71 protein-coding genes (1 of these 71 only partly in view) are annotated in these 54696 nt (G+C 46.4%); 47 read left to right on the plus strand and 24 right to left on the minus strand.

Going from position 1 to position 54696, the window contains the following annotated elements:
- Window positions 1–155: 155 nt before the first annotated feature.
- The 3 genes from QZ918_RS33110 to QZ918_RS14110 form a co-directional block, all read right to left on the minus strand.
- Window positions 156–350 carry a type II toxin-antitoxin system RelE family toxin gene (locus tag QZ918_RS33110; protein WP_367275346.1) on the minus strand — a complete coding sequence of 65 codons (195 nt, stop codon included), beginning with the start codon at window positions 348–350 and terminating at the stop codon, window positions 156–158.
- Window positions 351–445: 95 nt separating this feature from the next.
- Window positions 446–604, minus strand: coding sequence for a hypothetical protein (locus tag QZ918_RS14105; RefSeq protein ID WP_293336034.1), 159 nt, complete (start codon window positions 602–604; stop codon window positions 446–448).
- Window positions 605–1000: 396 nt separating this feature from the next.
- Complete coding sequence (locus QZ918_RS14110) at window positions 1001–1441, minus strand: pentapeptide repeat-containing protein (RefSeq protein ID WP_293336036.1); 441 nt, start codon at window positions 1439–1441, stop codon at window positions 1001–1003.
- Window positions 1442–2019: 578 nt separating this feature from the next.
- Here QZ918_RS14110 and QZ918_RS14115 point away from each other — a divergent pair.
- Window positions 2020–5346, plus strand: coding sequence for an EAL domain-containing protein (locus tag QZ918_RS14115; protein ID WP_293336038.1), 3327 nt, complete (start codon window positions 2020–2022; stop codon window positions 5344–5346).
- A 121-nt stretch (window positions 5347–5467) separates the two neighbouring features.
- Here the strand turns inward: QZ918_RS14115 and sipA are convergent, their stop codons facing one another.
- The 3 genes from sipA to QZ918_RS14130 form a co-directional block, all read right to left on the minus strand.
- Window positions 5468–5689 carry a regulatory protein SipA gene (sipA, locus tag QZ918_RS14120; RefSeq protein WP_293150690.1) on the minus strand — a complete coding sequence of 74 codons (222 nt, stop codon included), beginning with the start codon at window positions 5687–5689 and terminating at the stop codon, window positions 5468–5470.
- Window positions 5690–5761: 72 nt separating this feature from the next.
- On the minus strand, window positions 5762–5983 hold the full coding sequence (locus QZ918_RS14125; RefSeq protein WP_293336040.1) for a hypothetical protein: 222 nt from the start codon (window positions 5981–5983) through the stop codon (window positions 5762–5764).
- Between the two features lie 153 nt (window positions 5984–6136).
- On the minus strand, window positions 6137–6268 hold the full coding sequence (locus tag QZ918_RS14130; protein ID WP_293336042.1) for a hypothetical protein: 132 nt from the start codon (window positions 6266–6268) through the stop codon (window positions 6137–6139).
- A gap of 215 nt (window positions 6269–6483) precedes the next feature.
- Between QZ918_RS14130 and rbfA the strand changes: the two genes are divergently transcribed.
- From rbfA to QZ918_RS14145, 3 genes are all read left to right on the plus strand, one after another.
- Entirely contained in the window at window positions 6484–6942 is a 459-nt protein-coding gene (gene rbfA, locus QZ918_RS14135) for a 30S ribosome-binding factor RbfA (protein WP_293150699.1), read from the plus strand.
- 120 nt (window positions 6943–7062) lie between these two features.
- Window positions 7063–8709, plus strand: a complete 1647-nt coding sequence (locus tag QZ918_RS14140; protein WP_293336160.1) for a glycoside hydrolase family 3 protein — start codon at window positions 7063–7065, stop codon at window positions 8707–8709.
- 356 nt (window positions 8710–9065) lie between these two features.
- Complete coding sequence (locus tag QZ918_RS14145) at window positions 9066–9296, plus strand: DUF4327 family protein (protein ID WP_293150704.1); 231 nt, start codon at window positions 9066–9068, stop codon at window positions 9294–9296.
- Between the two features lie 65 nt (window positions 9297–9361).
- On the opposite strand, the gene QZ918_RS14150 is transcribed toward QZ918_RS14145, so the two are convergent.
- The 3 genes from QZ918_RS14150 to QZ918_RS14160 all read right to left on the minus strand — a co-directional run bounded on the left by QZ918_RS14150 (window position 9362) and on the right by QZ918_RS14160 (window position 12059).
- A complete protein-coding gene (locus tag QZ918_RS14150; RefSeq protein ID WP_293336059.1) occupies window positions 9362–9772 on the minus strand; it encodes a hypothetical protein in 411 nt (136 codons plus the stop codon).
- 443 nt (window positions 9773–10215) lie between these two features.
- The gene (locus QZ918_RS14155) at window positions 10216–11349 is read right to left on the minus strand and encodes an ABC transporter ATP-binding protein (protein ID WP_293336061.1); all 1134 of its coding nucleotides are present in this window, start codon (window positions 11347–11349) and stop codon (window positions 10216–10218) included.
- A 134-nt stretch (window positions 11350–11483) separates the two neighbouring features.
- Window positions 11484–12059: an HD domain-containing protein gene (locus QZ918_RS14160; RefSeq protein WP_293336063.1), complete on the minus strand. Its 576-nt coding sequence runs from the start codon at window positions 12057–12059 to the stop codon at window positions 11484–11486.
- 77 nt (window positions 12060–12136) lie between these two features.
- On the opposite strand from QZ918_RS14160, the gene QZ918_RS14165 reads away from it, so the two are divergent.
- From QZ918_RS14165 to QZ918_RS14180, 4 genes are all read left to right on the plus strand, one after another.
- Window positions 12137–12760, plus strand: coding sequence for a Uma2 family endonuclease (locus tag QZ918_RS14165; RefSeq protein ID WP_293336065.1), 624 nt, complete (start codon window positions 12137–12139; stop codon window positions 12758–12760).
- 192 nt (window positions 12761–12952) lie between these two features.
- Window positions 12953–14473 (plus strand): thymidylate synthase, encoded by a 1521-nt coding sequence (locus QZ918_RS14170; RefSeq protein ID WP_293336067.1) that lies wholly within the window; start codon window positions 12953–12955, stop codon window positions 14471–14473.
- A 38-nt stretch (window positions 14474–14511) separates the two neighbouring features.
- Window positions 14512–15381, plus strand: coding sequence for a dCTP deaminase/dUTPase family protein (locus QZ918_RS14175; protein ID WP_293336069.1), 870 nt, complete (start codon window positions 14512–14514; stop codon window positions 15379–15381).
- 457 nt (window positions 15382–15838) lie between these two features.
- Window positions 15839–16387: a deoxycytidylate deaminase gene (locus tag QZ918_RS14180; RefSeq protein ID WP_293336162.1), complete on the plus strand. Its 549-nt coding sequence runs from the start codon at window positions 15839–15841 to the stop codon at window positions 16385–16387.
- 193 nt (window positions 16388–16580) lie between these two features.
- Here the strand turns inward: QZ918_RS14180 and QZ918_RS14185 are convergent, their stop codons facing one another.
- The 3 genes from QZ918_RS14185 to QZ918_RS14195 all read right to left on the minus strand — a co-directional run bounded on the left by QZ918_RS14185 (window position 16581) and on the right by QZ918_RS14195 (window position 18365).
- A complete protein-coding gene (locus tag QZ918_RS14185; protein WP_293336071.1) occupies window positions 16581–17084 on the minus strand; it encodes a salt stress protein, Slr1339 family in 504 nt (167 codons plus the stop codon).
- A gap of 76 nt (window positions 17085–17160) precedes the next feature.
- Window positions 17161–17766: a vWA domain-containing protein gene (locus tag QZ918_RS14190; protein ID WP_293133918.1), complete on the minus strand. Its 606-nt coding sequence runs from the start codon at window positions 17764–17766 to the stop codon at window positions 17161–17163.
- A gap of 122 nt (window positions 17767–17888) precedes the next feature.
- Window positions 17889–18365: an NAD(P)H-quinone oxidoreductase subunit N gene (locus QZ918_RS14195; protein WP_293133916.1), complete on the minus strand. Its 477-nt coding sequence runs from the start codon at window positions 18363–18365 to the stop codon at window positions 17889–17891.
- A 432-nt stretch (window positions 18366–18797) separates the two neighbouring features.
- Here QZ918_RS14195 and rplC point away from each other — a divergent pair, with 432 nt between their 5' ends.
- From rplC to prfA, 31 genes are all read left to right on the plus strand, one after another.
- Window positions 18798–19433: a 50S ribosomal protein L3 gene (gene rplC / locus QZ918_RS14200; RefSeq protein ID WP_293133914.1), complete on the plus strand. Its 636-nt coding sequence runs from the start codon at window positions 18798–18800 to the stop codon at window positions 19431–19433.
- 137 nt (window positions 19434–19570) lie between these two features.
- Window positions 19571–20203 carry a 50S ribosomal protein L4 gene (gene rplD / locus QZ918_RS14205; protein WP_293133912.1) on the plus strand — a complete coding sequence of 211 codons (633 nt, stop codon included), beginning with the start codon at window positions 19571–19573 and terminating at the stop codon, window positions 20201–20203.
- Window positions 20196–20504 carry a 50S ribosomal protein L23 gene (locus QZ918_RS14210; RefSeq protein ID WP_293133910.1) on the plus strand — a complete coding sequence of 103 codons (309 nt, stop codon included), beginning with the start codon at window positions 20196–20198 and terminating at the stop codon, window positions 20502–20504. The genes rplD and QZ918_RS14210 overlap by 8 nt, the downstream gene beginning before the upstream one ends.
- A 155-nt stretch (window positions 20505–20659) precedes the next feature.
- A complete protein-coding gene (rplB, locus tag QZ918_RS14215) occupies window positions 20660–21523 on the plus strand; it encodes a 50S ribosomal protein L2 (RefSeq protein WP_293336073.1) in 864 nt (287 codons plus the stop codon).
- Window positions 21524–21664: 141 nt separating this feature from the next.
- Window positions 21665–21946, plus strand: a complete 282-nt coding sequence (gene rpsS / locus QZ918_RS14220) for a 30S ribosomal protein S19 (protein ID WP_041623488.1) — start codon at window positions 21665–21667, stop codon at window positions 21944–21946.
- Window positions 21947–22043: 97 nt separating this feature from the next.
- Entirely contained in the window at window positions 22044–22403 is a 360-nt protein-coding gene (gene rplV / locus QZ918_RS14225) for a 50S ribosomal protein L22 (protein WP_193973606.1), read from the plus strand.
- Between the two features lie 115 nt (window positions 22404–22518).
- A complete protein-coding gene (rpsC, locus tag QZ918_RS14230; RefSeq protein ID WP_293133893.1) occupies window positions 22519–23247 on the plus strand; it encodes a 30S ribosomal protein S3 in 729 nt (242 codons plus the stop codon).
- Window positions 23248–23412: 165 nt separating this feature from the next.
- The gene (gene rplP / locus QZ918_RS14235; protein WP_293336164.1) at window positions 23413–23832 is read left to right on the plus strand and encodes a 50S ribosomal protein L16; all 420 of its coding nucleotides are present in this window, start codon (window positions 23413–23415) and stop codon (window positions 23830–23832) included.
- A gap of 147 nt (window positions 23833–23979) precedes the next feature.
- Window positions 23980–24222, plus strand: a complete 243-nt coding sequence (gene rpmC, locus QZ918_RS14240) for a 50S ribosomal protein L29 (protein WP_293133890.1) — start codon at window positions 23980–23982, stop codon at window positions 24220–24222.
- Window positions 24223–24293: 71 nt separating this feature from the next.
- Entirely contained in the window at window positions 24294–24542 is a 249-nt protein-coding gene (rpsQ, locus tag QZ918_RS14245; RefSeq protein WP_293336075.1) for a 30S ribosomal protein S17, read from the plus strand.
- Window positions 24543–24648: 106 nt separating this feature from the next.
- Window positions 24649–25017 (plus strand): 50S ribosomal protein L14, encoded by a 369-nt coding sequence (gene rplN / locus QZ918_RS14250; RefSeq protein WP_193973611.1) that lies wholly within the window; start codon window positions 24649–24651, stop codon window positions 25015–25017.
- Between the two features lies 1 nt (window position 25018).
- On the plus strand, window positions 25019–25381 hold the full coding sequence (gene rplX, locus QZ918_RS14255; protein ID WP_293150722.1) for a 50S ribosomal protein L24: 363 nt from the start codon (window positions 25019–25021) through the stop codon (window positions 25379–25381).
- A 119-nt stretch (window positions 25382–25500) separates the two neighbouring features.
- Complete coding sequence (gene rplE / locus QZ918_RS14260; RefSeq protein WP_293150725.1) at window positions 25501–26046, plus strand: 50S ribosomal protein L5; 546 nt, start codon at window positions 25501–25503, stop codon at window positions 26044–26046.
- A gap of 23 nt (window positions 26047–26069) precedes the next feature.
- Complete coding sequence (gene rpsH / locus QZ918_RS14265; protein WP_194010353.1) at window positions 26070–26474, plus strand: 30S ribosomal protein S8; 405 nt, start codon at window positions 26070–26072, stop codon at window positions 26472–26474.
- A 249-nt stretch (window positions 26475–26723) separates the two neighbouring features.
- Window positions 26724–27272: a 50S ribosomal protein L6 gene (gene rplF, locus QZ918_RS14270; protein WP_293133866.1), complete on the plus strand. Its 549-nt coding sequence runs from the start codon at window positions 26724–26726 to the stop codon at window positions 27270–27272.
- A gap of 317 nt (window positions 27273–27589) precedes the next feature.
- A complete protein-coding gene (gene rplR / locus QZ918_RS14275; protein ID WP_293133863.1) occupies window positions 27590–27952 on the plus strand; it encodes a 50S ribosomal protein L18 in 363 nt (120 codons plus the stop codon).
- A gap of 144 nt (window positions 27953–28096) precedes the next feature.
- A complete protein-coding gene (gene rpsE, locus QZ918_RS14280) occupies window positions 28097–28642 on the plus strand; it encodes a 30S ribosomal protein S5 (RefSeq protein WP_293133860.1) in 546 nt (181 codons plus the stop codon).
- Between the two features lie 136 nt (window positions 28643–28778).
- The gene (rplO, locus tag QZ918_RS14285; protein ID WP_293336078.1) at window positions 28779–29225 is read left to right on the plus strand and encodes a 50S ribosomal protein L15; all 447 of its coding nucleotides are present in this window, start codon (window positions 28779–28781) and stop codon (window positions 29223–29225) included.
- 102 nt (window positions 29226–29327) lie between these two features.
- Window positions 29328–30632, plus strand: a complete 1305-nt coding sequence (gene secY / locus QZ918_RS14290) for a preprotein translocase subunit SecY (protein WP_293133854.1) — start codon at window positions 29328–29330, stop codon at window positions 30630–30632.
- 5 nt (window positions 30633–30637) lie between these two features.
- On the plus strand, window positions 30638–31216 hold the full coding sequence (locus QZ918_RS14295; protein ID WP_293133851.1) for an adenylate kinase: 579 nt from the start codon (window positions 30638–30640) through the stop codon (window positions 31214–31216).
- 416 nt (window positions 31217–31632) lie between these two features.
- Complete coding sequence (gene infA, locus QZ918_RS14300; RefSeq protein ID WP_006276978.1) at window positions 31633–31857, plus strand: translation initiation factor IF-1; 225 nt, start codon at window positions 31633–31635, stop codon at window positions 31855–31857.
- A 362-nt stretch (window positions 31858–32219) separates the two neighbouring features.
- The gene (gene rpmJ / locus QZ918_RS14305) at window positions 32220–32333 is read left to right on the plus strand and encodes a 50S ribosomal protein L36 (protein WP_015178722.1); all 114 of its coding nucleotides are present in this window, start codon (window positions 32220–32222) and stop codon (window positions 32331–32333) included.
- 88 nt (window positions 32334–32421) lie between these two features.
- Window positions 32422–32805 carry a 30S ribosomal protein S13 gene (gene rpsM / locus QZ918_RS14310; protein ID WP_293133838.1) on the plus strand — a complete coding sequence of 128 codons (384 nt, stop codon included), beginning with the start codon at window positions 32422–32424 and terminating at the stop codon, window positions 32803–32805.
- 87 nt (window positions 32806–32892) lie between these two features.
- Window positions 32893–33294, plus strand: a complete 402-nt coding sequence (rpsK, locus tag QZ918_RS14315; protein WP_265233150.1) for a 30S ribosomal protein S11 — start codon at window positions 32893–32895, stop codon at window positions 33292–33294.
- A 174-nt stretch (window positions 33295–33468) separates the two neighbouring features.
- Window positions 33469–34413, plus strand: a complete 945-nt coding sequence (locus tag QZ918_RS14320; protein WP_293133983.1) for a DNA-directed RNA polymerase subunit alpha — start codon at window positions 33469–33471, stop codon at window positions 34411–34413.
- A gap of 131 nt (window positions 34414–34544) precedes the next feature.
- The gene (gene rplQ, locus QZ918_RS14325; protein WP_293336080.1) at window positions 34545–34895 is read left to right on the plus strand and encodes a 50S ribosomal protein L17; all 351 of its coding nucleotides are present in this window, start codon (window positions 34545–34547) and stop codon (window positions 34893–34895) included.
- 29 nt (window positions 34896–34924) lie between these two features.
- The gene (gene truA, locus QZ918_RS14330; RefSeq protein WP_293175974.1) at window positions 34925–35767 is read left to right on the plus strand and encodes a tRNA pseudouridine(38-40) synthase TruA; all 843 of its coding nucleotides are present in this window, start codon (window positions 34925–34927) and stop codon (window positions 35765–35767) included.
- A gap of 117 nt (window positions 35768–35884) precedes the next feature.
- Complete coding sequence (gene rplM, locus QZ918_RS14335) at window positions 35885–36340, plus strand: 50S ribosomal protein L13 (protein ID WP_293150728.1); 456 nt, start codon at window positions 35885–35887, stop codon at window positions 36338–36340.
- Window positions 36340–36750 (plus strand): 30S ribosomal protein S9, encoded by a 411-nt coding sequence (gene rpsI, locus QZ918_RS14340; protein ID WP_236504525.1) that lies wholly within the window; start codon window positions 36340–36342, stop codon window positions 36748–36750. Before rplM ends, rpsI begins: the two co-directional genes overlap by 1 nt.
- 331 nt (window positions 36751–37081) lie before the next feature.
- On the plus strand, window positions 37082–37390 hold the full coding sequence (gene rpmE, locus QZ918_RS14345) for a 50S ribosomal protein L31 (RefSeq protein ID WP_293175969.1): 309 nt from the start codon (window positions 37082–37084) through the stop codon (window positions 37388–37390).
- Between the two features lie 320 nt (window positions 37391–37710).
- Entirely contained in the window at window positions 37711–38805 is a 1095-nt protein-coding gene (gene prfA / locus QZ918_RS14350) for a peptide chain release factor 1 (RefSeq protein ID WP_293336082.1), read from the plus strand.
- 16 nt (window positions 38806–38821) lie between these two features.
- Here prfA and QZ918_RS14355 read toward each other — a convergent pair whose 3' ends face one another.
- The gene (locus tag QZ918_RS14355; RefSeq protein ID WP_293336084.1) at window positions 38822–39238 is read right to left on the minus strand and encodes a hypothetical protein; all 417 of its coding nucleotides are present in this window, start codon (window positions 39236–39238) and stop codon (window positions 38822–38824) included.
- Window positions 39239–39374: 136 nt separating this feature from the next.
- On the opposite strand from QZ918_RS14355, the gene QZ918_RS14360 reads away from it, so the two are divergent.
- The 3 genes from QZ918_RS14360 to QZ918_RS14370 all read left to right on the plus strand — a co-directional run bounded on the left by QZ918_RS14360 (window position 39375) and on the right by QZ918_RS14370 (window position 42078).
- The gene (locus QZ918_RS14360) at window positions 39375–39731 is read left to right on the plus strand and encodes a helix-turn-helix domain-containing protein (protein WP_293336086.1); all 357 of its coding nucleotides are present in this window, start codon (window positions 39375–39377) and stop codon (window positions 39729–39731) included.
- A 228-nt stretch (window positions 39732–39959) separates the two neighbouring features.
- Window positions 39960–41246, plus strand: a complete 1287-nt coding sequence (locus QZ918_RS14365; RefSeq protein ID WP_293336088.1) for a hypothetical protein — start codon at window positions 39960–39962, stop codon at window positions 41244–41246.
- 157 nt (window positions 41247–41403) lie between these two features.
- On the plus strand, window positions 41404–42078 hold the full coding sequence (locus QZ918_RS14370) for a helix-turn-helix domain-containing protein (protein ID WP_293336090.1): 675 nt from the start codon (window positions 41404–41406) through the stop codon (window positions 42076–42078).
- Window positions 42079–42227: 149 nt separating this feature from the next.
- On the opposite strand, the gene QZ918_RS14375 is transcribed toward QZ918_RS14370, so the two are convergent.
- Window positions 42228–42512, minus strand: coding sequence for a hypothetical protein (locus tag QZ918_RS14375; RefSeq protein ID WP_293336092.1), 285 nt, complete (start codon window positions 42510–42512; stop codon window positions 42228–42230).
- A 107-nt stretch (window positions 42513–42619) separates the two neighbouring features.
- Between QZ918_RS14375 and QZ918_RS14380 the strand changes: the two genes are divergently transcribed.
- Entirely contained in the window at window positions 42620–44320 is a 1701-nt protein-coding gene (locus tag QZ918_RS14380; RefSeq protein ID WP_293336094.1) for an ABC-F family ATP-binding cassette domain-containing protein, read from the plus strand.
- A gap of 358 nt (window positions 44321–44678) precedes the next feature.
- Here the strand turns inward: QZ918_RS14380 and QZ918_RS14385 are convergent, their stop codons facing one another.
- The 5 genes from QZ918_RS14385 to QZ918_RS14405 form a co-directional block, all read right to left on the minus strand.
- Entirely contained in the window at window positions 44679–45107 is a 429-nt protein-coding gene (locus QZ918_RS14385; protein ID WP_293336096.1) for a hypothetical protein, read from the minus strand.
- 156 nt (window positions 45108–45263) lie between these two features.
- Complete coding sequence (locus QZ918_RS14390) at window positions 45264–46214, minus strand: fructosamine kinase family protein (RefSeq protein ID WP_293336098.1); 951 nt, start codon at window positions 46212–46214, stop codon at window positions 45264–45266.
- Between the two features lie 240 nt (window positions 46215–46454).
- Window positions 46455–48782, minus strand: a complete 2328-nt coding sequence (locus QZ918_RS14395; RefSeq protein ID WP_293336100.1) for a S8 family serine peptidase — start codon at window positions 48780–48782, stop codon at window positions 46455–46457.
- Window positions 48783–48931: 149 nt separating this feature from the next.
- A complete protein-coding gene (locus QZ918_RS14400; RefSeq protein WP_293336102.1) occupies window positions 48932–49330 on the minus strand; it encodes a helix-turn-helix domain-containing protein in 399 nt (132 codons plus the stop codon).
- Between the two features lie 158 nt (window positions 49331–49488).
- Window positions 49489–49809: a type II toxin-antitoxin system HigB family toxin gene (locus QZ918_RS14405; protein WP_293336104.1), complete on the minus strand. Its 321-nt coding sequence runs from the start codon at window positions 49807–49809 to the stop codon at window positions 49489–49491.
- Window positions 49810–50022: 213 nt separating this feature from the next.
- On the opposite strand from QZ918_RS14405, the gene QZ918_RS14410 reads away from it, so the two are divergent.
- The 3 genes from QZ918_RS14410 (at window position 50023) to grxD (ending at window position 51621) form a co-directional block, all read left to right on the plus strand.
- Entirely contained in the window at window positions 50023–50646 is a 624-nt protein-coding gene (locus tag QZ918_RS14410) for a hypothetical protein (RefSeq protein WP_293336106.1), read from the plus strand.
- A 42-nt stretch (window positions 50647–50688) separates the two neighbouring features.
- Window positions 50689–50949 (plus strand): BolA family protein, encoded by a 261-nt coding sequence (locus QZ918_RS14415; RefSeq protein WP_293150780.1) that lies wholly within the window; start codon window positions 50689–50691, stop codon window positions 50947–50949.
- A gap of 351 nt (window positions 50950–51300) precedes the next feature.
- Window positions 51301–51621 carry a Grx4 family monothiol glutaredoxin gene (gene grxD / locus QZ918_RS14420; protein WP_293175924.1) on the plus strand — a complete coding sequence of 107 codons (321 nt, stop codon included), beginning with the start codon at window positions 51301–51303 and terminating at the stop codon, window positions 51619–51621.
- A gap of 326 nt (window positions 51622–51947) precedes the next feature.
- Here grxD and QZ918_RS14425 read toward each other — a convergent pair whose 3' ends face one another.
- Both QZ918_RS14425 and QZ918_RS14430 read right to left on the minus strand, forming a co-directional pair.
- A complete protein-coding gene (locus QZ918_RS14425) occupies window positions 51948–52202 on the minus strand; it encodes a DUF6761 family protein (protein WP_293250926.1) in 255 nt (84 codons plus the stop codon).
- A 145-nt stretch (window positions 52203–52347) separates the two neighbouring features.
- Entirely contained in the window at window positions 52348–52572 is a 225-nt protein-coding gene (locus QZ918_RS14430; protein ID WP_293336108.1) for a hypothetical protein, read from the minus strand.
- A 227-nt stretch (window positions 52573–52799) separates the two neighbouring features.
- Here QZ918_RS14430 and QZ918_RS14435 point away from each other — a divergent pair, with 227 nt between their 5' ends.
- A complete protein-coding gene (locus QZ918_RS14435; RefSeq protein WP_293336110.1) occupies window positions 52800–53549 on the plus strand; it encodes a response regulator transcription factor in 750 nt (249 codons plus the stop codon).
- Window positions 53550–53557: 8 nt separating this feature from the next.
- On the opposite strand, the gene QZ918_RS14440 is transcribed toward QZ918_RS14435, so the two are convergent.
- The 3 genes from QZ918_RS14440 to QZ918_RS14450 form a co-directional block, all read right to left on the minus strand.
- Window positions 53558–53908, minus strand: coding sequence for a 4a-hydroxytetrahydrobiopterin dehydratase (locus tag QZ918_RS14440; RefSeq protein WP_293336112.1), 351 nt, complete (start codon window positions 53906–53908; stop codon window positions 53558–53560).
- 59 nt (window positions 53909–53967) lie between these two features.
- Window positions 53968–54360, minus strand: a complete 393-nt coding sequence (locus QZ918_RS14445) for a hypothetical protein (protein ID WP_293336114.1) — start codon at window positions 54358–54360, stop codon at window positions 53968–53970.
- 179 nt (window positions 54361–54539) lie between these two features.
- On the minus strand, window positions 54540–54696 hold the final stretch of the coding sequence (locus tag QZ918_RS14450) for a Uma2 family endonuclease (protein ID WP_293336116.1). 731 nt of this gene lie beyond the right edge of the window; the window shows 157 of its 888 coding nt (coding positions 732–888); the start codon falls outside the window, past its right edge; the stop codon is at window positions 54540–54542.

The raw sequence follows: 54696 nt of genomic DNA on the forward strand, positions 1-54696 counted from the left end.
ATGAACGAAAGTGCTGCTGTGCATGGCTTTTGACTAATTTTACCTCATAGTCTTACACTTGATGGGCACCGAACACAAGTCAAAGCCTTTTCAGGCAAGGGTTCTAGGCTTATTCAGCAAGCCCTAGGTAGAGGTCGCTTTCAAACTGTCAACTGTCAACTGTCAACTGTCAACTGTTGAAGTCTCCCAAGTCCTACAACAACAACCATAACTCGCTCTTGCTCGACTTTGTAAACAATGCGATAGCGCTGTCCAACGGCTCGGATACTGCGAAATCCAGATAAGTTATCAACAAGAGCTTTGCCTTGCTTCTCTGGTTCTATTTTGAGTCGATCGATGCGATCGCGCAGTTTCTCCTATTCTCGTCTATCTTTGACTTCCGCCAACATTTCTAGTGCCAACGGCGTAAGTTGGATCTCGTATTCGATTGAATTTGCTTCGCCTTTCATAGTCCCAGTTTGGCTTTAGCATTTTCCCAGGAAACAGTTTTGCCTTCGCTTGCTTGGGCGATGCTTTGGCGAAGTTTGGTAACGAATTCAATATCGGTGAGAATATCCAAGGCTTCGAGGAGTTCAGTCAAATGGTTGTAGCTGATTACCGCCATAACGGGAACACCATCTTGAGTGATCGCGATCGGCCCATCGGTGAGTTCTTGAATGAGATTGGGAAGCTGCTGCTGTGCTTGGGCAATGGTAAGGAATGAAAATTAAATAACTTACAATTTCATTGTTCTTGTGGGATGGGCGTCCCGCCCGTCCACGAAAGACGGGCGGGACGCCCATCCCACTTTCAAAAGTGTAAATTATTTAATTTGAGATCCTAAGTCGTTTAGACATGGCTGTACTGTACAACTTTATTAAAATTATAAGTATTAAAGCAATACTAATTTTAATTTAGCACCTGGATCCAAATACGGCGAATCAATTAAAAACCCGGTTTCTAGTCAGAAACCGGGTTTTTTAACGGAAAATTGCCTGTTTGCATTCTTTACAACATGAGTTTACTGGTCGTAGCTGCCGCCTACACCGATTTGGGTATTGTAGATTTTGGCATCAGTAATGACCATATTTTCCATTGATGCGCCTGATACGTCAGCGGTGTTGATGATGGCGGCTGTCAGATTTGCCCGATCGAGGTCTGCGCCATTTAAACTGGCGTTAGTCAGGAAAACTGCGGTTAAGTTGGCACCCCTCAAGTTAGCGCCGGTCAAGTCAGCGCCTTCGAGGTTAGCATAGGAGAGGTTTGCGCCTTGCAAATTCGCTTCTCTCAAATCTGCACCAATCAAATGAGCTTCCGCCAAATTTGCTCCTGACAAGTCACACCCAAAGCATTGCCCAGTGGAGAGTAGCTGCTTGACCTGAGCGGGATTTGCAGCGCTAGCGGGCCCGGCAAACAGTAGGGGAGCAATTAAAAAAGTTGTGGCTAGTAAATGGCGTTTCATAATCCCTTTTCCTCCCCAGACTTGATGTTTAAGTTCTTCTGTTTATATCTACAAGCTTACCACGGTCGTTTTCGCAAATTTGCGATCGAATTCACAGACCTGCTGTGATATTCATTATCCTCCGCAACCGGCAGGTGGTCTAGAAAAGCTCGCAAAACTTAATATCGTAAAACTTAACACTGCCGAACTTAATACGGTCTGTTTTTGTAGTAATCTTTTCTAGGTTAGCCAGGACAGCGAACATACGTCTCTTGCCGAAGATGGATATAATTACCGCTGCGATGGACGATCGTATGAGTTAATTATCTGCCAAAAAGTTCCCTAGAAATACATTATTTATAATAAAACTGTCACGGGACAGAAAATTTACATTTAAAATCAAGATATGGTTATAACTTTATAGGTAGAGCCAGAGCCGTCATCGGCCAGCTTCCCAGCCTAAGTTCGGGGTGCATTTTTAAGAAAAAATTTTAATTACGTGTCAGCAGCGCTGTCAAAATCCACATATTGATTGGAAAGCAGCGCTTTTTAGCAAGGTTGCAGAGTTAACGCGCGATCGCCAAAATGAATTAAATCCTATGATAAAAAATGATTCCTCCAAGCATCTGCCGACTTTAGATCAAGTAATTGACCGCTCCCCCTTGACAGTTGCGCCCGATACCCCATTAGCAGAGGTAATTACCCTGATGGGCCAACGGCGCGGAAGTTGCTCTATAAACCCAGACATTCCACCCACCGATATCTACCCGCAACTCACAGAAATCCCAAATCCCGTTACCTCAAGCGCCCTCAGAGACGCCAGAGGTATCTGCGTCTTTGTCGTCGAACAATCGCCCGAAAAATCTGACTCGCAATCTGCTAAAAATTCCCAATTGCAAGGAATTTTCACCGAGAGGGATCTCGTCGATTTGATTGCATCTGGCAAAAACTTAAAAAATGTGACGATCGCAGAAGTTATGCAGCAGCCGACAGCAACTCTGACGAAAGGTGAAGATCGAGACATTTTTAGCGCCTTAATTCTGTTAGGGCAACAACGCATTCACCATTTACCAGTATTAGACAGTGACGGTCAACTTTTAGGAGTAATTACGCCAGAAAGCATTCGCCAAGGGATGGTGCAACCGGCAAATATCTTAAAAATGCGCCAGGTGAAAGAAGTAATGACTGCACAAGTTATTCAAGCGCCTGTTACCTCGTCAGTTATCAGTTTAGCCGAGTTGATGGCGCAGCACCGCGTTAGCTGCGTGGTAATTACAGCGCCAACAGAATTATCGATGAATGTGTCGTTCCCAATTCCTGTAGGCATAGTCACGGAACGGGATATTGTCGAATTTCAAGCTTTAGATATAGATTTGTCGCAGACGATCGCCGAAACTGTAATGAGTAGCCCCTTATTTAGTCTCAAGCCAGAAGACTCGCTGTGGGTGGCTCATCAGGAAATGCAGCAGCGTTTAGTCCGGAGGTTGCTAGTCACTGGGCAAGGCGGAGAACTGCTGGGAATAGTTACTCAAAGCACCTTGCTGGGGGTACTTGACCCGATGGAAATGTCCGGGGCGATCGATATTTTGCACGCCAGCGTCCAAGAACAGACTAGCGAATTGCAAAAAGCGATCGCATCTCTGAGTTTGACTAACAACCGACTGGAACAGGAAATCGTTACCCGCAAGCAGGCAGAGGTGCGGCTGCAACTGTTAGAATCTGCCGTAGTTAACGCTAACGACGCGATCGTGATTATGGATGCGGGATACAGCGATATCTCCGATCCCACCATCATCTATGTCAACGAAGCTTTTACCCAAATGACCGGTTATCGGCCCGCAGAAATTATCGGCCAAACACCGAGTTGTCTGCGCGGGCCCGACAGCGATGGCGCTCAAGTTGCCAAAATTCGCCGCGCTTTCTCTCGCCGAGAACCCCTGCGCTTGGAATTGATCAACTACCGCAAAGATGGTTCCACTTATTGGGTGGAACTCAACAGCGTACCAGTTGCTGACGAGTCGGGAAACCTGACTCACTGGGTGTCCGTGCAGCGCGATATTAGCGATCGCAAGCGCATGGAACAAGCTTTTTTTAAGGAAAAAGAACTAGCTCAAGTTACCCTACAATCGATCGGCGATGCAGTAATCGCTACTGACAGCCACGGCTACATTTCTACCCTCAATCCAGTTGCCGAAAAACTCACGGGTTGGTCAACCTCAGAAGCTAAAGGTTTGCCCCTAGCGGGCGTGTTGAGAATAGTTGACGAAACTACTCGGATGCCGATCGAAAATATCGCCCAAATTGCTTTGTACGAAGGTCGGATTGTTGACCAAGGACACAACAGCTTGCTGATTGCACGCCACAACCGCGAATTTGCGATCGACCATTGTGTCGCCCCCATCCACGCCAGTAACGGCACAATTGTCGGGGCCGTCGTTGTATTTCGAGATGTCACCCAAGTGCGAACTCAAGCGCGACAACTCACCTGGCAGGCAACTCACGACCCGCTGACGCAATTGGTCAACCGTCACGAATTTGAGTACCAGCTAGAACACGCCCTGCACAGTTCTCAAGGTTACGGTCAAGAACACGTGATGCTTTACCTGGATCTCGATCGCTTCAAAATAGTTAACGACACCAGCGGTCACGTTGCAGGCGACGAAATGCTGCGCCAAGTCAGCCAGCTACTTAAAAGCAATATCCGCAAAACAGATATTTTGGCTCGTCTGGGCGGCGATGAGTTTGCTGTACTCCTGTACAATTGTCCGCCAGAACAGGGCTTAGATGTTGCAAAATTGCTACTGCAAAACATTCAGGAATTCCGGTTTGCGTGGCAGGACAAAACTTTTGCGATCGGCGTCAGTATCGGTTTGGTGGCAATTAATCCCAAAACAGTATCGACTTCTGCGGTGTTGAGCGCGGCCGATCTAGCCTGCTATGCTGCTAAAAATAAAGGCCGCAATCGGGTGCAGGTTTATCAAGCGGGCGATCGGGAATTAATCAAACAGCACGGCGAAACCCAGTGGGCGGTCGAAATCAATCAAGCTTTAGAAGAGAATCGCTTTCAGTTGTACTCTCAGCCGATCGTACATTTGCGAGAGCTCCCCACCACCGGCACCCACTGCGAAATCCTCCTCCGCCTCCAGCTTGAGAACGGTCAGTTAGTCTCACCAATGGCATTTATCCCGGCTGCCGAACGCTACAACTTGATGCACGCGATCGATCGCTGGGTAATTCGCACTTTATTTAGCAATTTATCTCAAATTTTCACGGCAAATCTCTTAGTCCAAAACCCCGGCGCAGACAGCAATAAAATAGCTACCTTGCCTGCTTGCTGCTCCTTGTCTAATTCACAAGCTTCATTTACAAAACATCCCAGCCTTTATGCAATCAACCTTTCTGGGGACAGCCTTAACGAAGAAAAATTCATCGACTTTATTCAAGAGCAGTTTTCTATCTATCAAATACCGCCGGAAATAATTTGTTTTGAAATTACCGAAACCGTGGCGATCGCGAATCTCAGCAAAGCAGCCTGCTTAATCTGGAAACTGAAGGAACTCGGCTGCCAGTTTGCCTTGGACGACTTCGGTAGCGGGATGTCTTCTTTTGCTTACCTAAAAAATTTGCCTGTTGACTATATCAAAATAGATGGCAATTTTATTAAAAATCTTGCCGAGAATCCTATTGATATTGTCATGGTGGAAGCTATTACCAAAATTGCCCACGCCATGGGAATTAAAACTATTGCCGAGTATGTGGAAAGTCAAGCAGTTATGGATAAACTCAAGGAACTTGGGGTAGATTACGCTCAAGGTTATTATTTGGGAAAGCCTCAAAGTTGTAATTTTGGCTCTCCTATTGTAGAGGAAGTTTTGGGGGAATTTTCGGTTGATTCTTTGGGTTTTGAGACCAAGTTAGCTTCTTGAATAGTTGACAGTGGTCAGTAGTTATTGGTTATTGGTTATTGGTTATTGGTTGAAAGTTCCCCATTATCAATTCCCTATTGCCAATTCTCATTTACAACTGTCAACTGTCAACTGTCAACTGTCAACTGATATCAGCTTCAATGTACTGACTGTCTAAGAGAAAAGCACCTTTTTCAAAGCGAATGCCCCAATAATTGCCGGGACGCCGATCGATCACAACACCCTGGGCCCCGATCGCAATTACATTCGCAGGCCGCAGCATCGGCATCGGTTCGGCAGTTTTCACGAAAGGTGGCATCGCCACAACTCGGACTTTTTGACCAATGGTAAATTCTTTATCCATAGTTTTTATGTTTTTATTGGCGATCGGCATAACCTAAGCTTAACTGGGAGTGCGATCGATATCTCTGAAATTTCAGACAGTATCTTTCATGCGTTTAGCCAGCAAACAATCCTCAAAGCTAAGAGATTCTTCTTCTAAAAAGCTAGAGATTGCCATTTCGATTGTGGCTTCGAGAGGACATTCAAGTTCAGCGGACTTGGACAAGAGGGCAGCTTTTATATAGTCAGGCAAATAATCGACCAACCGATCAATAGCTTCGGTCGAAAGGTGTTGCGTGGCGATTGTTTGATTCATAAACTCTCTGATTTCAAGTTCAGATTCTTTAGTTACGAGAAAGAATTGGTTGAAAGCCGCCCGCCGGAGTCCGAGAAATGAAAATCAGACTATTCAACTCCAATCCTCTGACTTATAGGTAGAGGTCGCTCTCAAACTGTCAACTGTCAACTGTCAATTGTCAACTGTCAACTGTTGAACGCGCCCCGGTTTGCAATCGGCAAAATTAAGTGCTTCGCTATCGAGGAAGCTAGCAATTGGCCTGGACACAACAATTTCGATCGCATATTCAATTTCACTACTCACGGGCAATCGGGGCTGCACGAATTCGTTCGGGAAGGTATTCTAGGATGGCTTCGGCATCAGCAGCAGATAGTTGTTCGAGAGTTGTCGATCGCATGAGTTTAGCTTTCCGGTGGCACGGGACACTACATGGATTTTGACACCGATCGCGCTACAATTGTCAATCGGGATAAAAACAGCCGATAGGTATGTTATAGAAGAGGTAGGGAATAATTGCTATGGCTACAAGTCGTCGCATTGAGCGCGTAGCTTCAATGATTAAACGGGAAGTCAGCCTGATGTTGCTCAACGGCATTAAGGACGATCGTGTAGGTGCGGGTATGGTTAGCGTTACCGACGTAATTGTTTCCGGAGATCTTCAGCATACAAAGATTTTTGTCAGCATCTACGGTACTGATGAGGCGAAGGCCGAGACTATGGAAGGTTTGAAATCTGCCACTAGCTACGTCCGCAACCAGCTAGGCCACCGGATACAACTGCGCCGGACTCCGGAAGTGGTATTTCTTGAAGATCGTTCTTTGGAACGGGGTGATAAAATGCTGATCTTGCTGAACCAGCTTTCTGCCGATCGCAAACCAGGTATGTTTGACAACGAAGAATTGACGGATGATGGCGAAAAATTGACCAATGATGATGATGATGATGATGATGATGATTTAGAAGAAGACGAGGATTAATCTCAAATCCGGTGGCATTGGAATTATGTAATGCGAGTGTCCAAATCTATGATTCCAATGCCCAATTCCCAATGCCCGATTCCCGATTCCCAATTCCCAATTCCCAATTCCCAATTTCCCATGATTGACAATCTTTCCTTACCCGAACTTGTAGCCCAGATGTTCGTGGTGCGCGCTTCAGGCTACTTGTTTGACCACCAAATTCGCTATCGGGCCTGGGAACCAACGGCCGACAAACTCCGCTATTATCTGGAAAATTTGGGCGTGGGTGGGGTGATTTTGGTCGGGGGAAGTGCTGCGGAATTGGCCGTTCGATCGCACCAATTGCAGTCTTGGGCAAAATTTCCGCTGCTGCTGGCTGCCGATATTGAGGAAGGTGTCGGCCAGCGGTTCGCCGGGGCGACTTGGTTCGGGCCGCCGATGGCTATTGCTGAAATTGCGCGGCACGATGCGGGTAAAGCAGATCGCTATGCGGAACAAATGGGCGCTGTGACTGCGATCGAAGCTAGGGCGATCGGTCTCAATTGGATTCTCGCACCGGTGGTCGATGTTAACAACAATCCTGACAATCCTGTGATTAACGTCCGCGCTTTTGGCGAGACACCGGAAATTGTCAGCAAATTGGCAAGTGCTTTTATTCGCGGCGCAGGCGAACACCCGATTTTGACTACGGCTAAGCATTTTCCCGGCCACGGAGATACGGCGGTTGATTCTCACTTGGAATTGCCGGTTTTGTCGCATTCGCCCGATCGATTGGCCCAGATTGAGTTGCCTCCTTTTGTAGGGGCGATCGCCGCCGGGGTGGATGCTGTGATGAGTGCTCACTTGCTGATTCCGGCTTGGGATGACGAGTTTCCGGCTACTCTTTCTCGCAAAATTTTGATCGGAAAGCTGCGCCAAGAGTTGGGATTTGATGGTTTGATTGTGACTGATGCTTTGGTGATGGGCGCGATCGCCAATAAGTACGGCGCTAATGAAGCTGCTGTTTTGGCGGCTGAGGCTGGTGCTGATGTTTTGCTGATGCCGCTTGACCCGGAAGGGGCGATTCTGGCTGTCTGCGAAGCTGTCACTCAAGGGCGACTCGATATATCACAAATCAAAGAGTCTGTCAAGAGAATTTGGAAAGCGAAAATTAAGGTGGGTTTGTCGATCGACCAAACAGCCACAAATCCCAAATTCGACCCGCCTCAACCGCCTCTGAGCAAGGGGGGTAGTTCTAGCGACTTAATTTTGCTGGCAACAGCAGAGGCAAGGGCGACGGCTGCCGATATTTTGCGAGATTCTTTAAAATTTGGTGGCGCTTTGCCTTTAGTGGCTAAAAAAACCTCGGAAAAGCAAATTTTGCGGAATTTGATTGTTGTAGATGATGTTTTGGGTTGCGAGTTTTTGGGAAAACACACCCCGGCGATCGCGATTCCCGAACAGTTTGGTTACGAATTGCAACTAATTGACGATCGGACAGGCGATTTGAGTCATAATTCAAGCGCAGAGCATTTTTCTCCGACACTGCTGCAAATTTTCATTCGGGGCAATTGCTTCCGAGGTAGTGCAGGGTTAACCCAAGCGGCTCAAGATTGGTTTAAAAATTTATTAAAGACGGGAGAACTGCAAGCTGTGGTAGTTTACGGAAGCCCCTACGTTTTAGAACAATTTTTGCCACACTTGCCTCCGACTATTCCTTATATATTTTGTTTCGGACAAATGCCCGCAGCGCAATCTCTCACTGTAGAGTTGCTATTCGGCATTAACAAAACGGGCAATGCTTGATCTGCCAGACTGCCAAGTCTTTCCTTGGCTTCACCAGCACTTAAATCGATCCACCCGGTTTCTGTCAGAAATTTTGCTTTTGCGGCGCAGCATCCAGAAACCGGGAATCTGTCGCAACTTTCTAAGTCCTGAATAAAGCTTTGCCGTAGATTCGCCTCTTAGCCTGCAACATCTGCCACCCCTCAAAATCCCCAGGCAGATCCCATTGCTCCCTCATCATCTCTATAAGTTTTTCAAATTAATCGGCAAACAGTATCTCAGTATACAGAAAAAAATTTAACTTCCATAATCCTAAGTTTGGATTATATTATTAACAGGGCCATAATTTTTTAGTAGTAAAACCTTGAGGGCGCATTATGATTCAGTCAACTATCAGAATCCAATACTCTTTAGATGTTATCCAAGACGAAGCACGCCACCTCGTCCATGAAGGCGTACTCAGCAGGCAACAGCCTATTTACACACTGTGTCAGTTCATTCCGCCCCGAGAATGGGCTTGCGTAGAAGGAGAATTGGAAAAATGCGATTTCTTGTTGCGCGATCGCATCGCCGACTTAATCGGTACTGAAAACTGGGATAACGACTAAAGTTTAGTTCTCTTCAATAAGTTGTTTCCAACTAAACTCCGGCTGTGTTAAAGATGCTTAATTCTTTAATCATGGGAATTTTCGGCGCGCAAATTTTCCAATTCGGCCCTCAGCGCTGCCATCTGTGCAGTTAATTCTTGAATCTCTAGTTTTACATCAGGCTGTACAACCAACTCGGGAGGAGTGTCAGTTGCTGTATCCGATTGCTGTGTCGATCCGGATTCCTCGCTGCGTGCATTCTCCCGATCGCCTGGTTGAGAGAAAATAGTATCGACAAAATTACGGGCTTCTCGATCGGTCATTTCTCCTTTTTCCAACAACTCCGAAGCTAGTGGACTTAAATCCGACTGACGAAGTTTGTCCAGATTTTCTTCTCGCTTCTGAGGATCTTGCAATGTCTCAAGTAAAAAGGAAGTTGCACCTAAAGTTAGGTGAAATCCAGTTTGCAGCATTTGAGGCAGGTTATCGGGATTCATCTAAGAAATGCCGCTAGAAAGTTTTTCGGAGTTTTTGGTTCGCCAGTTAATCCCTATGCGGCGGGATTGCCGCTTTTCGAGCGCAGATGCGAAGTTGTTGGTCGCGATGCCCGTTCACAAAAGTACGCCTTTAGGGGGATGATTTTTTTTCGCAATACAATCATTCTATCATTACTGCGTAAATTCCGAAACGTCAAGTGTAAAGTTTTGTGAAGAAGACTGACACCTAGCCTGTGGATGGAACAGTCGAGCGATTTGAGATTTGAGATTTGAGATTTGAGATGGAACAGGAGTTAGGGAGTGCGATCGCCCAAAGCCGGGGCTAGAAACCGGGTTTCTGAGAAAAATTTGCAACGAGAAACGAGAAATATTCGTAGAAACCGGGTTTCTGAGGTTGCAAGTGCATAAATCAAATCTATTTTGATCTTTGAGATTTAATGCGGTTAGGGATACAGCGCCTCGCCGGTGGATGGGTCAAAAATAAATAGTCGATCGAAGTCAAGCTGTACCGTCAGCCGATCGCCCGGACGCAAGCGAACACCCGCCGGTACTTGTAACTGTACAGTAGTTTCAGCACCCAACGCAGGTAAACTCGCCCGGATTAAAATTTCTCGCCCCAGAGGTTCCACTACTTTTACCTCTACATCGAGAGGGACTTTTTCTAAAGCCCAAATATCCCTATTGAAATCATCCTCTTCTGCTGTTTGTGGCGTAAAGATTTCTATACTTTCTGGACGAATTCCCAAATCAAATGCTTGTCCTTCTTTCGCCTGCAATCTTTTATGAATCGAGGGCGGACAGGCTAAAGATTGACTTCCTACCTGAAAAGATTCGTTAGCATAAATTGCAGGTAAAATGTTCATAGCAGGATTGCCTAAAAATGTGGCAACCATCCGGTTAGCCGGTTTAGCGTAAATGCTTTGCGGGTCTCCGATTTGCTGAATTTTGCCTCCATTTAAAACTACAATTTTATCAGCTAAAGTCATCGCTTCCACTTGGTCGTGGGTGACATAAACTGTGGTAATTCCCAGCCTTTGATGGAGTTGTTTGAGTTCGGCCCTAGTGTCGTCTCGCAGTTGGGCGTCGAGGTTAGAAAGCGGTTCGTCTAAAAGGAATACTTTGGGCTCGCGGGCGATCGCCCTTCCGAGTGCTACCCGCTGCTGCTGTCCGCCTGATAGCTGTTTCGGCTTGCGGTTGAGGAGGTGATCGATCGAAAGCGATCGGGCTACAATTTCGATTCGTGCTTGAATTTTACTCTGATCGACATTCCGCATCCGCAATCCAAAAGCCAAATTTTCGGCGACTGTCATGTGCGGGTAAAGCGCATAATTTTGAAACACCATTGCGACATCGCGCTGTCTCGCCGGAATGTTATTAACTAAATTATCTCCAATATAAAGATTGCCAGAAGTTGCAGTTTCCAAACCAGCAATTGTCCGCATAATTGTAGACTTTCCGCAGCCGGATGGCCCGACTAACACCCAAAATTCTCCATCCGGGATTTTGAAACTGATGTTTTCAATCGCGGTGACATTTTGGTAGCGTCTGGTAATATTTTCTAAGCGAACATTTGCCATTGTTATTTGTTAGTAGTTATTAGTTATTTGTTAGAATTGTAGGGTGCGTCAGACGAAGTTATACAATGATTATCTAGGGTTTCAGATCTGACGCACCTTACCATATGTGCCAGTTGGTCTTAGTCCTATAGCTTTTACCTTTTGTCTTCGGAAAGCTTGTTTAATTCTAAAACTGTGCGGTCTAATTCTTCAACGATCGGCGTTAATTCAGCTTGGCGGAATGCTACTACCAAAGCATTATAATACCAAAGAGTACCATCTTTTTTGCCTTTGAAGCGCTCCCAAACTAAGTCTCCTAATTCACGGTAATCTTTCAGGATCGATCGCACATTATAAAGTTTATCAGCCGCCGAGACCAATCTGACGGAGTGGGAAGCTTGAGGAATGCGATCGATATAAGCTTGTTTGCGATCGCGCCAAGGGGGTTTGGGCGTCGCGTCGCTGTCGGTACAGCCGTCTACAATTGCTGTCACAGTATCGCCAAAGCGGCTGCGGATGGCTTCGCGGGTAGGCGGGCCACCTCGATCTTCGATCGCATCATGAAGCAAAGCTGCGATCGCCTCATCTTCCGAAGCCCCGTATTCCAAAGCTATACTAGCAGTACCCAACAAATGAGCGATATAGGGAACGCCGGAACCTTTGCGGATTTGAGTTGCGTGCAATTCTGCGGCATAGGTGAGGGCTTCAGAAAAACGGTTTGATAGTATCATAGAAGTTACCTTATTTAATCCAGTCATCAAAGGCTAATCTCCTGTAAACTTAAAATATTCAAAGAGAGGTTGCGATCGTGACAGCTACTACAACTATACCTAAAAATGCCGACCAAAAATTAGATACAGAACCGCCGTCAAAATCAGTAAATACAGCAGAAAATCAGCCAAAATCAGACTCCCATAAAGTCATACCTCTAGAAAAGTTTTTAGTCAGACCTCGTGATAAAATGGAGTGGGTTGACGGCAACTTAGTAGAGAAAACAGGAATGACATTCAAACACGGTCTCGCTCAAGTTAATCTAGCTACTGACTGGAGAAATTATAAAAATTCCAGCGGACAGGGAGGAGAAGTTATTACCGAAATACTTTGCTACACTGGCAAAAATGGTCTCCGTCCCGATGTCGCTTACATCACTCCTGAACTTTTGCCACCATCAGGAAATTTTACATCATTTTCCCAAAGCTTCCCACTCATTGCAGAAATTGCATCTCCTGAAGATAGTGCCGAAGAGTTATTTGCAAAAGGTCAAGAATATTTGGCATCGGGATGTTTAGAAGTTTGGTTGCTGTTTCCTGAAGCGAGATTGATATTTGTAAATGCAGGGGAACGCTGGCTGTTGTTTAACGCAGATGAAGTTGTTAACACTCAAAGGGTACTTGTAGGTTTTAGCGTAGCTGTCAGTGAACTACTCATTTAAAAAAACTTAAATTGTTTTGCTAAATATTCAGATTTTATTGAAATTAATGATTGCTTAATCTCTCTCTTCTCCTCCTCTGCACCCTCTGCACCCTCTACCATGCGGTTCATTCATAAAAATCTTGGTAAAATTTTAGCAAAAATGTCCTCAAAGTTTGTTAAGCTGTTCTAGCAGTTTTTTTTGACCACAGTAATGAGTCAGCAGGCAACCCTATTCCAGTACAAACCACTACACAAGCCAAATCAACTGATTTGCGGAACTGGTCAAACCGCTGTAGTGACTGGGTGGACTGTAAAGCAAGCGATCGCCAAACGCCTTGACCCCCATGAGTTTGCTGTGATTGGACAGTTGTACAGTTCAACTCGTGGAATTAGCTTTCTGATTCGGAATCTTTTATTCAATCCCCATGTCCGCTTTTTAGTAATAATGAACGCTACAAAAGAAGACCTCAATGCTGGTGGATGTAAGTGCCTGCTGGACTTCTTCCGTAATGGGTTTACAGAAGGAACCAGTGATACCGGACGAAAATGTTGGGTGATTAAATCTCCCATTACTGGGTATATTGATATTGAAATTCCAGCTAATGCTTTGGAACAATTACGACAATCTATAGAAGAACCTGTAGAAGCAAAATCCATTTCTGAAGCTGTAGCCTCTGTCAAGTCTTATTCACAACAGAACATACTTGAACCCTGGGGTAATTACTTAGAATTTCCTATCTCTGAAATCGTTCCTACTATTCAACCTGGACCGCGTTACGGTCATCGGATAGAAGGAACAACTATTGCAGAAACTTGGGTTAAAATTATTCATCGCATCAAAACAACAGGTACAATTCGACCGACTGGCTACGATGGCAAATGGCAAGAATTAATTGATTTAATAGCTGTGGTGAAAAATGAGCCACCAGGCTTTTATTTCCCGGAACCAAATTATCTGCCCATTGATCGTCCTTTTGTTCAAGAATACACTTCACAAATATTAGATGATTCAGTGAAACGAGAAGGTGTTAAATACACTTATGGGCAGCGTCTTCGTTCTTGGTTTGGTGGACGCGACCAGATTGAACAAGTTATTAATAAATTAATAGGTGAGATTGACGCTGCTAGTGCAGTTATGTCGCTGTGGGATGTAGCCGATCACGATTCAGGTGGTAGTCCATGCCTTAACCATATCTGGCTAAGAGTTGTGGATAACGAACTGTCAATGACTGCTACTTTCCGCAGTAACGATATGTTTAGCGCTTGGCCCGCTAACGCTATAGGATTGCGAAAATTGCAAGAACATATTCGAGACGCGATCGCTCAGCGATCGGAGTACGATCTAAAGATGGGTCCACTGATTACCATTAGTCAGAGTGCCCATATCTACGATGATACTTTCGATTCAGTTGACCGGATTATCAACCAGCACTACCAAAAAATTGTTGATACAGAACGTAGGCGTTGTTTTGATCCAAGTTATTCTGATTGCGATCCAGTCGGAAACTTCTTAATTAAAGTGGAGGATAAAGCAATAGTTGTTTCCCAAACAACTCCTGGCAGTGGCGAGATTACCAAGCATTATAGTGGCAGAGATCCTCTCAAGCTATTACGAGAAATTTGTGCTAATTCTCCGGCAATACAGCCCGAACATTCAGGTTACTTAGGGCTAGAAATCCAGAAGGCTTTTGGCTGCATTGCAACTGGCAAAAAATATATTCAGGATCAATAAATCTAAGCGTCGTAAAGTTAAAGTATAGGAAATAGTTTATGTCAGTTCTAAGCGAGTGGGATATTATCAATGAGCTAGGTAGAGGGATATTTATTTATCCTTTTAAAGGGAAAGAACATAGCATCAGAGGTTGCTGTTTACGCCTAACGGCAAGTGAATATGCTTATACATTTAACATAGATCAACAGACTCAACAGAAACAAACCTTGCTTTTAAAAGATCGGCAGGATAATAAACTTATTAAAATTCCCAGCCGAAAAACGGCTATAATATGGACTAATGAGTCAGTGTTTGTTAGCAATTATTTATGTGGAGCAATTCATTCACAAGTAAAATTAGTATCACAGGGAATAGGACATCTTGGAACAAGAGTTAATCCTAATTATGGAGGTGTTATGGCTATAGCTCTTCATAATTTATCAGACAACGATATACAGATTAAAGTAGGTGATACTATTGCATATTTAAGAATTCATAGGTTGAGTTCAAAATCTTCTTTTTCTTCGGCGTATAGAGACGATCCTGGCAAGCTTCATGATGCTATTCCTGAAGACTATCCAACACCGCCGGAACTTAGAAGCTGGTTAAACGATTCACAAAATCTGTGGAGAAAAGGAGATAAAAATGATATTTTAAAAGCGTTAGAGCAATCCTCTGAATATAAAAAAGCCAAGGATGAGCTTAAACAGAAATCTATTCGCTACCGTTTAGTTTTTAAGTATTTGCCACAGTGGGAACCGATGGTTTGGGCTACGATTGTCGCGGCATTAGCAGCAATTGGGGGGGCAATTGGGACATGGGTAGCAGTTTTGAGACCTTCTTCACCACCTTCTTTTGATCCAACACCAATCATCACACCAAAGACACAAATAGCACCCACCCCTAAAGCAACCTCTGTTCCAAAATAATACTGTTGAGAAAGCGTAAATATCAATGAACAAAGTATATATATCTGGTGCTTTAACAGGAATTGAGAAACCAGCAGAAGTCAAGACTTTTTATGAAGCCATTGGTTTGCTTTGCCAGGAAATAGGTTTTCAAGCGTATGTTCCACATATGTATACCGATCCTATCAATAACCCTGATGTTAGTCCTAGCCAAGTATTTGAAAGAGACAAGCATCAGGTAAGTACATCAGATTTAGTTATTGCTTATCTTGGTTCCTTCTCTTTTGGTGTGGGAATGGAGCTAGCTTATGCTGAAACGAATAACATTCCTATTGTGATTATTTATGAAAAAGATAAAGTTATATCAAGATTTCCACTTGGTATCCCTACACTAATTGCTGAAGTTCAATTCCAGACTTATGAAGATGCTTTGAACCAACTCAAAAACGTTTTGGAACAGAAAAAAATACAGCAGCTTATGAAGAAAACTTATCAAAGACCAAATTGGGACGAATACTTTTTAATGTTGGCAAAATTGGCCGCGACTCGATCGACTTGTCTGGCTTTTCCCGTCGGCGCGGTAATCGCTAAAAACAGGCAAGTTTTAGCTACGGGTTACAACGGTTCCCCCTCAGGTACGGTACACTGCACGGCTCAAGGCTTCTGCTATCCGGGTTTGAGCAGTTGCGACGCTAGCAAAACTTTGCCGTCGCGGGCGGTTCACGCTGAAGCAAATGCGATCGCCACTGCTGCCAAACACGGGATATCTACGGCTGGGGCTAGTATTTACGTGACTTTAGAACCCTGCATTTATTGTTTGAAATTAATTATTTCCGCCGGCATTCGCGAAGTATTTTACGAAACTGTTTTTAACAGCGGAGAAAAAGCTGAGTTGAGAGATTCTTTTATTGCCGATGGTATTGTTGAATTCAAACAAATTAAGCTATCTGAAAGTACAGCAAAAAGATCGGCTTCATTTCTGCTGAATGCTACATCTGTGCCTAAAGACGATCGACCATTTGGTTAGTAGTGAGGACTTTAGTCCACAGAAATCAGGACTAAAGTCCGAAGGATTAAACCTTCTCTCTTGGGTTAGTAGTGAGGACTTTAGTCCGCCGAAATCAGGACTAAAGTCCTCACTACTAACCTTCTCTCTTGGGTTAGTAGTGAGGACTTTAGTTCGCATCCAATCAGGACTAAAGTCCTCACTACTAACCAGATCAATCAAACTCATTGACAGCTTGCAAATAGTCGATCGCCGCATCTATCCTCGAACTATACTTAAAAGCAAACTGATCGAACCAATATCTCTCATCGGAATTTTTATCTAAATTTTTCAGCCAAACCTGAGCTTGCCTGACTTTTTGCCTGTGGGTTTGTACATCTAACTCTGACGGCACAATTTTTTCTGGGGGTTTCGGCGTTAGTGCAGTCACTTCCTGAGGTTTATTTTCTGGTGCGTGCAGAGGCTGAAGCGGTTCCTGTGCAGCCACTTCCCAAGCTTTATTTTGTGCTGCGTATTCAGCCTTAATTTCAGCTAAATCTTTGTCAAGATTACCAGGATACTTAATATCTGCTGTTTTAAATGTTTGATTTGACGGTGCTGCTGCTGGTTGGGAAAGCGGTTGTGCTTCCACTGGCGGCTGACTTGGCACGTCGCGATTTTTTTGAGATGCTTGATATTCTGCCCTAAGTTCAGCTAACAAGCGATCGATCGATTCCATGACTTAAAACCCCCTTTAAAAAATCCTGCCCAAAAACCAGGCACAAATATAATCTCGCAAACAACGCGCAGCCTCCTCAATCAGTTATTGCATTCAGCAATACTTCCGTCAGGGTCATTCCTTCGATATCATCCATCGTCACTGTATCAACGATATCGAATTTAGCCCCAGCGCTTTGCAGTTCGTCATCCAATATCTTGAGAAACTTAGTCGCTTCCGGGGCATTCCCTACCTGAATGAAGGAAATCGCCAGCTCTTCATCTCGATCGAGCTTCCGCGATGCCTCTATAATCGTTTTCATCACTTCTTTGCGATCGTCCGGTTCGCCGTCCGTCACCACTAATATGGTTTCGCCATTTGGCTTCGTCTTACCGGATGCTTTGCGCTGAAAATAATTGTTGAGAGAATCTAGCAGCACCGCAGCCAAATTTGTAGTCCCGGAAGGTTCGTTTTCTTGGAAGATTTGCACTACTTTAGCTGATGTTACATTCTCGTAGCGTTTGAAGCGACCAGAAAAAACGTAAACCGTGATGCCGTCTGGGTCAAGTTCTTCGCATTTATTCGCCAGTGCGACAGTCGATTCTTGCATCAGCGCCCACCGACTTTTTCCCCCCATCTGGTCTTTGGTGTACATACTGCCGCTTTTGTCAATGATGATGGTGTAATCGCGGTTCTGAAGCATACTTTTTTTCCTGTTAATTAAGAAGTTTTTCCCAAAAAGAGCAAAACCAGCGAGCCGAAGCGGTTGAGCTTGATTTTGCTCGCTGCGTTTTTTAGTTGATTTGCGATCGCAAATACCCGAATTTAAGCTGCAACTAAAGCGTTTTTAAGTGGCTTCCAGCTAAAAGCTCGATCGCCCCCCATCTCTACTGCTATTTTAACTCGCGGCTCTAGCGTCGGCAAAACAGTCAAATACTCAACTTCCTGACTCGACAAAACTTGCCCTTCAATAATCCAAAGCACCAGTCCTTTTGATTTCGGCGGCAAATTATCTAATTGAGTTTGCAACATCGGAGGTACGTAGTAGGTGTAACCCACAGCCCCTTCATTCCCAGTAGTTTTCTTGCCCAAATGCGGCGGCCGCACCCCGTGAACTCCGGTCAAATACATTGCCAAATCGCCCAAACCCCGCGCCGTAATCGTGTACGCACCGTAGCCGGCAGCCCGCAGCCGTCGCAGGTAACGGCCCTCAAATCCTCCCTCTAAAGGAACGTACAGGGCTAGCGACCCCGACTTTTCCAAATCCCGAATCATATCCGCACCAGTTGTAATCAGTCCCATAAATTTGTCTAGCCTGCTGTTTTAAATTTGGTCGATCGCCCGTTGCGAGCTTAAAGTATTATAAATGCTAAAGCTGAGGCGACAAAGTTATCAAATAGGCCTTGACAAATAGCAAACACTTCATGTACTATTGTGAACTGGCGCTGTCAAAGGATACTGAGTAGCTTGCTATCCAAGTCCTAGCCCAAATAAGCAAGACCGAAATCAAAGTCGGAGATCGAACAGGTAAAAAACCTAGAATCTCAACCCTTGCAAGACTTCCACAAGCTCGCTCCCAAATTTAAAACTCAAATTTTAAACACCGAGGAAGGCTGTTGGTTGATAACAGTTAATTGCAGGAACACTGAAATAGATGTTTCTGCACAAGAGCAAGCGGATTGACGTAAACTTCGCAATCCGAAACCTCTTGCGTAAATAAAAGGAAAAAAATCCGTGTCTGTAGGCATTCTTGGCACTAAACTAGGCATGACTCAAGTGTTTGACGCCGAAGGGAGAGCAATCCCCGTCACCGTCATACAAGCAGGGCCTTGTACAGTAACTCAAATCAAAACTAAACAAACTGATGGCTACACTGCCATTCAGATTGGATACGAAGAAGTAAAACCAAAGGCTCTCAACAAGCCAGAATTGGGACACCTTGCCAAGTCGGGGGCGAATCCATTGCGCCACTTGCACGAATACCGCTTGGAAGATACCAGTTCCTTTGAATTAGGCCAACAAGTAAAAGCAGACGCTTTTACACCGGGACAAATCGTAGATGTGATCGGTACCAGCATCGGTAAAGGTTTTGCAGGCTTTCAAAAGCGCCACAACTTCAAACGCGGCCCCATGTCTCACGGTTCTAAGAATCACCGCGAACCTGGATCGATCGGACCTGGAACCACTCCCGGACGCGTCTATCCCGGTAAAAGAATGGCAGGACGCATGGGCAACGTTCAAGTTACCGTCCGCAAACTGACAATTGTCCGGGTGGATGCAGAGCAGAATTTGTTGCTGATCAAGGGAGCAGTTCCCGGAAAAGCTGGCGCCTTAGTCAATGTTGTTCCTGAGAAAAAAGTTGGGTGGTAGTTATTGGTTATTGGTTATTTGTTATTGGTTATTTGTTATTAGCAACAACTAACAACTGACAATCAACAAATAACAACCAACAACTGACAATCAACAAATAATAACAGACAACTAACAACAGACAAAGGACAAAAGATATGGTTAACTGTGTAGTGCGAAATTGGCAAGGCGAAGAAGTTGGAGAAACAACTTTAGAGCTTCGCGTAGCCAAAGAAGAAAATGCGTCTCACATCGTTCACAGAGCCTTGAGACGGCAAATGGTCAACGCCCGTCAAGGGAATGCTTGCACCAAAACTCGATCGGAAGTTAGAGGCGGCGGCCGCAAACCCTGGCGTCAAAAAGGCACAGGTCGAGCCAGAGCAGGTTCGATCCGTTCTCCGCTGTGGCGGGGCGGCGGTGTCATCTTCGGGCCGAAGCCGAGAGACTTTGAAGTCAAAATGAACAAAAAAGAACGCCGTCTCGCTTTGCGGACAGCATTCTTCAGTCGTACCGAAGACATCATTGTGGTTGAAGAATTTGCAGAGCAATTTCCGAGACCGAAAAGCAAAGAATTGCTAAGTGCGATCGCCCGTTGGGGTATCGACGCCCATAAAAAAGTTCTGTTAATCTTGCCAGAACCGCAACTCAACGTTTACCTGTCAGGACGCAACATCGAATTAGTCAACGTCATCTTGGCAACTTCTCTGAATGTTTACGACGTTCTCGCGGCTGACAAAATAATCGTCACCTCTACAGCCATAGCAAAAATTCAGGAGATTTACGGTGAGTAAAATCGACCCCCGCGACTACGCAGATTTGATCCAGCGTCCGATTCTCACCGAGAAAGCTACCCGAATGATGGAATTAAATCAATTCACATTTGACGTAGCACCAAAAGCGACCAAGCCTCAAATCAAAGCTGCAATCGAAGAACTATTTAAGGTCAAAGTCATTGGCGTCAACACCCAAAACCCGCCGCGCAAAAAGCGCCGAGTAGGTAAATTCGTCGGCTTTAAACCTTGCTACAAGCGAGCAACAGTAACTCTGCTAGACGGAGACTCGATCCGCAAACTCCTATTCCCAGAAGTTTAGCCAATTTTGGATTTTAGATTTTAGATTTTAGATTCCAGTTAACTGATGCAAACTTCCCATCCAGGAAACTCGCAAGTTAACTTAATCCCAAATCTAAAATCCAAAACTGTCAAGTCCAAAATCCCAAGTCTAAAATCTAAAATCTAAAAGCGATTATGGGCATTCGTTCTTACCGACCTTATACCTCCAGCACCCGGGAACATACCGTCTCGGACTTCGCTGAGATTACCAAATCAGAGCCTGAAAAGTCTCTAACCGCCAACAAGCACACCAAACAAGGCCGCAACAACCGAGGCGTCATTACCTGCCGCCACCGGGGAGGCGGTCACAAACGGCTTTATAGAACGATCGACTTCCGCCGCGACAAACACAGCATTCCTGCTACCGTCAAGGCGATCGAATATGACCCCAACCGCAACGCCCGGATCGCCCTTTTGTTCTACAAAGACGGCGAAAAACGGTACATCCTGCACCCGCTCAACTTAAACGTCGGTACAGTAATTGTCTCAGGCCCAGACGCGCCGATCGAAATTGGCAACGCCCTACCCCTGAAGAACATTCCCCTCGGTACCAGCGTCCACAACGTCGAGCTAGTACCAGGAAAAGGCGGACAAATCGTCCGTTCCGCAGGCTCCAGCGCTCAGCTAATGGCAAAAGAAGGTAGCTACGTCACCCTCAAACTGCCATCCGGCGAACAACGGAAAGTCCGCGCCGACTGCTACGCTACGATCGGTCAAGTTGGCAACACAGACGCCAGAAACATCAGCCTCGGTAAAGCAGGCCGTACCCGCTGGAAAGGTCGCAGACCAACCGTTCGCGGTAGCGTCATGAACCCGGTGGATCACCCGCACGGTGGTGGCGAAGGCAGAGCGCCCATCGGGCGTCCGGGGCCTATGACTCCTTGGGGCAAACCAGCATTGGGTGCCAAAACTCGACGCAAAAACAAGCGCAGCGACGATTTAATTGTGCGCCGCCGTCGCAAATCTTCCAAGCGCGGCAAGGGCGGCAGACAAAGTTAATGGAAGAAGGAAGAAGGAAGAAGGAAGAAGGAAGAAGGAAGGAAGAATGGAAAAAAATGTTTTACCTTTTCTAATTCCCAATTCCCAATTCCTAATTCCCAATTCCCAATTCCCAATTCCCAATTCCCAATTCCCAAAATTATGTCTCGATCGTTAAAAAAAGGCCCATTTGTCGCAGACCACCTGATGACAAAGATCGAAAAACTCAACGCCGCAGGTCAAAAACAAGTAATTAAAACTTGGTCGCGATCTTCCACAATCCTGCCTCAAATGGTAGGCCACACGATCGCAGTTCACAACGGCAGACAGCACGTTCCCGTCTACCTGACAGACCAAATGGTAGGTCACAAACTCGGAGAATTTTCCCCCACTCGCACCTTTAGAGGTCACGCGAAAAGTGGTGATAAAAAGGCGAAAAGATAGCCAAATTAGGTGACAGGTAATAGGTAATCGAAATTTTTTCATTCAATTACCAATTACCTTTTTCCCAATTGCCAATTACCTACTTACCCAAATCGAAATGGTTATAGATACCACATCCGAAATTAAGGCGATCGCCCGTTATATCCGGACATCGCCCTTCAAAGTGCGCCGAGTCCTCGACCAAATTCGCGGCAAAAGCTACCAAGAAGCGCTGATTTTACTCGAATTCATGCCCTACCGCGCCTGCGAACCAATCGTTAAAGTTTTGCGATCGGCAGTAGCCAACGCCGAACACAACGCAGGATTAGACAAAACCAAGCTCGTAGTTTCTCAAGCTTACGCAGACCAAGGCCCAGTCCTCAAACGCTTTAGACCCCGCGCTCAAGGTCGCGCCTACCAAATCCGCAAGCCAACTTGCCACATTACGGTAATAGTTGCTCCGCTCTTAGAAGACTAAACCACGGAAAAACGTAATAGGTAATAAACAGCTTAAAGTTGACCAAAAATCGGTAATCACCAATTACCAATTACCAGTTACCAATTACCAATTACCAATTAACTCATCAAATATTATGGGCCAAAAAATACATCCAATTGGTTTTCGTCTAGGCATTACCCAAGAGCACCGCTCTCGCTGGTTTGCTGACCCGAAAAACTATCCAGAACTCTTGCAAGAAGACTTCAAAATTCGCAAGTACGTCCGCAAAACCCTCAGCAATGCCGGCATTTCCTCGGTCAGAATTGAGCGCAAAGCCGATCAAATCGACCTAGAAGTCTTCACCGCCAGACCAGGCGTTGTCGTAGGCCGCGGCGGAGCAGGTATCGAAACTTTGCGCGTCGGTTTGCAGCAGCAACTTGGCAACAACCGCCAAATTCGCATCAACGTCGTTGAAGTTCAGCGCGTAGACGCCGATGCCACACTGATCGCAGAATATATCGCCCAGCAACTAGAACGGCGCGTATCCTTCCGCCGAGTAGTTCGCCAAGCAATCACCCGCGCTCAAAAAGTCGGCATTCAAGGCATCAAAATTCAAGTTAGCGGACGCCTCAACGGCGCAGAAATTGCCCGTACCGAATGGACGCGCGAAGGCCGAGTCCCCTTGCACACTCTGCGAGCCGACATCGACTATTCCTACTGCACCGCTCAAACAATCTACGGTATTCTCGGGATTAAAGTTTGGGTTTTCAAAGGCGAAATTATTCCCGGACAGGAACAAGAAGCCGCACCAAATGCAGCCGTGCCTCGTACCAAACAAAAGCGCCGCCGTCAGAACTTTGAAGATCGATCGAACGAAGGCTAGTTAGTTGACAGTTGACAGTTGACAGTTGACAGTTGGAAGTTGATATTTAGCAGTTGATATTTGGCAGCAGTAACCAGTTACCGATTACCAATTACCGATTACCAATTACCAATTACCAATTACCGATTACCAATTCCCAATTCCCAATTCCCAATTCCCTCAGTCATGTTAAGCCCTAAAAGAACCAAATTCCGCAAACAACAGCGCGGGCGAATGAGCGGTATTTCCACCCGCGGCAGCTCAGTTAGCTTTGGCGAATTTGCCCTGCAAGCCGTCGAGCCAGCCTGGATTACTTCCCGCCAAATAGAAGCCGGACGGCGCGCCATGACCCGCTATATCCGCCGGGGCGGCAAAATCTGGATTCGCATTTTCCCCGACAAACCAGTCACCCAGCGCGCAGCAGAAACCCGGATGGGTTCTGGTAAAGGCGCACCGGAGTTTTGGGTAGCGGTCGTCAAACCCGGTCGGATCATGTTTGAAATTGGTGGTGTCAGCGAAGAAATTGCCCGCGAAGCAATGCGTTTGGCATCTTTCAAATTACCGATTAAAACCAAGTTCATCACCCGCGAAGAAAGCCCGTCATAGTGGCGATCGAAGGTAGAATTGAGTCTGCATTCGTCAGAAATTTAAAATCTGGCACGTACAAATTTTTTTCCCTTCGGTCTTCAGCATCAGAAAGAATTCTGTCTTCACTAGACCGCTACTAGACCGCTAACGATAAAGCACACAATTATGTCTTTGACCAAGATTAAAGAAGCTAGAGAATTAAGCGATGCAGCAGTAGCAGAGCAAATTTTAGCCGTCAAGCGCCAACTAATGGACTTGCGACTTCAGCAAGCTACCGGCCGCATGGAAAAGCCTCACCTGTTCAAGCACGCCAAACACCGGCTGGCTCAATTAATGACAGTTGAACGCGAACGCCAAATCGCTGCTGAGGCAGCTCTCAAGTCTGCTCCCACCGCAGTCAGCGAGTAGCGAGCAGCAGCCGAGCCGAGGTTCGCACAGCAGTTCAAAAAAACTCAATTGCACAACAACAATAGGTAGGTATGGCAGTTAAAGAACGAGTTGGCGTAGTAGTCAGCGACAAAATGGATAAAACCGTCGTGGTAGCGATCGAAAACCGCTCCTCCCACACCAAATACGGCAAAATCGTAGTCCGCACCAAGCGCTACAAAGCTCACGACGAAGAAAATAAGTGCAAATCGGGCGATCGCGTCCGCATCACTGAAACTCGCCCTCTGAGCAAAACCAAACGCTGGACGGTTGCTGAAATTTTCGGTGCGAAAAATGGCTAGCAGTTAATTTCTAATTGCTCGAAAGTGCGATCGGCTTTCTCGATCTATTAGCAGCAATTAGCACTTAGCAGTTAGCAAGCATCAAATTACCTTTTCCCAAATCACCATGATTCAACCCCAGACATACCTCAATGTCGCCGACAATAGCGGAGCCCGCAAGCTCATGTGCATCCGCGTATTGGGAGGTGGCAACCGCCGTTACGGTGGAGTCGGCGATGTCATCATTGCCGTCGTCAAAGACGCCATCCCCAATATGGCAGTCAAAAAATCCGATGTCGTCAGAGCAGTTATTGTCAGAACCCGCAAAGCCTTGCGTCGTGACAGCGGCATGAGCATTCGTTTTGACGACAACGCCGCCGTGATCATCAATCCCGAAGGCAACCCCAAAGGCACTCGCGTTTTCGGCCCAGTAGCCCGCGAACTCCGCGACAAAAACTTTACTAAAATCGTTTCCTTAGCCCCAGAGGTACTTTAAAATGTACGGAAAAAAGGGTAAACCAACTAGCGAACCGCAGCGCTACAGAATGCACGTCAAAGCAGGCGACACCGTGCAAATAATTACTGGCAAAGAGAAAGGAAAAGTCGGAGAAATCTTAAAGACATATCCTAAAGTCAGCAAAGTAATTGTTAAAGGCGTAAATATCCGAACCAAGCACGTCAAACCCCAACAAGAAGGGGAATCGGGAAAAATCGTCACCTTTGAGGCTCCCATTCACAGCTCAAATGTGATGCACTATTCCGAAAAAGAGAAAGTCGCCAGCCGCGTCTGCTATACATTTAGTGAAGACGGTCGCAAACTGCGACAACTCAAAAAAACCGGAGAAATCCTCGATAATTAGTTATTGGTTATTGGTTATTGGTTATTGGCAACAAATAACACCTAACAAATAACAACTAACAACTGACAAAGAACAATTCCCTGACCAAGCCCAGGGACAGTTAACGAAACACAAAAACTATGCCGGACAAACTCAAAGTTCTTTATCAAGGTAAAATCGTTCCCACACTGATGGATCAGTTTAAATATACTAATATCCATCAGGTTCCCAAACTTATCAAAGTTACCGTTAACCGCGGTTTGGGAGAAGCTTCTCAAAATGCTAAGGCACTGGATTCGTCGCTGAATGAAATTGCCATCATCACCGGGCAAAAACCAGTGGTGACGCGGGCGAAAAAAGCGATCGCAGGCTTCAAAATCCGCAAAGGAGTACCAGTCGGCGTGATGGTGACGCTGCGCGGCGATCGAATGTACGATTTTCTCGATCGGCTGATCAACCTCGCACTCCCACGCATCCGCGACTTCCGCGGCATCAGTCCCAAAAGCTTTGACGGGCGCGGCAACTACAGCTTGGGTCTGAGAGAACAGCTAATCTTTCCAGAAATAGAATATGACCGCATCGATCAAATTCGAGGCATGGACATTTCAATTATCACCACAGCAAACACCGACGAAGAAGGACGCGCCTTGCTCAAAGAAATGGGAATGCCCTTCCGGGACAACTAAGCAGTAGAGTAAGGATCTTTCACATGGCAGCTAACGATACCATAGCAGATATGTTGACGCGCATTCGCAATTCTTGCATGGCGCGCCACCAAACAACACAAATTCCAGCTACAAAAATGACCCGTAGCATCGCCCAAGTTCTCAAAAACGAAGGCTTTATCAGCGAATTTGAAGAAGCAGAACCAGAAGGCGTAAAGCGAACTATAGTGCTTTCTCTAAAGTACAAAGGTAAAACTCGCAAGCCCATTATCACGGCACTTAAGCGAGTCAGCAAACCAGGACTGCGCGTTTACTCGAACCGCAAAGAACTGCCCAGAGTATTAGGCGGAATTGGCATTGCCATTATCTCCACCTCCAGCGGCATTATGACCGATCGAGAAGCTCGACGCCAAGGTTTAGGCGGTGAAGTGCTTTGTTATGTTTGGTAGTCATTAGTCATTAGTCATTAGTCAGTCGATTTTAGATTTTAGATTAACTTGCAGCATTCAATCTGCAAGCTTAAACAAAAGTCTAAGATTTGGGGATTATCCACTCATGAGTGTCGGCGAATTGTACTTGTTTATTACGAGTCATTAATCACGCATACCATGGAAAAAAACTCAAAAGTCGATCGCTAAAGACTAATAACTAGATACTAATAATCAAACACTAAAAACTAAAAACAAAGGACAAAAACTATGTCGCGAATTGGCAAGCGTCCGATTAGCATCCCCACAAAAGTCACCATCACCCTAGACGGTCAAAAAGTAGCCGTCAAAGGCCCTAAAGGTGAACTTTCCCGAGTAATCCCCGCCGAAATCCTCCTAGGAATGGAAGGCGAGACTTTACTCGTTACCCGCCGGGACGAATCTCGCGTCGCCAGACAACTGCACGGCCTCTGTCGCACCCTCGTCGCCAACATGGTCGAAGGTGTATCGCAAGGTTTTCAGCGTCGTCTGGAAATTATCGGCACAGGTTATCGGGCACAGGTTCAAGGACGGAACCTGATTTTAAACGTCGGTTACAGCAAGCCAGTTGAAATGCCCCCTCCAGAAGGCATCACCATGGCAGTTGAAGGCAACACCAACGTCATTGTCTCCGGCATTGACAAAGAACTCGTAGGCAACACAGCAGCCCGCATCCGCGCGGTGCGTCCGCCCGAAGTTTACAAGGGCAAAGGCATTCGCTACAGCGGCGAAGTCGTCCGGCGCAAAGCTGGTAAAACAGGCAAAACAGGTAAGAAGTAACAGTCGGTAACCCAGGTCTAAAGACACTGGGCTTGTAGGGGTAATTCCCACAAGCCATACTGACGGGCCTAAGACTTTCGAGGTCTACGTTTTTGGAGTCACGACACCCTGTGGATGCGTAGCTAGTTCCCTGCTCTGTCATTTGCAATTAAACAGTCTTAAGGTCACTGAGACAGTGTTGCAAGTCGAAAAAGCTCTTAAAACATTGACCGACAAGCTAACATCACCCCGCAAGGGAGGCTCAATTGAGCAAATCCGAAGTGTCATTTCTCTCTCAGGTCTAAAAACTCTGAGTTTCCCATTTACCGAGTATTTATATGAAGCTTACTCGCAAGGAATCAGTCCACCGCAGACACCGCCGCGTGCGGCGCAAGGTATTCGGCACCGCCGAACGTCCAAGATTAGCGGTATTTCGATCGTCCAATCACATCTACGCTCAAGTAATCGACGACACTGCACAGCACACTTTGGCTGCTGCGTCAACCCTCGATCCAGAATTGAAGTCAAATCTCACTTCTGGTGGCAACTGCTCCGCGAGCGTCCAAGTCGGTCAGTTGATTGCCAAACGGTGTTCCAGCGCTGGCATAGCTCAAGTCGTATTCGATCGCGGAGGCAACCTCTATCACGGTCGCGTTAAAGCCCTCGCAGATGCAGCTCGCGAAGCCGGGTTAGACTTTTAGGAAGAAGCAAGAAGGAAGAAGTCCGATGGAAGTCGGAAGAAGGAAGAAGGAAAAGAGAATCTATAACAAAATTCTTAATTCCTAATTGTTAATTTCTCTATGCCAACTACCAGTTACTAATCCTCAATTCCCCAAGGACAAAACATGGCAGAACAAAAAGAACAGCGCAACAAGAAAAAAAGCAATAACAACAAAGGGCGCGAAAAAGAATCCGAATGGCAAGAACGGGTTGTTCAGATTCGTCGCGTTACCAAAGTAGTTAAAGGCGGTAAAAAACTCAGCTTCCGCGCCATAGTCATTATCGGCAACGAACGCGGTCAAGTTGGAGTGGGAGTCGGCAAAGCTAGCGACGTAATCGGTGCCGTTAAAAAAGGCGTCGCTGACGGCAAAAAGCACCTAATTGAAGTCCCCCTCACCAAAGCTAACTCCATCCCTCACCCCATCAACGGTGCAGGTGGCGGAGCCAAAGTCATGATGCGTCCAGCAGCACCCGGAACCGGGGTAATTGCAGGGGGAGCAGTGCGAACTGTTCTCGAACTAGCAGGAGTCCGCAACATCTTAGCCAAACAGCTAGGTTCAGGAAATCCTTTAAACAACGCTAGAGCCGCAGTCAACGCCCTTTCCACTCTTCGCACCTTATCCGAAGTTGCTCAAGAGCGCGGAATTCCAGTAGAAAACCTCTACGGTTAAGGACTAGGGAACTGGAAATTGTCAGTTTTGAGTATTAAGTATTGAGTTTTGAATAAAAATCTTTCATTCCTCAAAACTCAAAACTCAAAACTACCAATTGCCAATTACCAATTACCAATTACCAACTATCAAAACTATGAGATTGCAAGACGCCCGACCAAAAGCGGGTTCCACAAAACGCCCGCGTCGCTTGGGTAGAGGTATTTCTGCCGGTCAAGGCGCGAGTTCCGGCAAAGGGATGCGCGGTCAAAAATCTAGAGCTGGTAGCGGTACTAGACCCGGTTTTGAAGGCGGTCAAAATCCTCTCTACCGCCGCCTGCCCAAGCTGAAGAGCTTCCCTCTAGTGAACCGGAAAGAGTACACTACCATTAATGTAAGTAAATTAGCATCACTGCCAGCAAACACAGAAGTTACTCTCACCTCTTTGATCGAAGCAAAAATTGTCACTACTGACGACGGGCCGCTGAAAATCTTAGGAGATGGCGAACTGAATGTGGCTCTGAAAGTGCGCGCGGCGGCCTTTACCGCAGGTGCTCGCACTAAAATTGAAGCCGCCGGCGGAAGTTGCGAAGTAGTTGCGTGAAGATTTGAGGTTTGAGAGTTTGTCCAAATCTCAAATCCTCAAGCTTGCTATCAGAAAATGATTTAGTCGAAAATCCCAAATCTAAAATCCAAAATCGTAACTATGGACGTTAGTAAAGAGAAAGCGCCAACTGCACAAGAGACGTTCATGCAGATGGCTCAAGCTGCTGGTTTGCGGGGCCGCATCCTCGTCACCATTGGCTTATTGATTTTAGTGCGCCTGGGTGTTCACTTGCCAGTCCCCGGCATCGATCGCGCCGCCTTTGCCCAAAACGTCCAAAATAGCCCTTTAATTGGCTTTTTGGACTTGTTTTCAGGAGGCGGGCTGTCAGCTTTGGGGATTTTCGCGCTGGGGATTTTGCCCTACATTAATGCTTCAATTATTGTGCAACTTCTAACTGCGGCTCTGCCAAGTTTAGAAGATATGCAGAAAAATGACGGCGAAGCAGGGCGGCGCAAGATTTCTCAAATTACTCGCTACGTTTCTTTGGGCTGGGCTATTCTGCAAAGCATTGGCATTGCGATTTGGGTCAGCCCTTTTGCTCAATCTCCATCGCCTTTCTTCATACCACAAACTGCTTTGGCTCTTACGGCCGGATCGATGTTTGTCATGTGGATATCGGAAGTGGTGACAGAGCGAGGCATCGGGAACGGAGCATCGCTACTGATATTTATCAACATTGTGTCGGTTTTGCCGCGCTCTTTGGGACAAACTTTTGAATTGGCTCAAAGTGGCGACACGCAAGTTGTAGGCCGCGTAATTGTTCTGCTGCTGGTCTTTTTGGTGACGATTGTCGGGATTGTTTTTGTTCAGGAAGGTACTCGCCGGATTCCGATTATTTCTGCCCGCCGCCAAGTCGGTCGCAAAGTTTATCGGGAGAGTCGCAGCTATCTACCCCTGCGCTTGAATCAAGGCGGAGTGATGCCGATTATTTTTGCATCTTCGGTGTTGATTGTGCCTTCTTTCCTCGCTCAGTCTCTCAATCAGCCGTTTTTGGTTCAAGTTGCTAATGTGTTGAGTCCGAACGGCCCTGCGCCTTGGGCTTACGCGCTATTTTATCTGACTTTGATTCTGTTCTTCAGTTATTTCTACGCTTCGTTGATTGTCAACCCCGTAGATATGTCTCAGAACTTGAAGAAAATGGGCGCCAGCATTCCTGGGATTCGCCCCGGTCAGAAAACCAGCGATTATGTGGAGAAGGTTTTGAACCGTTTGACTTTCTTGGGAGCGATTTTTCTCGGTCTGGTGGCCATTGTACCAACGGCTGTAGAAAGCGCGATCGGCGTCCAAACTTTTAGAGGGTTTGGTGCAACTTCCCTACTAATTCTAGTGGGTGTGGCGATCGAAACTGCCAAGCAAATTCAAACTTACGTCATCTCCCAGCGATATGAAGGAATGGTGAAGTAATCGCAATGCAATTGATTTTTATGGGGCCTCCAGGGGCCGGCAAGGGAACTCAGGCTCAGCTTTTAGCCGCTCTCTGGAAAATACCCCACATTTCAACGGGTGACATCCTCCGCGCCTGCGTGGTTGCGAAAACTCCCTTGGGTGTAAAAGCTAAATCCTACATGGATGCTGGTGAGTTGGTTCCCGACGAGTTATTGATGGATATCGTACAAGAACGCATGAATGAACCAGATGCTGGTGCAGGCTGGATTCTCGACGGCTTTCCCCGTACTGTGGCACAGGCAGCGTTTTTTGACAAACTGCTTTGTGATGTTGGTACTGGGGCTACCTCTGGTAAGGACTGCGCTCTGCGAGCTGTCAATTTGGATGTCCCTGATAATGTTTTGGTGACTCGCCTGCTGTCGCGGGGCCGCCAAGATGACAATGAGGAGACGATCCGGCGCCGGTTGCAAGTTTATCGCGAGCAAACTGAGCCTTTGATTGAGTTTTACAGATCCCGCGAACAGTTAGTTGCGGTTGATGGCGATCGCGACATGGAAGTAGTCACCGCAGAACTGCAACAAGCGCTCTCTGGCGACTGTTGAACCCTCGCAATACAGCTTGTTACTCACCAGCTTTTGCTAAGATCTGTTAACTAGGAGCTTTTTGTGCTATCAGGTTTTGTGAGGGTTGCGAGAAACAAAATTGAACTCGATTCTACTTGCCACAACTTTACTCAAGTAAAGCTCAAGCAAGCGGTTAATTGAGTCAAGCAGTCGATCGAGTTACCTGAATTATTGCCCCGTTCGCCTTCAACCCGCCCAAAACGGAGACAAGCCACCGACAATCGTCGTCGAGATCCCAAATTTTAGACCGAAGTTCCTGCTCCTTTGATGCATCTGTGGAGTAAATCTAAAATCTAAAATCTAAAATCGGCCCCTCCTTACTTGGTAAATAGGTTTTGAAGCAAACGCCGGGACACTCCTAGTTAATCAAATGTAGAGTTGAGGTAAATACCAAATTGTCTAAGCAAGATTTAATTGAAATGGAAGGGACAGTGACGGAATCACTGCCGAATGCGATGTTTCGCGTTGACCTAGATAATGGGTTTAACGTGCTAGCTCACATTTCTGGCAAGATCCGCCGCAACTACATCAAAATTCTGCCTGGCGATCGCGTCAAAGTTGAATTAACTCCCTACGACTTGACCAAAGGCAGGATTACTTATCGCCTTCGGAAAAAATAGGCTTAGATAAAACTTTCTAAAAACTAATTCTAAGTTTAATTAGAGAGAATTTGGTAAAAAGCTTCAAATTTATGCTATAATGCTACGTTTGTAGTGTTGCCGAGAAGGGCGTCAACAACCCAGCGGCGTACCGGGTTAAGTCATTGCTACGCCGTTTAAGTATCGATCGCCAACATTCTGGCGCACGCGAACTTTACCCAGCAATGGGAGTGGGTGCAAGCGAGCTCCTTCATAAAACAACCCGCACTTTATACAATTTAATCGAGGAGAGGCCTACACCTTGCCCAGCCTCTCCTCCCACCGCTCTACGGGCCAGCGTGCCTGCTCTCCGGTAGAGCGGGGTTCTCCAGGCAGGAAGAAAGATGAAAGTTCGAGCATCTGTCAAAAAAATTTGTGAGAAATGTCGCGTCATCCGCCGTCGCGGTCGAGTGATGGTGATATGTACTAACCCGAAACACAAACAGCGCCAAGGTTAGAAAACGGGAAAATTGGGCTGGGCAATGCACGCAGGTGCTGCCTAATTCAATATTGTAGCCAAATAGGAAAACTAGGGAGACAAAAAGTGTGGCACGGATTGCCGGTGTAGACCTTCCACGCGATAAGCGCGTCGAAATAGGTCTGACATACATTTTCGGAATAGGCCTGTCGCGGGCCAAAAAAATTATCGCTGCAACAGGCGTAAATCCTGACACTCGCGTCAAGGATTTAACAGAGGCCGACGTGACTACTCTACGGGCTCATGTAGAAAGCACCTACCAAATCGAAGGAGACCTCCGGCGCTGGGAGTCAATGAACATCAAGCGCCTGATGGATATCGGGACTTATCGCGGTCGGCGTCACCGTTTGGGTCTGCCGGTGCGGGGTCAACGAACCCGTACCAACGCCAGAACCCGTCGCGGCGTCCGCCGTACAGTGGCGGGCAAGAAAAAAGCACCGTCCAAGAAATAACAGCAGTTTGCAGGAAATTTATGTTCCTGCTGACTGTTTCCCCGCCTTTGGGGAGAGTAATTCAATGAAAACGATAAAGAGACTAATATGCCGCCACGACAACAAACAGGCAAGAAATCTGGTGCAAAAAAGCAGAAGCGTAACGTACCGAATGGGGTAGGCTACATCCAGTCTACCTTTAACAATACGATCGTAACTATTACCGACCTGAATGGCGAAGTAATATCCTGGGCATCGGCAGGTTCCAGCGGTTTTAAAGGAGCGAAAAAGGGTACTCCCTTTGCAGCTCAAACAGCAGCAGAAAGTGCAGCCCGCAGAGCCAACGACCAGGGAATGCGCCAAATAGAAGTAATGGTAAGCGGGCCAGGAGCAGGTCGAGAAACTGCAATTCGGGCCTTGCAAGGGGCAGGACTGGAAATTACCCTAATTAGAGATGTTACCCCAATTCCTCACAACGGCTGTCGCCCTCCCAAGCGGCGTAGAGTCTAAAACGATTTGAGATTTTAGATTTTAGATTTTGGATATTGGCTAACTGCTTAAAGTCAAAAACTAATGGTTCTAACTGTTGCCCCGTCCATCCAAAATCCGAAATCCGTTCAGGGGTATGCTCTGCAATCTAAAATCCAAAATCAAAAATCCAAAGTGGAAAAGGGAGGTCACTCCGTGGCGCAGTTTCAAATTGAATGTATAGAGTCTAACACTGACAAAGACCGCAGTCAGTACGGAAAATTTGTTCTAGAACCGCTCGATCGCGGTCAGGGAACAACTGTTGGGAATGCGCTCCGGCGAGTTCTGCTGTCAAATTTGGAAGGAACAGCAGTAACTTCAGTCCGCATCGCGGGCGTCAATCACGAGTTTGCCACGATCGAAGGGGTACGTGAGGACGTTCTGGAAATTCTCCTGAACATGAAAGAGGTTGTTCTCAAAACTCATTCCCAGCAGCCACAAATCGGTAGGTTGCGGATTGAGGGGCCAGTCACAGTTACTGCCGATCGATTCGATTTGCCCTCTGAGGTGGAATTGATCGATAAATCGCAGTACATTGCGACTCTCTCACCAGGATCTGTTCTGGAAATGGAATTCAGAATTGAAAAAGGCATCGGATATCGAGCAGTAGACCGCAGTCGCGATGATGGGTCGGCTTTGGATTTTCTCCAAATTGACGCCATCTTTATGCCGATTCGCAGGGTCAACTACAGCGTGGAAGATGCTCGGCTCGGTGGCAGTTCTGAGAAAGACCGGCTGGTTATGGAAATCTGGACTGATGGCAGCGTGACTCCTCAAGAAGCTCTGAGTCAATCTGCACACATCCTGGTAGATTTATTTGCACCTCTCAAAGACATCACCCAAGATTCTCTCAAACCCGAGTATCCAGGTGAGGCCGATCCTACGAGCCAAATTCCGATCGAAGAATTGCAGTTGTCAGTCCGGGCTTACAACTGTCTCAAGCGGGCTCAGATCAACTCAGTTGCAGACTTATTGGATTATACCCAAGAAGACTTGCTCGAGATTAAGAACTTCGGGCAGAAGTCCGCAGAAGAAGTGATTGAAGCTTTACAAAAACGCTTGGGCATTACCTTGCCACAGGAAAAATCAGCTAAAAGTTAATCAACGGGTAACGGGTAAAAAAGTGCTGCATTTTCAGTGCGTGAGTTCTTCACAACCAAGAAGAATTCACCCCCGAGTTCGCAGACTGTCTATCCCCGCGCCCAATTACCAATTACCAATTACCAACTGCTATGCGTCACCGCTGTCGCGTCCCCCAACTAAACAAACCGGCTGACCAGCGCCGCGCCATGCTGCGCTCGCTGACCACCGAATTAATCCGCCACGGTAAAATCACTACCACTCTCGCCCGCGCCAAAGCCCTGCGTCCAGAAGCGGACAGAATGATTACCTTGGCCAAAGATGGCTCCTTGGCGGCTCGCCGACAAGCGATGGGCTTTATCTACGACAAACAGCTAGTACACGCCTTGTTTGAAGCGGCCAAAGAACGATACGGCTCCCGCAACGGGGGCTACACCCGCGTAGTGCGAACTGTCCCCCGTCAAGGAGACAATTCCGAAATGGCGATCGTTGAACTGGTTTAATGCAATTTTGGGTTGGAGATTTTTGATTTATGACTGACAATCCAAAATCCCCAATCGAAAATGCCCGATCGACACAACGCATTGCTTTGGTAATCCAATACCTCGGCACTGACTTTCACGGTTGGCAGCGACAGCCGAACCAGCGTACAGTACAAGAAGAAATTGAAACAACAATATCAAATGTGCTGGAACGCCCGGTAACGCTGTACGCGGCCGGGAGAACGGATGCGGGAGTTCACGCCGCTGCTCAAGTAGCCCATTTTGATGCTGATGGCCCAATTCCGGCTCACCGCTGGGCAAGCGTTCTCAACTCTCGACTGGCAAAAGATATTTTAATTCGAGCTTCGGCAAAGGTGGAACCTACCTGGCACGCTCGGTTCTCAGCCAGTTGGCGGCGCTATCGCTACACCCTTTATACAGACCCGATTCCTAATCTGTTTGTGCGTCCTTATGCTTGGCACTGCTATCACGCACCTGTGGACGAATCTTTGATTCAGGCAGCTTTGACACCGCTAATCGGGCGGCATCACTTGGCGGCTTTCCACCGCGCGGGGTCTGCTCGCCCCCATTCCTGGGTGGACGTACAAGCGGCAGAGTGTCACCGTTCTGGGCCTCTTATCTATATTGAGGTTCAGGCGAGCGGGTTTCTGTACGGGATGATGCGCCTGCTGGTGGGGTTGCTGGTGCAGGTGGGTCGGGGGGAAAGGGCGATCGACAATTTCACAGATATCTGGGTCAACGAACGCCGAGAAATGGTAAAATACGCCGCTCCCGCTCAAGGTTTATGCCTGTTGCGGGTTGGCTATCAGGACTTTCCCTTTCCCACCGATGTTTGGTACGACACTCAGCCCAAATTAGTTATTGGTTATTAGTTATTAGTTATTAGTTATTGGTTATTAGTTATTGGCAACAACTAACAAATAACAACTAACAAATAACAACTGACAACTAACAAATAACAATTAACAAATAACAACTGACAACTAACAATGAACAAAACTTACGTCCCTACTAAAGACTCCCTAGAGCACAAGTGGTACGTGGTCGATGCCGCCGACCAGCGGCTGGGCCGTCTGGCAACTGAAGTTGCCATGTACCTCCGGGGCAAACACAAACCCACTTACACTCCTTCAATGGATACCGGCGATTTCGTAATTGTCATCAATGCTGACAAAATCGCTGTTACTGGCAAAAAACGCACCCAAAAAATCTACCGCCGCCACTCTGGCAGACCGGGCGGCATGAAAACAGAAACTTTTGCCAAATTGCAAGCACGTTTGCCCGAAAGAATTGTCGAAGAAGCTATCCGAGGAATGCTTCCTCACACTTCTCTGGGCCGACAACTGTTTACTAAGCTGAAGGTCTACGCTGGCCCTAACCACCCGCACGCAGCTCAACAACCAGAAGAATTAATTGTTCACACGATTCCGGGAGGAAATGACTAATGCAAGCAACAGATACCGGCCGCGCTGTGTACTGGGGTACAGGCCGCCGCAAGTGTTCCGTAGCGCGGGTACGTTTGGTTCCCGGCACAGGCGTACTGACTGTCAATGGTAAAGAGGGAGATTTGTACCTGCAATTCAACCCCACTTATTTGGCACTCGCTAAGGCTCCTTTGGAAACTTTGGGTCTAGAAAATGAGTACGACATTTTGGTGAAAGTTGAAGGTGGCGGCCTGACAGGTCAAGCTGACTCGATTCGCTTGGGTGTCGCTAGAGCACTTTGTCAGTTAGACCCGGACAACCGGAAACCTCTGAAGATTGAGGGCTATTTGACTCGCGACCCGCGGGCTAAAGAACGTAAAAAGTACGGTTTGCGGAAAGCTCGCAAGGCTCCTCAATACTCGAAACGTTAAACAGTTGACAGTTGACAGTTGACAGTTGACAGTTGAGGTTTTTAAGAGGGGGATTTAACTCTCCCCTAAGCCCTAGCCTAGTTTTCAACACAATTCGGCTTCCTGGAGTGGAGGTTTTAAACCCTAAATATTTGCCAAGAGAGGGAAGAGGAAAGAGGGAAGAGGGAAGAAAGAAAAATTTTCTAGATTCCATCCTCCTTTTTTCAAGGTGTTTTTCAGATTCCTGATTCTAGTTTTCAAAGCAGATATCGCAAAATTGCTGCTGTTGTTGGTACGCAAGTCCGATGACAGCTAAAATGGTTGTAAAGTCAAAAATTAGAGAGAAAAAAAAATGGCGAAAGAAGGCATTCACCCTGAGTGGTATCCCGAAGCTCAGGTTTATTGCAACGGCGAACTTGTGATGACTGTTGGTTCGACTAGACCAAAGCTTCAAGTTGATGTCTGGTCGGGAAATCATCCTTTTTATACTGGCACTCAGAAGATTATTGATACTGAAGGTCGTGTGGAACGCTTTATGCGGAAATACGGCATGACGGAAGTAGAAATGCCGAAGGCAGATGCTATGTCGGGGCCGCTGAAAATGGAAGACCCGAAAGCAGATGCTGCTAAGGCTGCTGCTAAAGGCAAAAAGAAGAAGTAGCCGGATTGTCATTTGTCCGCAGTCGGTTGGAAGTAGTTTTTTTCTACTGGTAACTGACTGCTCTCGGATTTTGGATTTGAGATTTGAGATTGCTACGGCCCTTCCGCTGAGGAAAGATCGCGATTCTATCCCAACTTCTCTTCAATTCTAAAATCTAAAATCTAAAATCTATCCGCCCTCGGATTGGAGAGCTTAGACTGAAGAGTTGCTACGGCCCGTGGCTGAGGAAAGATCGCGATTCTATCCCAACTTCTCTTCAATATCTAAAATCTAAAATCTAAAATCTAAAATCTAAAATCGATTGACGGAGGACATTTGACATGGCTGAATCTTATTTGCTGGATAAATTGAAGTCGGTGGAGCAAACTTTTCATGAGTTGACTCGCCGCATGGCTGACCCGGATGTCGCTAGGGATAATTATGAGTTCCAACGGGTGGCAAAAGCTCGATCGTCCTTGGAGGAAGTGGTCGATACTTTTGCTATGTGGAAAACTACGACTGATGATTTGGTAGGCGCGCGGCAGGTGCTTAAGGAAGCTGCGGGCGATCGCGAAATGCAGCAAATGGCTGCCCTGGAAGTTGAGGAACTCGAGTCAAAATTGGAGAATTTGGAAACCCGTTTGAAGGTTTTGCTGCTTCCCCGCGATCCGAACGATGATAAGAACATCATGCTGGAAATTCGGGCGGGTACTGGCGGAGATGAGGCTAGTATTTGGGCGGGAGATTTGCTGCGGCTGTATTCGCGCTACGCTCAAACTCAAGGCTGGGTGGTAAAATTGGTGAGCGAGTCACTGGCGGAAATGGGCGGCTTTAAAGAGGTAATTCTGGAAGTTACAGGCGACAGCGTGTACAGCAAACTGAAGTTTGAGGCTGGGGTTCACCGGGTGCAGCGAGTGCCGGTGACTGAGGCTGGCGGCCGGGTGCATACTTCGACGGCGACGGTGGCTGTGATGCCGGAGGTTGATGATGTGGAGATTCACATCGATCCGAAGGATATTGAGATGAGTACGGCTCGATCGGGCGGTGCTGGCGGTCAAAACGTGAACAAGGTGGAAACTGCTGCGGATTTGTTTCACAAGCCGACGGGAATTCGGATTTTCTGTACTGAGGAGCGCAGTCAGTTGCAGAATAAGGAGCGGGCGATGCAGATTTTGCGGGCTAAGCTCTATGACATGAAGTTGCGGGAGCAGCAGGATGAGGTGAAGTCGCGGCGTTTGGCTCAGGTTGGTACTGGTTCGCGATCGGAGAAGATTCGCACGTACAACTATAAGGACAATCGGGCTACCGACCACCGTTTGGGGGAGAATTTTTCGCTCAATAGTGTCTTGGAAGGGGATATTGAGGGGATTATTCAGACTTGCATTTCTCAGGATCAGCAGGAACGTTTGGCTGAGTTGGCTGCTTCTACTAATTGATGGGTTGATGGGGAACTTAGGCGCATTGTTTGCTGAGCCTTTGTTCCCTGATGACTTGACGGATGTGGTTTAGTAGGGCTTCCCAAATTGCATCGGCGATCGCCACTGGATACTTGAAATGTTCGAGGTCGTACTGTACGATTATTTCTAGGGGTGCGAGAGTTTGCTGGTTTCGACAACTGGCAATTGTGGCGATCGTCTCTTGCTCCCATCTGGCAAACAGTCTGTAGCTGAAAAAGGAACTGCATTTTTGTCCTTTCTTGTTCAGGTAAACAATTATTACTTGATGTTGTTTGGGGTAAACTTTGACTATGCGGTTGACGGGGATTTTCAGGGCTTCGGCGGCTTCCGTTTTGGAGATTTGCCAGCGCTGGGGTTTCAGCCAACCGGAGGCTGTAAGGCTTTGACGGGTGTTGCGTGTCTTGCGAGTCATTTTTACTGCCCCTGATTGGCTATAAATACAATTACGATTTCAAAAGTATTTACACTCTAACTGGTAAACTTTTTGCTGTCAAGCAAGAAAGACAGATTTTTTGGTAGATAAGTAAACTAGGAGTTGTATTGATCTGGTGACTAATACTGTGGACGCAGAAGCTAGGAAGAAACTGAGCGAAGTTGTTAAGCTAGCCCGTGGCGACCTGAGTTTTAGCGCTTTTGGTAGGCTATTGGGAGTCTCTGGGTCTGCTGTTCAGTATTGGGAAAAGGGCCAGGTACTCCCGGATACGAAAAATTTGACTCAGATTGCGGCAAAAGCGGGCTTTACAATGGAAGAGTTGATGGCTCATATCGAAGGTAAACCAATGCCGGAACCTGTCAATACCAATGAGCTGCTGAAGAAAATTCAGTGTATGCCGATCAGTGAGTTGGCAGTGATTGGTAGAGCCGTGATGGATAGGCTCGCTGCTGCTGCTGAGTCTTCTGGGTAAGTAGAATTGAACGGATCGAGGGTGTGATCGCCCTTGAAAATTTCTACCACTCATGGTCATAACAAAGTCAGTAGTTTGTCAAGAAAAAGTATACTTTAACTCAAAATGTATGCTTCTCCGAAAAAGACATGATTGGATATGAAGTTGATAGCAGCGACGTAGCTTAAGTCAGATTTCTAAGGTCATTGATTTTGTTATTCAAGTTATCATTGTGGGGTTCACTATTATATGTCTTGGAAAGCCTGGGGAGATCACCCTCTATTTATAGCTTTGAGTAGTGTGGCAATTATAGTTGGTCTTGTATCTACAGTTTATAACCATTACCACCCGAAAGATGTTGAAACTCCTGTTACAATTTCTAATCCACCATTTTCTTCTCCCCCAGTAACTTCTCCCCCAGTAACTTCTTCACCAGCTCCACTTCCTACAATTTCATCTCCCCCATCACCAACTCCTTCGGATTCTCCATCAGTTTCTTCGCCAGAACCGGCACCTTCAGTCTCTGTTGTGAAGCTGGAGCCTAAAAATTGTATTATGAAGACTGGAACAGGAGGATTGATTAGTTCATTCGCTCAAGGTAAGGATATATCGATTGGGAAACAAATTTTTACCTCATCCTTCAAGATGGGCTATATATATGGCTGGGCGCAATCAATTTCTTTACTAACTTGTAAAGTCCCTGAAGGGCATAAAAGCCTTCAGCTTAAATTTGGTAGAGAAGATGGAGATGAGAACAACTATATGGATGGACGTGGAACTTCTACGATCACTGTCTACATTAATGGTGATCCTGCACCAAGTCAATTCATAAAATCAGGTGAGCAAAAATCAGTAAATTTTAATATATCTGAACGAGATTCTATAGCAATAGAATTTAGATGTAGAACAAATACAGGATGTGGAGATGTTCACTTTTTTGATGCTACTTTCTACGATCATCATTTTAATATGAATCCTAATCCTGTATCTCCAACTTCATCTGCACAGCCTCAACCTACACCTACAATCATACCTGCGTCACAAAACCCTAAAACCCCTTCCATAAATTTAACTTCAGTTGTAAAAAAAGATTTAAATATTACCGACCTACTATCAATGACTTGTTTAAATACTGGAGAGGCTGGTTGGCACCAGAAGCGAGATGATGTTCCTGTTGGTAAGAACCTATATGTATCCATGTTACATATGTCACCCAACTTACGGGGTAGTTCAGGCAGAGTTGGGATAACATGTAAACTTTCATCTACTGAATCTAGAACAAAAGCTGAAAATTTGAAGTTAGATTTTGGAGTTTCAGATAATGATATAAATTCCATAATTAATCAACCAGACAATCCTAGCACTATTATTATTTACCTGAATGGTGAAAAAGCAAGCTCAAAAATAATAGGAAAAGGCAAAATAGAATCCATATCTTTAAATATTAAAGAAGCAAAAAGTGTTGGTATAGAGACTTTTTGCCCCAAACGTTACTGCGTTAATGTTGAGTTCTTTGACTTATCGTTGACACAGTAGGCTAAAAGCTGTAGCGGATAGATTCGCTGCGTCGGCTGAGGCTGCTGGAGAATGAGTATTAGGCAGATTTATCTGTAAACTGGGAATTAACGATCTGCATTACATTGGCTGTGTTGGCTGCTTTTATAAAATCGTTTATTTTTTTAGGTACAAAAAAGTGATCGAAAAGTTATTGCAAGTTAACCCATTGACTTTACCATCTTTGCCTTTAACAGAAAAACAGAACTTACCGGGATTACCTGCTATTTATTTTGCTCTGGGAAATTCGGATGAAATTCTTTATATTGGTCGTTCTAAAAATTTGGCTGCTCGCTGGAATGTTCACCATCGCTATACCGAACTCCAAACAATAGGGAATGTTCGGATTGCATGGCTTCATTGTAGTGATGAATCATTGCTTTCGCAAATTGAAGAAGCACTGATTAAATCTTTTGTACCTCCGTTAAACCGCACGCCGAATCCCAATCCGAAGGTAACGCCAAAAAATGAGAAAACGGAAAAACTGATCGAGATTGTTAAGTTAGCGCGTGGCGACCTCAGCCAACGAGCTTTTGGCAAGCTTTTGGGCGTGTCATCGACTGCTGTACAGTTGTGGGAAAAAGGCCAGAGCATCCCGGATACAGGAAATTTGACTCAGATTGCTATTAGAGCTGGTTTCACGCTAGAAGAACTCATAGGTCATCTCGACGGGAAGCCAATGCCCGAACCGATGGATACGAACGATATGCTTAAAAAAATTCAATGTATGCCGATCGCAGATTTGGCGGTAATTGTCCGAGCGGGTGTGGAGAGGCTGGCTAATGCTGCTGAGTCTTCAGGGAAATATAGCTGAGCGGTGTTTGTGCGATCGCCCTTATGGACTGACGCACTCCGACAAAGAAACCGGGTTTTTTACGAAAAGACGCGTTGTCACCGACAGATTAGGTAAAAAACCCGGTTTCTGGGCCCCCTATCATCGCCCTTACGAAAAAACCATTCGCCCTATTCCTGACTCAAAATATCTAAAAACTCTTGAACAACGCGATCGGGTTCTTCGCGACATCTTTGGGCGTCGCAATAGTGGATGATGCTGATACCACCAGATGCAAAGATGCGATCGCGCGTTTCATCTTGTTCTGTGTCGGGATGCGATATTGCCAGAATAGCCCTTTTGCTTTGGTGGAATATATCGAGGTCAGAAATCGGTTTGCTTCGTAGATATCTCGCCCTTGAATCAGTGATTTTTCCCAGAAACCCGGTTTCTTCCCGTAACTCCTGCCAAATCAAAATCTGGCAGTACGCTAAAAATCTTTAAAATTTGTTAAGATTAACACGACCTCAGCGCCGGCATCCCATTCCCCGCGCTAAACCCCCCTTCCCCAGCCCCCACAACAATGCTGCGACTCGAACACATCAGTAAAATTTACCCCACAGGCGTCGTACTCAAAGATGTCACCTGGGAAGTCAAACCGGGCGATCGCATCGGCTTAGTAGGCGTCAACGGTGCCGGCAAATCAACCCAACTCAAAATCATCGCCGGCGAAATGGAACCCACCTCAGGCGAAGTCATTCGCCCCGCCAGTCTCCACATCGCCTACCTCTCCCAAGAATTTGAAATCGACCCCACCCGTACCGTTAAAGAGGAATTTTGGCGCGCCTTCAGCGAAGCCAACGAAGTCCACGAATCCCTAATGCAAGTCCATCGAGACTTGGAAAACTCCAGCCCAGAAAATCTTGACCAACTGATCCACAAAATGGATCGCTTGCAACGGCAATTTGAAGGCTTAAACGGCTACGGTTTAGAAGCCCAAATTGAGAAGATTTTACCAGAAATCGGATTTGAACAGGAAGATGGCGATCGATTAGTCAGCGCTTTCAGCGGCGGCTGGCAAATGCGGATGAGTTTGGGTAAAATTCTCCTCCAAAAACCCGATATCCTGCTGTTAGACGAACCTACCAACCACCTCGACTTAGAAACCATCGAATGGCTGGAAGTTTACCTCAAAGGGCTGACTACCCCGATGGTAATCGTATCCCATGACCGCGAATTTCTCGATCGGCTCTGCACCCAAATTGTCGAAACCGAACGCGGCGTTTCGAGTACCTACCTCGGCAACTATTCATCCTACCTGCAACAAAAAGCTGAAGCGCGCGAAGCCCAACTCAGTGCCTACGAAAGCCAGCAAAAAGAATTAGAAAAACAGCAAGCATTCGTTGAAAAATTCCGCGCCAGCGCCACTCGGAGTACGCAAGCGAAAAGTCGTGAAAAACAACTAGATAAAATTGAACGCATCGAAGCCCCCACCGGCGGCTTAAAAACCTTGCATTTCCGGTTTCCCCCCGCACCCCGCAGCGGTCGCGAAGTAGCTATAATTGAAAACTTGGTGCACACCTACGGCGACAAAATCCTATTTTTGGGAGCAGACTTATTAATTGAAAGAGGCGATCGCATTGCCTTTCTCGGCCCCAACGGCGCCGGAAAATCTACATTGCTGCGCCTGATCATGGGTTTAGAAACTCCCACCGAAGGTACGGTAAAAATGGGAAGCCACAACGTCATTCCCGGTTACTTTGAACAGAATCAAGCAGAAGCCTTAGATTTGAATAAAAGCGTGATGCAAACCATTCACGACGAAGTACCCGACTGGAAAAATGAAGAAGTGCGGACTTTGTTAGGGCGGTTTTTATTTAACGGCGAAACAGTATTCAAACACGTTGGCGCTTTAAGCGGTGGAGAAAAAGCCCGTCTGGCTTTGGCAAAAATGCTGCTGGAACCTGTGAACTTGCTAATTTTGGACGAACCGACCAATCACCTCGACATTCCCGCGAAGGAGATGATGGAAGAGGCGATTAAGAATTACGACGGCACCGTAATTATCGTTTCGCACGATCGCTATTTTATTTCTCAAGTCGCTAACAAAATAGTAGAAGTTCGCGACGGCGAGTTTCGGACTTATCTGGGAGATTACCATTACTATCTGGATAAAATAGCCGAAGAGAAAGAACTAGCCAAGTTAGCCAAACTTGAGGCTGAGAAGGCAGCGAAGAAAGCTGAGAAAGACGCGAAGAAGAAAGCGGCGGCCAAACAGAAGTAAGTAGTTTGACTGCTAGGGACACGGCTTTTGGAGTGTCCCTACAAATATAGCCCTTCTCAGATAGGTGAGGTACGTTGTTGGGCTTTAGCCCTCTGAGTTTAAGCCTTTATATAAGCTGTCAGTCATACCTCATCTTTTTGAGAAAGGCTATATGTCAATACCGTTTACTTAAGAGAGTCCTGGGGGTAAAACCGTCTGAAAAATAGATACGGAGATTGCTTCGTTCCTCGCAATGACCATGTTAAGTAAACCGTATTGGGCTATATGTAGCTGTAGGGTGTGGATAGATCGAAACTCCTGAAAGTCGATATATTCGCTTTGATTCAAAGATTGTTGAGGGCGGCGCACCCTACAGCTATTAACGAGAACCTCTCCCCCCTGATTTTTGTTTGAAGAATGGCTTCTGGGAACTAAGACACTCCTGCAAATCGTCATCTAAATCTCTAGGAAAACCATAATCTGCTACATACTTAATCAACTGATTTACCGGGCCAAATAAGATAGTATCTGTATCTTGCTGCAACAGAAATGTACCGTCAAATCCGTTGATTTTGTAAAAATCTTTGCGCTTAGTATCTGCCACAACGGAAGCCACAGTAACTCCGTTAGTAGAACGGCCTTTGAAGCAGATTCTATTTTGTTTTTCAGCAATTTGAATGTATCGAGAACCGGGGCCGCGATAGACACCCACTTGCAAGGGTAAAGCAGCTAAAGCATTCTCAGCCCCGATGCTGCTGAAAAACAAAACTATAAATCCCAGTTTGGTATAACAGTGCCAAAACTTCATTTGTGATTCCCTCTAATCCAATGAATATTGAAATCCCCAATCATTTGCATAATTGTTGCAGGGGAAATCCCCTGTGGTTGCCGGATCGGAGGGCGGGCACGGGGGCACCGCCCCTACATATCTGGATGAATCATTTAGGATTGCTATATTGAAATCTTAACCCAAAATTTTATTAATCATTTGATTTGCCTGCGACTCGTAACTCCCACCAAACAAATTAAAGTGATTCAAAATATGATATAAGTTGTAAAGCGTTTTGCGCTTTTCATAGCCTGAATCCAGCAACCAAACTTCATTATAACCTCGATAAAATGCTGGGGAAAAACCGCCGAAAAGTTCCGTCATCGCAATATCGACTTCTCTGTCGCCCCAATAAGTTGCCGGATCGAAAATTACTGGTTCCCCCCCAGCAGTTATCGAGGCATTTCCTCCCCACAAATCCCCGTGAACTAAGGAAGGTTGAGGTTTGTGACCCTCCAATAACTTGGGGATAGCTGCTAGCAAAGTTTCTCCTTGACTGAAATTTCCACCACGACGCCTAGCCAACTTTAACTGATAACCAATCCGATGTTGGGCCCAAAATTCTGCCCAATCAGCAGTCCAGTTATTAATTTGAGGAGTTGAGCCGATCGCATTATTCCTATCCCAACCAAAACATCCCCTTAGCAAGGTTGAATTTGCGTTTTCTCCCTCGCTTAGCAAGGTTGAATTAGCCTTTTCTCCCCCCCTTTGCAAGGGGGGGCTGGGGGGGGTGTATTTGTGCATTTCAGCCAGTTTGCGCCCCATTTCTGCCCAGGCTATCTCGCTCCCGCCACTTCGCAAATCCAGCCATTCCAATACAATATAAGCAGAATTGACCTCAGTTCCCCAGCAAATCGGTTGAGGAAGGCGAATAGTCTGGGTTTGGGCCATTTGCTGCAAACCCAGCGCCTCTGTTTCAAACATGGCGACTTGGGAAGCTTGATTGATTTTCGCGAAATAAGTGCGGGTATTGTTGTTGATAGCATAGCCTTGATTGATGCAGCCACCGCTGACTGAACGGCGGTTGTCGATGGAAAAGCTCTCTCCGGTTGTTTCAGAGATGTGTGCTGCAATTTTGTGCCACATAGCATCAAATGGTTTTGAGGGCGATCGCCATTAGTGTATCTGACTGGCGACACTTTACTGCGATTAATCGATCGCAGATCGGACACAATATAATTATTCGACCGTCTTTTTTGTGGATATATCTTAATATCATGTGGGGTCGATTAGTATAACAAAAAATGGTTCGTAGTGCGGACTTCAGTCCGCAGCATATTATTGCGGACTGAAGTCCGCACTACGAACCTTTTTGTTAGTTGGTGGCTAGACAATGTAAGGAGAGTCGATCGCCTTTGCACGATTAATTGCCACCAATGTCTGGTAAATTAAAGCCGAAATCTCAGCCCGGGTGATGTCTCGCTGCCCAGAAAGCCGATCGCGCGCGGGATAGTTTACTACAATCTTCAAAGCTGTGGCTGTTGCTACCGCATTCACAGCGAAATTTGGAATTTGAGTGCGATCGCTATATACTTTTAAAAGATCGGGATTGCCGCCTTTAAGTTCCAAACCGTTAACCAAAGAGACAAGTGCCTCACTCTTCGTCAAATTCTGATTCGGGCCAAACTTCAAGCCTGGAAACCCCGACAAAAACCCCGCCCGATTCGCACGTTCGATCGCACTTCTCGCCCAAAAACTAGCAGAAACATCAATAAAATTGGTCGCCGGCGCCTTCGGAATCGGACTAAACGCAGTCACCAACAACGCTGCATATTGAGCGCGATTTAAACTGTTGTCAGGCCCAAAAGAACCGTCAGGAAACCCGCTAATTATATTCGCCGCAGCCAAAGCTTCAATAAACTTTTCTGCCCAATGTCCCGAAATATCGCTGAACCTGGAACCGCCGATATTTGGATTGCCGCCAGCCTTTCTCACCGCAGCTTGCACAGCTTTTAAAGCATTCACTTTTCCGTAACCAAACCAATCGCTGCGCTGGCTGTTAGCATCGTAATTTCCCAGGCGATTGCCCAACTGCGGATCGGCATCGGGATCGACAATTTTGTCAGCAGTTTGTTCGAGAATTCCCCGCACTTCCCGCGCTGTCAAACGAGGGTTTGCCGAAAGCATTAAACCAGCGACTCCAGCGACTACTGGAGTGGCGCTAGAAGTGCCGCCAAAACTATTTGTGTAGTCCCCCGAGTCGTAGCCGACAACCCCGACGCGATCGCTCGCAAATACCCCCAAACCTGGCAAGTATTGCGTCACCTCCGGCGCAGTCGCAATAAATCCGGTTTCTGGCAGCCAGGTACCAGGAGGCGCGTTGTTGCTGGGCGCGCACACCGAGATGCTGGTACCCCAATTGCTGTAAGCTGCTTTTTTGTTGAGGGAAGTGGAAGCAGACACGGCAATGACATCGGGGTGTACGGCAAATCCTGCCAGCCAATTAGTTTTGCCGCCCAAAACGTTATTCGGCCAGCCTTTCTCGTCCACAGTACCGTTAACTGGGCGATTGGCATTACCCGCAGCAAACAAAATCACGCAGCCTCTGCCGCCCCGCCCTTTGGTAGCTGCTTTGGTGATGGTGGCGCTTTGGCGCAGGGAAAGCGGATAGTAAACTGCCCCAGGCCCCCAACTGCAAGAGATGACGGCGGCGCCTTTTTCGATCGCCCAATTGAAGATTTTTTCGATCGACTCATCATCCAGAAAACCGCTAGTACGGATCGGCATCACGGCGCATCCAGGGGCGACGCCGACAGTACCTTTGCCGTTTTCTTCCGCTGCCGCAACACCCGCACAACTCGTACCGTGGTTGTCAGATTCGGCAACCGGCATCGGGGAAGTGTCGCCGTCTTTGAAATCGATGGGCGAGACGATTTTGCCTTGGCCTTGAAAATCGGGGTGCGTCAGATCGACTGAATCATCGGCGATCGCAATTACGATCGATCGCGCGCCGCGAGTTATATCCCAAGCCTGTTCGGCATAAATTTGAGCGCTGCCGACAAGTTCGCTGCCGCCTTGGTTGTTGAGATACCACTGTTTGGGATAAAGCGGATCGCGGGGTGTATAATGTTGCTGAGTTTCTAGGATAATGTTGGGTTCCGCCACCAAAACTTCTGGATATCTTGTCAGGCGGTTGGCAATTTTGATCGGGTTTTCTATTGCTTGTTTGGTGACTTCGCAAACGAAGGTGTTGGGAATGCCTTCGACTGGCCGGATTATTGTTAAATTTGCTGCATTGGCGATCGCATTTCGCGATTCTGCATTTACTTGTTCGCCAAATTGGATTGTAATGCGATCGGTTAAATAAAAGAATGTACTCGGATTGTTGGCGGGACAATAGACATGACTAGCAAAAACTACAGCATCGCTGGCGCGGGCTGCTTGCATTGCTGCATCTAGGTTTTCCGGCGCCACTAGATATTCTTCGAGGTTACTTTGGGCGATGCGGCGGTTAAGTTTTGCCTGATTTGTTGCAGCCCAATTGTTTGAAGCTGATGCTGTCGCTGAGGGACGGACTGTAAAGCGGTTTGGAACTTTTGACAGCAACAATTCATCGCCGCCGCGCTGCAAAATCAGTGGCAGACTTGCCTCGGGAACTCCAATCCCTTGATAATTTTGTAAGGTATTTGCCGAAAGTGCGATCGGTTGTGTCATTAGAAATGCCCCTGTTCAGTTTTGATCCAGTATTTACTATATTCTCAAGAACAGGCAAGATGCCTGTTCCACAAAAACTGAATCTTCTGGCGGGATGGGCAGGATGCCCACCCGCAAAAGACCGATCGACAAAGATCGAACAACTCCCATCAAATAAACACGCTAGGATTAACATTAAAGAATTCTCCCAGCGCCTTAGCTTGCGCCTTGCTAATCGCCCGTTTCCCATTAACCACCTCAGAAACTACTCCTTTGGAACCAATCACGCCGACTAAATCGGCTTGTTTTAGTTCGCGAACCTCGATGAGATGCAAGAGAACATCCTGGGGAGTCGCTTCTGGAATTGGGTAATATTTTGATTCGTATTCTTCGATCAACAGCCCCCAGAGACTCAGTAAAGTTTCTTCTTCTACTGTTAATTCTTCCTTAGACATCAGAAAATCGACTTCTGCGAGGGCAAGATCGTTATCTTCTTCGTTCAGGATGGGCTTAGGCTGCGATTTCGCCAGCAGTTGACCGTAGACTGTTTTCTCGATTGTGATATTCATGGTTCATTTTATTGTTAAATTGGACATGGTTCTGAAGTATAAGGTGGGTGTTTATTTCTCGGCATCATGCTTTTAACCATTAAAGTGAATTTTTTTGATTTGTTGATTGAATATATCAGGGAATCTGTAAAAATTTCCCGATGTATTTAGGGGAAATATCAACCTATTTTCTGCTTGACTTTATTTGGTTTCTCATTCCAGTTGATTTTGCTATATTCGGCATGGGTTAAAAACTTTTTGAAAGTTACATATCCGGTGCTATAGTTGATTTGTACAATTAATCGATAGTCATTGTGTTTAATATTAAATATGGTATATCCACAGACTTGATTCACCGATTTGGAATATCCATTTCGCACCTCTTCTAGCGATTTCCAATCGTTGTCTTCCATGAGCTTGCACCAGGCTGCGATCGCACTCTGGGCATCTGCGTAGGGTTCGATCGCACTCAGAAGATTTTTGCGAGAAATTAGTCTCATTCGGGTACCGTTTTTTACACGACACCTTTATGTTCTCACAACGAGAACCGCCTGTCAAGTCTCTACTTTAATTTTTTCTTCATAGCCTTTTGCCCGATCGCACCCTTTGACATTTGAACAAATTTGGTGTACACTTAGCCGGTTGCGATCGCCAATGGTAAGATCGGCTCAAGCTAAATATCTTTTTAAAGCGCCGAGGCGCAAAGTAATTTCATGGTATACTCTGCAACTGTTTGCTGGCTTCGCTTCACCGCCCGGATGACGATCGGGGCGATCGCAGTTTTGACCCTGTTGCAACCGCTGCAAGCCCAAGCACAGCAACCTTCTCGGCAAGATAACCAATCGCAAGTCGATCCCGCCGACGACCCCACGGATCCCAACAACCTTCGCCCTGTGACGCAAGATAGCAGCGTACTCAGCATTGCCGGAGGTCAGCGCTTGATGACAGAAGCCAGTGGTGCTATTTCAAGTCAAAACTACACGCTCGCAGCTCAAAAACTCCAAGAATCCCGCCAAATTTTCAATCAACTATCCAACTTCTACCAGCAACTGGGCAGCAGTTTTGCCGGAATTGACATCCGCCTCGCCGACAGCAACCGCACCAAAGCTGTGGAAACAGCCCAAATGCGCGACGAAGCTACCTACCGGCTGGCGTTGGTACACCGCGCCCAAAATAAGCCGGAACTGGCTGTTCCCCTATTAATTCAGATTATTCGATCGCAGCAGCCAACTCGCGACTTGGGTAAAAAAGCTTACCAGCAGTTACTGGAATTGGGCTTTGTGGATGCCCCCTATCCCCGGCCTGCTGCAACTCAACCGCGATCGTCTAACAAATAGTTCCACTAAAATACTCAATACAGCCCTTTATCACAAATACCAATGGTTACACCGTCTCAAGTAGCAGAAATGATTAAGGCAGAGTTGCCCGACGCTAAGATACAAGTTGACGATTTGACCGGCGGTGGCGATCACTACCAGGCGAGAGTAGTCTCTGCCGCCTTTGAAGGGAAAAGCCGAGTCAAGCAGCACCAACTGGTTTACGGAGCTCTCAAACAGGCAATGGCTAGTGAAGCTATCCACGCTTTGGCGTTGGAAACTTTAACTCCAGCAGAATGGGCAGCGAAAAGTGAAGTTGCTTAGTTTTTTAGTCGCAATTTGACGATCGCACATTTGTGCTTGTGTCAACAGTTGCTTGAGAAACAGTTGCTAACCAAAGAAACCGGGTTTTTCACCGGAATCTATGGCTTTCAACAGTTGACAGTTGACAGTTGACAGTTGACAGTTGACAGTTTGATAGTTTGATAGCGACCTCTACCCTTAAGTCCGAGGATTGGAGTAATCAATAGTCTGATTTTAATTTCTCCCTCAAAGACTTGGGGCTTTCAACCAATTCTTTCTGGTAACGAGAGATTTTCGTTAAAAACCCGGTTTCTGCCTGATGAGAAACTACTGTCAACGTTTAAAAATTTTCAAACAATATTAGGAGATACCATGAGTACAGCACATGAAAGAATTGACGAATTGGTTAAGCAAAACAAAATCATGGTCTTCATGAAGGGCAATAAGTTAATGCCACAGTGCGGTTTTTCTAATACTGTGGTACAAATTCTCAATACGATGGGAGTGCCTTACGAAACAGTTGATGTTTTGGCAGACCAAGAAATTCGTCAAGGCGTTAAAGAGTATTCCAACTGGCCGACAATTCCCCAAGTTTATATCAACGGCGAGTTTCTTGGCGGCTCGGATATTCTGATCGAGATGTATCAAAAGGGCGAATTGCAAGAAGTTGTAGAAGTCGCTTTGGCCTCTTAAATCCAAGCAAGGGAAAGAAGAAAGAAAGTTTTGAGTTTTAAATTGTGAGTTTTAAATTGTAAGTTAAACACTTAAAAAATTCTAATTTCGGAACTTATAAACTTTCCCAAATCTCTAACTATAACAGCAGTAGGGCGGACACGGCCCCGCCCTACTAAACTTCTATTTTGCAGCTACAGCTTACGGCTTCCTGACTCTCATACCATGTCCGATTATTTATCGGTTGTTTGTAGTAAGGACTTTAGTCCTTATTCACTGAAAAGCGTCAAGGCAGGACTGAAGTCCTCACTACAAACCTAATAGGTTTATCAAACCAAATTTGGTATTTAATAGTAGTCGGATTCAGCTTGGGTTTGTGTCTGTGGCATTTCAAAATTGGAAGGATCGTGAATGTAACGCGCTGCTTCTTCCTCTAATCTGTGAATCAGATAGGGCTCCAGGCTGTTACAATGTCGCAGGGCTGCGAGGTAGCCATCTAAGTAAAGCCGCAGGTCATCGAAACGATAACCTCTATTCCACATTTCGACGAGGGCGTCGGTGAGTTTTTGGTAGTGCCGGATTGTTTGGGTGTCTTGTAGCATGGTTGAGTTTGAAATCCTTTGTGGTGTGTATAATGACGGCGGGATTTAGGAACGGCCCGGATTCATACTGAGCAAGCTCAGAAGAGAGGCGATTGCTAAATAAAAGTTTTTACCCTGCTTCACAGGCTACCCTCCATAAAAAATTTCACTCGCCCCAATGCAGTGGCTCGAATCTTTCGCGCGCATCTAGATAATTCACCGTGCGTTTAAAAGAATCGGGATATTGCTGAATTGGACGATCGAACTGAGTGAGTGTTCCGGCTACCGAGCGAACGGTTGGACGCATTTTAGTTTCAGTTGCGCGATTTGTCAACTTCCTCGGAGTGGGGGCCCTGTGGGGGGGTTCGGTCAAAGCAGGCGGCTGGGTCATAGGCTCGATCGGCTGTAAGCTATCTTATTTTCATTGTAAGCTCACCGCCAGAATGATTTAACCTTTCTGGGGTCTGACGATCGCAATTTGACGAAATCTTTAAAATTGATACTAGAACTTTGTTCGTCGCTTTAAACCCAGCTTATGCTTGAGTAGCGATGGTTACAAAACCTTGACAAAAGCTCTGTTAACCTGGTAGCCATTAGTGATAAGGGAAGCTCGCCGTTGTGGGATCTGCAAGTATTTCAATTGTTGAAGGAAATCCGCACCTGCGATCGCTCTTGGGCTGGCATTTACAGCAAGTCGGTCACTGGGTGCACCAATCAGCGGATATCAGTCATGCTAGGGAAATATTTTTCAGCCGCCAGCCAACCCTAGTAATTCTTGATGCCCAATTGCCTGATGGGGACGGTTTGGAATTTTGCCGCTGGCTCCAACAGCAGCAGCAATCGCTGATTTTGATGCTGTCGGCGCGGAATTCAGAAGCGGATATTGTGGAAGGTTTGAAGTCTGGCGCCGACGATTACCTGACTAAACCGTTTGGGATGCAAGAATTTATGGCTAGGGTGGAAGCCCTGATGCGCCGCAACCGCACGATGGTACCGCCCGCGATGCTGGAGTGCGGGCGGCTAAAAATTGACTTGGTACAGCGCCGAGTCAGGCTGCATGAGGAACACATCGAGCTTACTCCCCAGGAATTCAGCCTGCTGTACGTGCTGGCTCAAGCTGGAGGAGTGCCTTTGTCGCGCTCCGATTTGCTGCGTCGGGCGTGGCCTGATGCGATTGACAACCCGCGCACGATCGACACTCACGTACTCTCTCTGCGGAAAAAAATCGAAATCGACCCGCGACAGCCGAGTCTAATTCAAACTGTGCGGAATGTCGGCTACCGGCTAAATCTGGAATTGTTGAATGCGAATCAACAACCTTCACCCGTATTCGGCGCTGCGACATCTGAAACTATCATCAGCCGATAGATCTGATTTTAGGTTGAGAATTGATGTGCGATCGCATCTGTTCTCGCGGCCATAATAAAATCATTGCGGTGCAGTCCCGAAATCGAGTGAGTCCACCAAGTAACGGTAACTTTTCCCCACTCAGTTAACAGTGCGGGGTGATGTCCTTCCGTTTCTGCTGCTTCGCCTACGCTATTTGTAAAGGCGATCGCACTTTTGAAATCCGGGAATTTGTAAGTACGTTCTAATTGAGGAATGCCATCTTTTTCAATCAAATTCCAGTCGGGAATTTGAGGCTTAAGTTGGACAATTTCGTAAGATGTGACGCGTGGAGAGTTTGGGAGACAGGCGGCACAAGGTTCTTTTGCTAAAGGTTCCATAAATAAATTGCGGTTTGGCGAGAAGATCCTAAAAGATAGTATGACACTTCTGATTTGAATTATTTCGGACAGGGCAAATGTCCGTTAGGAGTGACAAAGACATTGTGATTGAAGTCGTTAATAAAACAGATCAGCAATCCGTCTCGGTGAATTTTGCGTTTCTCATTCCACTGCACCAGCTCAGTATTTGCCGTTGTCCGATATGGATGATTGCCAATAGATTCTAGTACGCTGTGCCCGGGAGCGATCGCCGCATTGACATTCACCAAGATTTTATCAACTTCTCCGGTTCGTTTGCCGAGTTCGTTGACTGTGTGGTTGCGGAGGACAAAGCTTGTGACATAAATCGGCGCAGTGGAAGTATTTGTTAGTCGCAGCAGTCCCGGTTTTACAGTTTCTAGTCGCAGTACGTAGCTCGGTGGAATGTAACTTGCAAACGAGGCAGAAGCCATCGCTGGAACGGCAAGAAACGATAAGAGTTTTTTCAATATAAATAGTCAAAATCGCCTTTGACCAGCGATTCTACTACATCGACAGTCTACTTGTAAAGTGAAATTAGCGATCGCCCATTTTTTCGTATCATTAATCAAAGAGCGATCGCACTTTTTCTGTTTCCCCGCCGAATTCAATATTAACCGTTCAAGAATCGATCGGGATCGATGCCAGATTGTCGCAGCCTTTCGATCAAAGATTGCAAGCGAGTTTCGGCAATCTCAGCACGCTCTCGTGCCTCATCAGCACGTTCTCGTGCCTCATCAGCACGCTCTTGTGCCTGTTCTGCTCGCTCC

It is taken from the genome of Microcoleus sp. CAWBG58 (assembly GCF_020883045.1).
Taxonomy (GTDB): Bacteria; Cyanobacteriota; Cyanobacteriia; order Cyanobacteriales; family Microcoleaceae; genus Microcoleus.

Excerpts from the sequence above, each read along its gene's own strand:
- QZ918_RS14105 (WP_293336034.1), bottom strand. The coding sequence starts at position 604 with ATGGCGGTAATCAGCTACAACCATTTGACTGAACTCCTCGAAGCCTTG.
- QZ918_RS14110 (WP_293336036.1), bottom strand. The coding sequence starts at position 1,441 with ATGAAACGCCATTTACTAGCCACAACTTTTTTAATTGCTCCCCTACTG.
- QZ918_RS14115 (WP_293336038.1), top strand. The coding sequence starts at position 2,020 with ATGATAAAAAATGATTCCTCCAAGCATCTGCCGACTTTAGATCAAGTA.
- sipA (WP_293150690.1), bottom strand. The coding sequence starts at position 5,689 with ATGGATAAAGAATTTACCATTGGTCAAAAAGTCCGAGTTGTGGCGATG.
- QZ918_RS14125 (WP_293336040.1), bottom strand. The coding sequence starts at position 5,983 with ATGAATCAAACAATCGCCACGCAACACCTTTCGACCGAAGCTATTGAT.
- rbfA (WP_293150699.1), top strand. The coding sequence starts at position 6,484 with ATGGCTACAAGTCGTCGCATTGAGCGCGTAGCTTCAATGATTAAACGG.
- QZ918_RS14140 (WP_293336160.1), top strand. The coding sequence starts at position 7,063 with ATGATTGACAATCTTTCCTTACCCGAACTTGTAGCCCAGATGTTCGTG.
- QZ918_RS14145 (WP_293150704.1), top strand. The coding sequence starts at position 9,066 with ATGATTCAGTCAACTATCAGAATCCAATACTCTTTAGATGTTATCCAA.
- QZ918_RS14150 (WP_293336059.1), bottom strand. The coding sequence starts at position 9,772 with ATGAATCCCGATAACCTGCCTCAAATGCTGCAAACTGGATTTCACCTA.
- QZ918_RS14155 (WP_293336061.1), bottom strand. The coding sequence starts at position 11,349 with ATGGCAAATGTTCGCTTAGAAAATATTACCAGACGCTACCAAAATGTC.
- QZ918_RS14160 (WP_293336063.1), bottom strand. The coding sequence starts at position 12,059 with ATGATACTATCAAACCGTTTTTCTGAAGCCCTCACCTATGCCGCAGAA.
- QZ918_RS14170 (WP_293336067.1), top strand. The coding sequence starts at position 12,953 with ATGAGTCAGCAGGCAACCCTATTCCAGTACAAACCACTACACAAGCCA.
- QZ918_RS14175 (WP_293336069.1), top strand. The coding sequence starts at position 14,512 with ATGTCAGTTCTAAGCGAGTGGGATATTATCAATGAGCTAGGTAGAGGG.
- QZ918_RS14180 (WP_293336162.1), top strand. The coding sequence starts at position 15,839 with ATGAAGAAAACTTATCAAAGACCAAATTGGGACGAATACTTTTTAATG.
- QZ918_RS14185 (WP_293336071.1), bottom strand. The coding sequence starts at position 17,084 with ATGGAATCGATCGATCGCTTGTTAGCTGAACTTAGGGCAGAATATCAA.
- QZ918_RS14190 (WP_293133918.1), bottom strand. The coding sequence starts at position 17,766 with ATGCTTCAGAACCGCGATTACACCATCATCATTGACAAAAGCGGCAGT.
- QZ918_RS14195 (WP_293133916.1), bottom strand. The coding sequence starts at position 18,365 with ATGGGACTGATTACAACTGGTGCGGATATGATTCGGGATTTGGAAAAG.
- rplD (WP_293133912.1), top strand. The coding sequence starts at position 19,571 with ATGGTTAACTGTGTAGTGCGAAATTGGCAAGGCGAAGAAGTTGGAGAA.
- rplB (WP_293336073.1), top strand. The coding sequence starts at position 20,660 with ATGGGCATTCGTTCTTACCGACCTTATACCTCCAGCACCCGGGAACAT.
- rpsS (WP_041623488.1), top strand. The coding sequence starts at position 21,665 with ATGTCTCGATCGTTAAAAAAAGGCCCATTTGTCGCAGACCACCTGATG.
- rplV (WP_193973606.1), top strand. The coding sequence starts at position 22,044 with ATGGTTATAGATACCACATCCGAAATTAAGGCGATCGCCCGTTATATC.
- rpsC (WP_293133893.1), top strand. The coding sequence starts at position 22,519 with ATGGGCCAAAAAATACATCCAATTGGTTTTCGTCTAGGCATTACCCAA.
- rplP (WP_293336164.1), top strand. The coding sequence starts at position 23,413 with ATGTTAAGCCCTAAAAGAACCAAATTCCGCAAACAACAGCGCGGGCGA.
- rpmC (WP_293133890.1), top strand. The coding sequence starts at position 23,980 with ATGTCTTTGACCAAGATTAAAGAAGCTAGAGAATTAAGCGATGCAGCA.
- rpsQ (WP_293336075.1), top strand. The coding sequence starts at position 24,294 with ATGGCAGTTAAAGAACGAGTTGGCGTAGTAGTCAGCGACAAAATGGAT.
- rplN (WP_193973611.1), top strand. The coding sequence starts at position 24,649 with ATGATTCAACCCCAGACATACCTCAATGTCGCCGACAATAGCGGAGCC.
- rplX (WP_293150722.1), top strand. The coding sequence starts at position 25,019 with ATGTACGGAAAAAAGGGTAAACCAACTAGCGAACCGCAGCGCTACAGA.
- rplE (WP_293150725.1), top strand. The coding sequence starts at position 25,501 with ATGCCGGACAAACTCAAAGTTCTTTATCAAGGTAAAATCGTTCCCACA.
- rpsH (WP_194010353.1), top strand. The coding sequence starts at position 26,070 with ATGGCAGCTAACGATACCATAGCAGATATGTTGACGCGCATTCGCAAT.
- rplF (WP_293133866.1), top strand. The coding sequence starts at position 26,724 with ATGTCGCGAATTGGCAAGCGTCCGATTAGCATCCCCACAAAAGTCACC.
- rplR (WP_293133863.1), top strand. The coding sequence starts at position 27,590 with ATGAAGCTTACTCGCAAGGAATCAGTCCACCGCAGACACCGCCGCGTG.
- rpsE (WP_293133860.1), top strand. The coding sequence starts at position 28,097 with ATGGCAGAACAAAAAGAACAGCGCAACAAGAAAAAAAGCAATAACAAC.
- rplO (WP_293336078.1), top strand. The coding sequence starts at position 28,779 with ATGAGATTGCAAGACGCCCGACCAAAAGCGGGTTCCACAAAACGCCCG.
- secY (WP_293133854.1), top strand. The coding sequence starts at position 29,328 with ATGGACGTTAGTAAAGAGAAAGCGCCAACTGCACAAGAGACGTTCATG.
- QZ918_RS14295 (WP_293133851.1), top strand. The coding sequence starts at position 30,638 with ATGCAATTGATTTTTATGGGGCCTCCAGGGGCCGGCAAGGGAACTCAG.
- rpmJ (WP_015178722.1), top strand. The coding sequence starts at position 32,220 with ATGAAAGTTCGAGCATCTGTCAAAAAAATTTGTGAGAAATGTCGCGTC.
- rpsK (WP_265233150.1), top strand. The coding sequence starts at position 32,893 with ATGCCGCCACGACAACAAACAGGCAAGAAATCTGGTGCAAAAAAGCAG.
- rplQ (WP_293336080.1), top strand. The coding sequence starts at position 34,545 with ATGCGTCACCGCTGTCGCGTCCCCCAACTAAACAAACCGGCTGACCAG.
- truA (WP_293175974.1), top strand. The coding sequence starts at position 34,925 with ATGACTGACAATCCAAAATCCCCAATCGAAAATGCCCGATCGACACAA.
- rplM (WP_293150728.1), top strand. The coding sequence starts at position 35,885 with ATGAACAAAACTTACGTCCCTACTAAAGACTCCCTAGAGCACAAGTGG.
- rpsI (WP_236504525.1), top strand. The coding sequence starts at position 36,340 with ATGCAAGCAACAGATACCGGCCGCGCTGTGTACTGGGGTACAGGCCGC.
- rpmE (WP_293175969.1), top strand. The coding sequence starts at position 37,082 with ATGGCGAAAGAAGGCATTCACCCTGAGTGGTATCCCGAAGCTCAGGTT.
- prfA (WP_293336082.1), top strand. The coding sequence starts at position 37,711 with ATGGCTGAATCTTATTTGCTGGATAAATTGAAGTCGGTGGAGCAAACT.
- QZ918_RS14355 (WP_293336084.1), bottom strand. The coding sequence starts at position 39,238 with ATGACTCGCAAGACACGCAACACCCGTCAAAGCCTTACAGCCTCCGGT.
- QZ918_RS14365 (WP_293336088.1), top strand. The coding sequence starts at position 39,960 with ATGTCTTGGAAAGCCTGGGGAGATCACCCTCTATTTATAGCTTTGAGT.
- QZ918_RS14380 (WP_293336094.1), top strand. The coding sequence starts at position 42,620 with ATGCTGCGACTCGAACACATCAGTAAAATTTACCCCACAGGCGTCGTA.
- QZ918_RS14385 (WP_293336096.1), bottom strand. The coding sequence starts at position 45,107 with ATGAAGTTTTGGCACTGTTATACCAAACTGGGATTTATAGTTTTGTTT.
- QZ918_RS14390 (WP_293336098.1), bottom strand. The coding sequence starts at position 46,214 with ATGTGGCACAAAATTGCAGCACACATCTCTGAAACAACCGGAGAGAGC.
- QZ918_RS14395 (WP_293336100.1), bottom strand. The coding sequence starts at position 48,782 with ATGACACAACCGATCGCACTTTCGGCAAATACCTTACAAAATTATCAA.
- QZ918_RS14400 (WP_293336102.1), bottom strand. The coding sequence starts at position 49,330 with ATGAATATCACAATCGAGAAAACAGTCTACGGTCAACTGCTGGCGAAA.
- QZ918_RS14405 (WP_293336104.1), bottom strand. The coding sequence starts at position 49,809 with ATGAGACTAATTTCTCGCAAAAATCTTCTGAGTGCGATCGAACCCTAC.
- QZ918_RS14410 (WP_293336106.1), top strand. The coding sequence starts at position 50,023 with ATGGTATACTCTGCAACTGTTTGCTGGCTTCGCTTCACCGCCCGGATG.
- QZ918_RS14415 (WP_293150780.1), top strand. The coding sequence starts at position 50,689 with ATGGTTACACCGTCTCAAGTAGCAGAAATGATTAAGGCAGAGTTGCCC.
- grxD (WP_293175924.1), top strand. The coding sequence starts at position 51,301 with ATGAGTACAGCACATGAAAGAATTGACGAATTGGTTAAGCAAAACAAA.
- QZ918_RS14425 (WP_293250926.1), bottom strand. The coding sequence starts at position 52,202 with ATGCTACAAGACACCCAAACAATCCGGCACTACCAAAAACTCACCGAC.
- QZ918_RS14430 (WP_293336108.1), bottom strand. The coding sequence starts at position 52,572 with ATGACCCAGCCGCCTGCTTTGACCGAACCCCCCCACAGGGCCCCCACT.
- QZ918_RS14440 (WP_293336112.1), bottom strand. The coding sequence starts at position 53,908 with ATGGAACCTTTAGCAAAAGAACCTTGTGCCGCCTGTCTCCCAAACTCT.
- QZ918_RS14445 (WP_293336114.1), bottom strand. The coding sequence starts at position 54,360 with ATGGCTTCTGCCTCGTTTGCAAGTTACATTCCACCGAGCTACGTACTG.